At 68.6% G+C, this 57,107-nt stretch carries 52 protein-coding genes; 23 read left to right on the plus strand and 29 right to left on the minus strand.

What is annotated here, in order from left to right:
- Positions 1-279: 279 nt before the first annotated feature.
- The 4 genes from ABZ848_RS00305 to ABZ848_RS00320 form a co-directional block, all read right to left on the minus strand.
- Positions 280-999: a hypothetical protein gene (locus tag ABZ848_RS00305; RefSeq protein WP_360822784.1), complete on the minus strand. Its 720-nt coding sequence runs from the start codon at positions 997-999 to the stop codon at positions 280-282.
- 609 nt (positions 1,000-1,608) lie between these two features.
- On the minus strand, positions 1,609-2,763 hold the full coding sequence (locus tag ABZ848_RS00310; RefSeq protein WP_360822787.1) for a hypothetical protein: 1,155 nt from the start codon (positions 2,761-2,763) through the stop codon (positions 1,609-1,611).
- 85 nt (positions 2,764-2,848) lie between these two features.
- Complete coding sequence (locus tag ABZ848_RS00315) at positions 2,849-3,421, minus strand: ImmA/IrrE family metallo-endopeptidase (RefSeq protein WP_360822790.1); 573 nt, start codon at positions 3,419-3,421, stop codon at positions 2,849-2,851.
- Complete coding sequence (locus ABZ848_RS00320) at positions 3,418-3,951, minus strand: helix-turn-helix transcriptional regulator (protein WP_360822793.1); 534 nt, start codon at positions 3,949-3,951, stop codon at positions 3,418-3,420. The genes ABZ848_RS00315 and ABZ848_RS00320 overlap by 4 nt, the downstream gene beginning before the upstream one ends.
- 139 nt (positions 3,952-4,090) lie before the next feature.
- Between ABZ848_RS00320 and ABZ848_RS00325 the strand changes: the two genes are divergently transcribed.
- The 9 genes from ABZ848_RS00325 to ABZ848_RS00365 all read left to right on the plus strand — a co-directional run bounded on the left by ABZ848_RS00325 (position 4,091) and on the right by ABZ848_RS00365 (position 13,303).
- Positions 4,091-4,360: a hypothetical protein gene (locus ABZ848_RS00325; RefSeq protein WP_360822796.1), complete on the plus strand. Its 270-nt coding sequence runs from the start codon at positions 4,091-4,093 to the stop codon at positions 4,358-4,360.
- 11 nt (positions 4,361-4,371) lie between these two features.
- The gene (locus ABZ848_RS00330) at positions 4,372-4,812 is read left to right on the plus strand and encodes a hypothetical protein (protein ID WP_360822799.1); all 441 of its coding nucleotides are present in this window, start codon (positions 4,372-4,374) and stop codon (positions 4,810-4,812) included.
- Between the two features lie 155 nt (positions 4,813-4,967).
- The gene (locus ABZ848_RS00335; protein WP_360822802.1) at positions 4,968-5,312 is read left to right on the plus strand and encodes a hypothetical protein; all 345 of its coding nucleotides are present in this window, start codon (positions 4,968-4,970) and stop codon (positions 5,310-5,312) included.
- Positions 5,302-6,783, plus strand: a complete 1,482-nt coding sequence (locus ABZ848_RS00340; protein WP_360822805.1) for a hypothetical protein — start codon at positions 5,302-5,304, stop codon at positions 6,781-6,783. The genes ABZ848_RS00335 and ABZ848_RS00340 overlap by 11 nt, the downstream gene beginning before the upstream one ends.
- A gap of 276 nt (positions 6,784-7,059) precedes the next feature.
- Complete coding sequence (hsdR, locus tag ABZ848_RS00345; RefSeq protein ID WP_360822808.1) at positions 7,060-9,513, plus strand: EcoAI/FtnUII family type I restriction enzme subunit R; 2,454 nt, start codon at positions 7,060-7,062, stop codon at positions 9,511-9,513.
- Positions 9,514-9,595: 82 nt separating this feature from the next.
- On the plus strand, positions 9,596-10,195 hold the full coding sequence (locus ABZ848_RS00350; protein ID WP_360822811.1) for a type IV toxin-antitoxin system AbiEi family antitoxin domain-containing protein: 600 nt from the start codon (positions 9,596-9,598) through the stop codon (positions 10,193-10,195).
- On the plus strand, positions 10,192-10,635 hold the full coding sequence (locus ABZ848_RS00355; RefSeq protein ID WP_360822814.1) for a hypothetical protein: 444 nt from the start codon (positions 10,192-10,194) through the stop codon (positions 10,633-10,635). The genes ABZ848_RS00350 and ABZ848_RS00355 overlap by 4 nt, the downstream gene beginning before the upstream one ends.
- A complete protein-coding gene (locus ABZ848_RS00360) occupies positions 10,635-12,155 on the plus strand; it encodes a class I SAM-dependent DNA methyltransferase (protein WP_360822817.1) in 1,521 nt (506 codons plus the stop codon). Before ABZ848_RS00355 ends, ABZ848_RS00360 begins: the two co-directional genes overlap by 1 nt.
- The gene (locus ABZ848_RS00365; protein WP_360822820.1) at positions 12,152-13,303 is read left to right on the plus strand and encodes a restriction endonuclease subunit S; all 1,152 of its coding nucleotides are present in this window, start codon (positions 12,152-12,154) and stop codon (positions 13,301-13,303) included. The genes ABZ848_RS00360 and ABZ848_RS00365 overlap by 4 nt, the downstream gene beginning before the upstream one ends.
- Here the strand turns inward: ABZ848_RS00365 and radC are convergent.
- The 3 genes from radC to ABZ848_RS00380 all read right to left on the minus strand — a co-directional run bounded on the left by radC (position 13,287) and on the right by ABZ848_RS00380 (position 17,159).
- Positions 13,287-13,961: a DNA repair protein RadC gene (gene radC, locus ABZ848_RS00370; RefSeq protein WP_360822822.1), complete on the minus strand. Its 675-nt coding sequence runs from the start codon at positions 13,959-13,961 to the stop codon at positions 13,287-13,289. The genes ABZ848_RS00365 and radC overlap by 17 nt on opposite strands.
- Positions 13,962-13,968: 7 nt before the next feature.
- Positions 13,969-15,681 (minus strand): DUF262 domain-containing protein, encoded by a 1,713-nt coding sequence (locus ABZ848_RS00375; protein ID WP_360822825.1) that lies wholly within the window; start codon positions 15,679-15,681, stop codon positions 13,969-13,971.
- Positions 15,682-16,730: 1,049 nt separating this feature from the next.
- Positions 16,731-17,159, minus strand: coding sequence for a hypothetical protein (locus tag ABZ848_RS00380; RefSeq protein ID WP_360822828.1), 429 nt, complete (start codon positions 17,157-17,159; stop codon positions 16,731-16,733).
- A gap of 352 nt (positions 17,160-17,511) precedes the next feature.
- Here ABZ848_RS00380 and ABZ848_RS00385 point away from each other — a divergent pair, with 352 nt between their 5' ends.
- Together ABZ848_RS00385 and ABZ848_RS00390 are read left to right on the plus strand one after the other, a co-directional pair.
- Positions 17,512-18,336, plus strand: a complete 825-nt coding sequence (locus ABZ848_RS00385) for a hypothetical protein (RefSeq protein ID WP_360822831.1) — start codon at positions 17,512-17,514, stop codon at positions 18,334-18,336.
- A 23-nt stretch (positions 18,337-18,359) separates the two neighbouring features.
- On the plus strand, positions 18,360-19,166 hold the full coding sequence (locus ABZ848_RS00390; protein ID WP_360822834.1) for a hypothetical protein: 807 nt from the start codon (positions 18,360-18,362) through the stop codon (positions 19,164-19,166).
- A gap of 594 nt (positions 19,167-19,760) precedes the next feature.
- Here the strand turns inward: ABZ848_RS00390 and ABZ848_RS00395 are convergent.
- The 4 genes from ABZ848_RS00395 to ABZ848_RS00410 form a co-directional block, all read right to left on the minus strand.
- Complete coding sequence (locus tag ABZ848_RS00395) at positions 19,761-20,828, minus strand: hybrid-cluster NAD(P)-dependent oxidoreductase (protein WP_360822837.1); 1,068 nt, start codon at positions 20,826-20,828, stop codon at positions 19,761-19,763.
- Positions 20,825-22,081, minus strand: coding sequence for an aromatic ring-hydroxylating dioxygenase subunit alpha (locus ABZ848_RS00400; protein ID WP_360822840.1), 1,257 nt, complete (start codon positions 22,079-22,081; stop codon positions 20,825-20,827). The genes ABZ848_RS00395 and ABZ848_RS00400 overlap by 4 nt, the downstream gene beginning before the upstream one ends.
- A gap of 20 nt (positions 22,082-22,101) precedes the next feature.
- The gene (locus tag ABZ848_RS00405; RefSeq protein WP_360822842.1) at positions 22,102-24,156 is read right to left on the minus strand and encodes an NADH:flavin oxidoreductase; all 2,055 of its coding nucleotides are present in this window, start codon (positions 24,154-24,156) and stop codon (positions 22,102-22,104) included.
- Positions 24,157-24,327: 171 nt separating this feature from the next.
- Positions 24,328-25,110, minus strand: coding sequence for an IclR family transcriptional regulator (locus tag ABZ848_RS00410; protein ID WP_360822845.1), 783 nt, complete (start codon positions 25,108-25,110; stop codon positions 24,328-24,330).
- A 187-nt stretch (positions 25,111-25,297) separates the two neighbouring features.
- Between ABZ848_RS00410 and ABZ848_RS00415 the strand changes: the two genes are divergently transcribed.
- The 7 genes from ABZ848_RS00415 (at position 25,298) to ABZ848_RS00445 (ending at position 34,939) form a co-directional block, all read left to right on the plus strand.
- The gene (locus ABZ848_RS00415; protein WP_360822848.1) at positions 25,298-26,881 is read left to right on the plus strand and encodes an ABC transporter substrate-binding protein; all 1,584 of its coding nucleotides are present in this window, start codon (positions 25,298-25,300) and stop codon (positions 26,879-26,881) included.
- 2 nt (positions 26,882-26,883) lie between these two features.
- Complete coding sequence (locus ABZ848_RS00420; protein ID WP_360822851.1) at positions 26,884-27,837, plus strand: ABC transporter permease; 954 nt, start codon at positions 26,884-26,886, stop codon at positions 27,835-27,837.
- Entirely contained in the window at positions 27,837-28,727 is an 891-nt protein-coding gene (locus ABZ848_RS00425) for an ABC transporter permease (protein WP_360822854.1), read from the plus strand. The genes ABZ848_RS00420 and ABZ848_RS00425 overlap by 1 nt, the downstream gene beginning before the upstream one ends.
- On the plus strand, positions 28,727-30,469 hold the full coding sequence (locus tag ABZ848_RS00430) for an ABC transporter ATP-binding protein (protein WP_360822857.1): 1,743 nt from the start codon (positions 28,727-28,729) through the stop codon (positions 30,467-30,469). Before ABZ848_RS00425 ends, ABZ848_RS00430 begins: the two co-directional genes overlap by 1 nt.
- Complete coding sequence (locus ABZ848_RS00435; protein WP_360822860.1) at positions 30,466-32,478, plus strand: CocE/NonD family hydrolase; 2,013 nt, start codon at positions 30,466-30,468, stop codon at positions 32,476-32,478. Before ABZ848_RS00430 ends, ABZ848_RS00435 begins: the two co-directional genes overlap by 4 nt.
- Positions 32,445-33,122 (plus strand): TetR/AcrR family transcriptional regulator, encoded by a 678-nt coding sequence (locus ABZ848_RS00440; RefSeq protein ID WP_360822863.1) that lies wholly within the window; start codon positions 32,445-32,447, stop codon positions 33,120-33,122. Before ABZ848_RS00435 ends, ABZ848_RS00440 begins: the two co-directional genes overlap by 34 nt.
- A 98-nt stretch (positions 33,123-33,220) precedes the next feature.
- Positions 33,221-34,939, plus strand: a complete 1,719-nt coding sequence (locus ABZ848_RS00445; protein ID WP_360822866.1) for an esterase — start codon at positions 33,221-33,223, stop codon at positions 34,937-34,939.
- A gap of 3 nt (positions 34,940-34,942) precedes the next feature.
- On the opposite strand, the gene ABZ848_RS00450 is transcribed toward ABZ848_RS00445, so the two are convergent.
- The 7 genes from ABZ848_RS00450 to ABZ848_RS00480 all read right to left on the minus strand — a co-directional run bounded on the left by ABZ848_RS00450 (position 34,943) and on the right by ABZ848_RS00480 (position 39,673).
- Complete coding sequence (locus ABZ848_RS00450; RefSeq protein WP_360822869.1) at positions 34,943-35,584, minus strand: class I SAM-dependent methyltransferase; 642 nt, start codon at positions 35,582-35,584, stop codon at positions 34,943-34,945.
- Between the two features lie 7 nt (positions 35,585-35,591).
- Positions 35,592-36,386 carry a siderophore-interacting protein gene (locus tag ABZ848_RS00455; protein ID WP_360822872.1) on the minus strand — a complete coding sequence of 265 codons (795 nt, stop codon included), beginning with the start codon at positions 36,384-36,386 and terminating at the stop codon, positions 35,592-35,594.
- A gap of 46 nt (positions 36,387-36,432) precedes the next feature.
- Positions 36,433-37,137 carry a class II aldolase/adducin family protein gene (locus tag ABZ848_RS00460; RefSeq protein ID WP_360822875.1) on the minus strand — a complete coding sequence of 235 codons (705 nt, stop codon included), beginning with the start codon at positions 37,135-37,137 and terminating at the stop codon, positions 36,433-36,435.
- Positions 37,138-37,224: 87 nt separating this feature from the next.
- Positions 37,225-38,016, minus strand: a complete 792-nt coding sequence (locus ABZ848_RS00465) for an alpha/beta hydrolase (protein WP_360822878.1) — start codon at positions 38,014-38,016, stop codon at positions 37,225-37,227.
- Positions 38,017-38,020: 4 nt separating this feature from the next.
- Positions 38,021-38,452, minus strand: a complete 432-nt coding sequence (locus ABZ848_RS00470) for a VOC family protein (RefSeq protein WP_360822881.1) — start codon at positions 38,450-38,452, stop codon at positions 38,021-38,023.
- A gap of 92 nt (positions 38,453-38,544) precedes the next feature.
- Positions 38,545-39,027: a pyridoxamine 5'-phosphate oxidase family protein gene (locus tag ABZ848_RS00475; protein WP_360822884.1), complete on the minus strand. Its 483-nt coding sequence runs from the start codon at positions 39,025-39,027 to the stop codon at positions 38,545-38,547.
- 67 nt (positions 39,028-39,094) lie between these two features.
- A complete protein-coding gene (locus ABZ848_RS00480) occupies positions 39,095-39,673 on the minus strand; it encodes a PadR family transcriptional regulator (RefSeq protein ID WP_360822887.1) in 579 nt (192 codons plus the stop codon).
- 217 nt (positions 39,674-39,890) lie between these two features.
- Between ABZ848_RS00480 and ABZ848_RS00485 the strand changes: the two genes are divergently transcribed.
- Complete coding sequence (locus ABZ848_RS00485) at positions 39,891-40,373, plus strand: PadR family transcriptional regulator (protein WP_360822889.1); 483 nt, start codon at positions 39,891-39,893, stop codon at positions 40,371-40,373.
- A gap of 190 nt (positions 40,374-40,563) precedes the next feature.
- Positions 40,564-43,065: a DUF6273 domain-containing protein gene (locus ABZ848_RS00490; protein WP_360822892.1), complete on the plus strand. Its 2,502-nt coding sequence runs from the start codon at positions 40,564-40,566 to the stop codon at positions 43,063-43,065.
- A gap of 96 nt (positions 43,066-43,161) precedes the next feature.
- On the opposite strand, the gene ABZ848_RS00495 is transcribed toward ABZ848_RS00490, so the two are convergent.
- The 9 genes from ABZ848_RS00495 to ABZ848_RS00535 all read right to left on the minus strand — a co-directional run bounded on the left by ABZ848_RS00495 (position 43,162) and on the right by ABZ848_RS00535 (position 52,613).
- Complete coding sequence (locus tag ABZ848_RS00495; protein WP_360822894.1) at positions 43,162-44,166, minus strand: ABC transporter ATP-binding protein; 1,005 nt, start codon at positions 44,164-44,166, stop codon at positions 43,162-43,164.
- Positions 44,156-45,163 carry an ABC transporter ATP-binding protein gene (locus ABZ848_RS00500; RefSeq protein ID WP_360822897.1) on the minus strand — a complete coding sequence of 336 codons (1,008 nt, stop codon included), beginning with the start codon at positions 45,161-45,163 and terminating at the stop codon, positions 44,156-44,158. The genes ABZ848_RS00495 and ABZ848_RS00500 overlap by 11 nt, the downstream gene beginning before the upstream one ends.
- Before the next feature lie 16 nt (positions 45,164-45,179).
- Positions 45,180-46,085 carry an ABC transporter permease gene (locus ABZ848_RS00505; protein ID WP_360822900.1) on the minus strand — a complete coding sequence of 302 codons (906 nt, stop codon included), beginning with the start codon at positions 46,083-46,085 and terminating at the stop codon, positions 45,180-45,182.
- On the minus strand, positions 46,082-47,071 hold the full coding sequence (locus ABZ848_RS00510; protein WP_360822903.1) for an ABC transporter permease: 990 nt from the start codon (positions 47,069-47,071) through the stop codon (positions 46,082-46,084). The genes ABZ848_RS00505 and ABZ848_RS00510 overlap by 4 nt, the downstream gene beginning before the upstream one ends.
- A 10-nt stretch (positions 47,072-47,081) precedes the next feature.
- Positions 47,082-48,641, minus strand: a complete 1,560-nt coding sequence (locus ABZ848_RS00515; protein WP_360822906.1) for an ABC transporter substrate-binding protein — start codon at positions 48,639-48,641, stop codon at positions 47,082-47,084.
- Between the two features lie 641 nt (positions 48,642-49,282).
- Positions 49,283-50,116 carry an ABC transporter ATP-binding protein gene (locus ABZ848_RS00520; RefSeq protein WP_360822908.1) on the minus strand — a complete coding sequence of 278 codons (834 nt, stop codon included), beginning with the start codon at positions 50,114-50,116 and terminating at the stop codon, positions 49,283-49,285.
- 13 nt (positions 50,117-50,129) lie between these two features.
- Positions 50,130-50,912: an ABC transporter permease gene (locus tag ABZ848_RS00525; RefSeq protein WP_360822911.1), complete on the minus strand. Its 783-nt coding sequence runs from the start codon at positions 50,910-50,912 to the stop codon at positions 50,130-50,132.
- A gap of 4 nt (positions 50,913-50,916) precedes the next feature.
- On the minus strand, positions 50,917-51,666 hold the full coding sequence (locus tag ABZ848_RS00530) for an ABC transporter permease (RefSeq protein WP_360824284.1): 750 nt from the start codon (positions 51,664-51,666) through the stop codon (positions 50,917-50,919).
- A 98-nt stretch (positions 51,667-51,764) separates the two neighbouring features.
- On the minus strand, positions 51,765-52,613 hold the full coding sequence (locus ABZ848_RS00535) for an ABC transporter substrate-binding protein (protein WP_360822914.1): 849 nt from the start codon (positions 52,611-52,613) through the stop codon (positions 51,765-51,767).
- On the opposite strand from ABZ848_RS00535, the gene ABZ848_RS00540 reads away from it, so the two are divergent.
- Both ABZ848_RS00540 and ABZ848_RS00545 read left to right on the plus strand, forming a co-directional pair.
- Positions 52,606-52,815, plus strand: coding sequence for a hypothetical protein (locus ABZ848_RS00540; RefSeq protein WP_360822917.1), 210 nt, complete (start codon positions 52,606-52,608; stop codon positions 52,813-52,815). The genes ABZ848_RS00535 and ABZ848_RS00540 overlap by 8 nt on opposite strands.
- A 179-nt stretch (positions 52,816-52,994) precedes the next feature.
- Positions 52,995-53,864, plus strand: coding sequence for a PaaX family transcriptional regulator C-terminal domain-containing protein (locus ABZ848_RS00545; protein ID WP_360822920.1), 870 nt, complete (start codon positions 52,995-52,997; stop codon positions 53,862-53,864).
- Positions 53,865-53,883: 19 nt separating this feature from the next.
- Here ABZ848_RS00545 and ABZ848_RS00550 read toward each other — a convergent pair whose 3' ends face one another.
- On the minus strand, positions 53,884-54,732 hold the full coding sequence (locus tag ABZ848_RS00550; protein ID WP_360822923.1) for a PaaX family transcriptional regulator C-terminal domain-containing protein: 849 nt from the start codon (positions 54,730-54,732) through the stop codon (positions 53,884-53,886).
- A 114-nt stretch (positions 54,733-54,846) separates the two neighbouring features.
- Here ABZ848_RS00550 and ABZ848_RS00555 point away from each other — a divergent pair, with 114 nt between their 5' ends.
- Positions 54,847-55,995 carry an acyl-CoA dehydrogenase family protein gene (locus tag ABZ848_RS00555; RefSeq protein ID WP_360822926.1) on the plus strand — a complete coding sequence of 383 codons (1,149 nt, stop codon included), beginning with the start codon at positions 54,847-54,849 and terminating at the stop codon, positions 55,993-55,995.
- A gap of 22 nt (positions 55,996-56,017) precedes the next feature.
- On the opposite strand, the gene ABZ848_RS00560 is transcribed toward ABZ848_RS00555, so the two are convergent.
- On the minus strand, positions 56,018-56,884 hold the full coding sequence (locus ABZ848_RS00560; protein WP_360822929.1) for an LLM class flavin-dependent oxidoreductase: 867 nt from the start codon (positions 56,882-56,884) through the stop codon (positions 56,018-56,020).
- Positions 56,885-57,107 lie beyond the last annotated feature (223 nt).

Below are 57,107 nucleotides of genomic sequence, written 5' to 3' on the forward strand. Positions count from 1 at the left end.
AAGTTCACAAGGAATTAAGGCAGGTCACAATAGTGGCCGTCGTGATGCCCTCGACCAGGGTTGTCAGCACGCAGCCGGGCGAACATGCTCGCCACGCTCGGGGCCGACTTCGGTACTCTTGTCCGCAGGCGGCTGACCAGTAGAAACGCCGTATGGCTCCACCCGCGGGCGAAGGGGCATGTACTTTCCGTCTGTGAGGCACTCCGCTGTGACCGCGCTTGTTCGGACGATGCACGAGTCAACTGCGCGGCGCCACCAGAACCGGTTCACGGCCCCCACTCACGAACCCGCTGGCTGGATGTCGACGGTGATGACTCGCGTTCCGGCCGGGGCCGCTCGGATTAGGGCGGTGGCCTCGGCAGGGGTCGTGAACAGCACCAGGCCGAGCTGGTTCACCAACTTCATATCGAGCCGCGCAGGATCCGGGCGGATCAGGCCGTACCACCCCTGCGTGGACGCGGGCACGGCTGAGCCCACTGTGACCAGGACTCCGCAGCCGAAGTGATACGCGGTCGCTGCCAGATGGACGAACGCCGGCTTGCCGGTGTCGGCGCGGGCCTGCGCCAATGCCGTCTCTTGCAATTGCTGCCGTGCAGCGGGTGCTAGCGCCCGCTGCCACAGACTGACCAGGGAAGCGTTGGCCTCGGGCGACCGGCGAGCAGCGTACTCAATCTGCTGACTGCGCCATCGTTCCCTGCCGACACGCTCGTCCTCGGCATAGGACTCAGCCTTCGCAATCCCCTCTGGAGTCGCCCATAGCCATCGCCAAGCACCCGTCACCCCCAGGTTCACTGGACCTGCGGGCGCATGGGGCAGCAGAGCGGAGTGGAGGATTCGGGCGACAACATCCATTAAGGGAGCCTTACGGTCGCTTTCCCAGTGGCCGTGCCGACCTGCCGGACATGTGCGGTAGCCGTGGCTGCAGGTGCATTCCTCGGTGACGAACCGTGCCGCACCGGCCTCGACGAGGCCGTCCCTGATGTCGGCGGGCTCGACCAACAGCGATGGAGCGGTCCCCAGCCAATTCCGGGGTCGGTCGGAGACCCAGCACACCCCAGTGCCGTCGGCAGCGTAGCGGGCGGTGCGATGTTCAATGTCCTCGTTGGTGGCTGCGGATAGCTGAGCCTCCCACGCCCAGCGAGTGCCGCCATCGGGACTGGTCGACAACACATCCGCACGCCATCGCCCCCCGGGCCCGGCCGCCTCCACGGACGCACGGTGCCCCGCAGCGCGAACAGCCTCCGCTAGCGCCAGCTTTAACTGATGGTGCGCGACCGACTCACCTGCCAACGTGCACCGTTGAGACCTTCCCGCGTCATGGGCGAAGAACCGCACGCCACCTGGTGAGAGCTTGGCGTGGACGCGGTGGTGGCAGGCCGGACATAACAGATGTGGTCGGGGGCGCACCCGGTGCACCGTCGCCCAGTCCCGTCCACATCCAAGATCCATTAACGTCGCGTCAAGTATCCCTAGATCGGGATCGATAGCAGTAAGGCTCAATTTCTATACCTCCTTCCGTGCGGCGTCGGGTATCGGGGTCGTTACCCTCGACTCAGTCAGATTGACACGACTTCTTGAAGGCAGCGTTTAGGGCTCAGTCGAGCCATCCTAGTCATCGTCATGCTTCAAAAATTCCTTTGTAATCCTCGTGATTTCATCCTTGTAGGGTGCATAGGAGAAATCACCCCCGGGTGGCGCCAGAGTCAACAGGTCGTGACTCACTACAAGGAGGGTCAGGAGGAGTCGGTTAATCTCAGAAGTGGAGTTCTCTGCGTGCAGTCCCTTATTCGCCCCGGTATCGAGAGCATCGACTCGCTTGCCAAGGTCCTCGAAGTTGGCGAGTACCAAATCCTGTGCAGTCTTTGATTCAATCTTCTCCCTGATGTAGGCCCAGATCCGGTTACGATACTGAGCCTTGCCGACGTCCCTGCCGTTGACCTTTTCTGGGCGGGGCGGGTAGAGGGTATCTGCCAGGGCCTCGATGAAGCGGCGACAGGACAGCGAGACATGTGCCAACTGCTCTGCGGAGTCATGCTCCTCGAACGCCTTTATGGCTCCATGGAGCCGGGTGGTGAGGTTCGGGTTGGTATCGGCGCAGCGAATTAGCACTTCGTTTAGTGCGGACGCTAGTTGACCAGATAGGAGTTCTTCAAGCTCACCCACGCGCTGGGCGTGCTCTCTGTTGAGGTATGCATCGAATACTGTGCCTCGCACGCCGGAATCTTCCCACTGGACAAACGAGAAAAGTCCCGTCTTCGACCATGTATCAATTTCCGAGTGATCCCGCTCATCGGAGACTTCCAGCTGGTATTTCTGATAGAAAACAAATAATGAGTCTTCGAAGACTCTGAACGAGGCCGACATTGATGCGTCGAAGGCGATCCAGTGAGATGGAAGGGCGGGAAGAACCTGGACAGCGCCAAGATAGCCGCCGCATTCCCGCAGCCGGACATGCATCCTCCGCGTATCTGCCGGCGTGATGGAATCCACGACCATGCCAGCCACGTTGAGTCGGCTGGCCTCGTCACAGAGCTCTGGCCCCTCGAAGGTACTCCACACCGCCCAGTGCTCTCCGAGAAGGCTCTCAACAGCTCTTTCCATTCCACCTGCTCGCTGCGCGAGACGTTCGAACGGGATGGTCCCGAAGCTGAATCTCGCATGACGCCGGTGGCGTGGGGTACTGGCGACGAAAGCACGCACCAAAGCCTTTTTCATGGTGGGCCAGCCCCAACTGTCGCCGTCCCGCCAGTCCTCGTTGAACAAGAAGCAGACCTTCATCAAACCCCCCACATGGTCCTGCCTGTTTCGCTTCGAACAGCGAGCGGACTGTGGTCCCCAAGTCTCTCAGTCAGGCTGAGGACCGACCGGATGAACCGCGTCGTACCTGCTTGGCTACACCGGTCGTGTTGTACCGGAAACGGGCCATCTCCTCGGTGACTCCGTATTCTTCCGCGATTTCGACAGGTCCCCAACCACGCCGGACAGCGCCGAGCAGGAGGGGGCGGGGCAGCATCAGGGTTCCCCCGAGCGCGGTTGCCTCTTCTTCTTGTTCGGGGCGGCAGGTCCGGAACGGGACTCCGTTGACCTCACGGATCTCCGTCAGCTCGTGTTCAAGGAGCAGGTGCGACAGCTCATGGGCGATGTCGCTTGCCTGCCTGCCCTCACTGCGCAGAGGGTTCGTGACGACGTACGAGTTGCCGCTGATCTCAAAGGTCGCTGCGGAAAACGCGTATGCCTGAAGCCGCTCGAGCTCTTCCAGTCGCTCCAGCGCAACGAGCCGGTCCGCGCTCACGATACGTACACCAAGGTGGTCGGCTAGCAGTTCGACCCGCAGCCGGCCGTATTCGGCGATGCCGAGCTCAGCCCGGAGGCGGGCCGCCTGTCGTTCGGCGTTGGCCTTGAAGCCCCTGGGGAGAGTCACAGTTCACCCGCTTCCACGAGGCGGCGCAGTTCGTCGTACATGTCGCTGAGGAGCGGAGCGAGCCGCTGCGGGACCCCCGGGCGCATCACGTTCGTCGCCCTGAGATGGCAGGCCACGGCCGAGCGGGGCGGCTCTACCTCCCGTGCGAGGGCACTGTAGAGATCGCGCATGACAGATCCGATTCTTTGAGCCGCCTCGTCGGACAGCCGTGGATCGGTACGCAGGTGGCTGATGGCTTGATCGAGCGGTGAGATCTCGCGCTCGACGACCGGTGTGAAGAAGCGGCTGGGCGGCACGCCGAGCCATGCGCAGAGCCGGGTGAACGTGGCCAGGTCAGGCTGTGCACCGCTTTCCACGCGGGAGAAGGTGCTGAAGCTCACCCCTGCTTCGGCGGCCGCCTGGCGCAGGGACAGCTTCCCGCGTCGCTCGCGCAACAGGCTGCCCAGCTCGTTGACGTCGAGCCTCTCTACTTCCTTGGCAGTCGGCACCTCCTCTGTGAAGAGGTCCGGTTCTTCGCTCCTGTGCGCCATGATCCGACCTTACCGCGAAAGATGCTCTGAGTCTTTAGTGACACAAAATTTTGTATCGACCACCAATCACTTGCGCATCATTGTGTCTTTGCTGACACTGATGGGGATCTTCCGATCCCTCCGAAAGGAGCTCATCGCCATGTCCGAGCACCCGCCGCACGACATCCACGTCACCGTGACCTTCGCCCTCGCGGCCAAGCCCTACCAGCACTCATACGCCCCGACGACCCTGATCAGCACGGTCCAGGCTGACGCCCTGACCGCGTTCGAAGTGACGACAGACGGCACGACCGGATACGAGCTGATCCACGACGGCGAGACGGTGCCACCCGACAAGACCATCGGGGACCTCGCCACCCACGGGAACCAGCTGCGGCTGCGCCTGCGCACGATCACGATCTCGGGCTGACCGGATCCACGATGGACCTGGAGAGCCAGCTCCTTCTGGAGTGCGACCTGTCAGCGGCCGAGGAGTACCTCGCCTCGGTCGGCGGCAGGCTCGTAAAACGCGAGCAGGATCCTCCTGGCACGCTGTGGGCAGTACTGCAACCCCGCAATCGTGAACGGGCGCTGTTCACGGTTCGGATGATCTGGACGGTGTATCCGCATCGGCCGCCGTCCGTGCACTTCGCCAACGAACCCGGCGGGACGACCACCGTAATCAGCGCGTGGCTGGCCGCGGACGGCTACCGCGCTCCCAGCAACGACATCTGCAAGCCCTTCACCGCCGAAGGGCAACAGCTACACGCGGAGTGGGCGACCGGTCCACACGCCTGGTTGGCGACCGGCAACCCGCTGCTCTATGTACTCGACACTATCCAAGGCGACATCGACCGCGCGGACGGCAGGCGAGCCGCATGAAGCCAGAGCCTCTGCGGATCGCGCCGCGATCGCTCGGAGCATTCGTCGACGACGTTCGACACCATGGCCGTCTCGGCCGCGAAACCGGGGCGTTCTTCCTGACTTCCCCTGAAGACCGCGACGTCGCCGTCGTAGCTCTTGCCGGGGAAAACGGAGTGGACCGCGCCTACGGGCGTTTCGTCATCGGCCTCCAGGCCGTCGACACGGCATTCACCTACGCCGAGGAGCGAGGCTTCCAGGTCCGCGCAATGCTCCACTCCCACCCCCGCGCCGCCTTCTTGTCGGCTACAGATCTTCGCTACTCCCTACGAATGCGCGGCTTCGTCACCGCGGTCGTACCGACCTTCGCCTCACCACCGATCGACCCCGCGCAATGGGGCTGGTGGCAGTACGACGGCAACTGGTGGGTCTGTTCCCCGCCCACCATCGATTCCGCCTGCCCGGAGGCCACGGTCCTCACCTTCGACGCTGAAGGAGTACGCGAACTCCATGAGTACTGACTACAGCCGCGGCCTACGCCTTGCCAGCGCGGCCGCAGGAACCGACACCGCCACGCTACGAGCGGCGATGTCCGCGACCCGAGTCCACGTGACCGCCGACCCAGAAATCCCGGGCGTCCTCACCGTGATTCCCGTCCTGGTCGCCGATCTGCGGCGCCTGCCCTACCAACTGAGCCTGGACCCACGCGGAGCGACCGCACCCCTGCCCGACCACGTGGTTGACGACCTCCAGGCCCTCGTCACCGGAATCGACCCCGATCACCCGCTGCACGTCAGCACTGCCCCACCAGGCTGCCTCCACATCCACCTCGGTACCCAGCCCCCGCCCGGCGCGGCGCTCAGCGGCATCCCCGACGGGCACGGTGTACGGCTTCGGCACGCCGGGCACCCGTTCCCGCACCAGACCGCTCCCGGCTCTGGACTCGGCGCCGTCCTGACCGCCGCCTCCCTGACCGCCGAAGTCTTCAAACGCACCACCGGGCTGCGCACCGGCACGTACGGGAACGCGCCGACGTTGGACTTCTGCCCGGTGACGCTGGGCACGGACCCGGGCACGGTGACAAACACCGTGTCAGAGCTCGAGAGCACCGCCCTGATCGGTGCCGGGGCCATAGGCACCGGGATCATCTTGATTCTGAACCTGCTCGGGGCAAGCGGCGAACTGACCGTCGTTGAGCCAGAGTTCTTCGAGTCGCCGAACGTCACGACGTACAGCATCGGCACCCTTAACGACGCAGCGGCACGCTCCCACAAGACAGACCTCGCCGTCCGGTACCTGCCCCGCCTCGACGTCAACCCCTTTCCGCACACCGCCCAGGACTTCATCAACGCCATCGACAACGGCACCGCATCCTGGCCCGGTACCGTCCTCGGCGCCGTACACAGCATCGAGGCCCGCCACGAGATCCAGCGCATCCACGCCGATCTCACCCTTGACGGCAGCACCGGCGGGCAGGCCGGCACCACCCTCGCCCTGCACGAAGCCCTCCCACAAGGACCGTGCCTGCGCTGCTACTACCCCCGTGCACTCATCCCCACGGGCCCCAGCGCCCCGCAACGCCTCCACGCACTGACAGGGCTCCCGCTGCAGCGCATCGCACGCGGCCAAGACCCTCTCACCCCTGCTGACCTCGAAGGCCTGTCCGCCAAACGCCAAGCTGCCCTGTCGCCCTATCTCGGAGTGCCAGTGTGCGGACTCAGCAACATCATGGGGCTGACCGCCAACGACGCGGACGACTTCCAGCCGTCCGCCGGGTTCGTCGCCCAACAGGCTGCCTGTCTCGTCGTCGGAGCCATGATCGCCCGCAGCACCAGCCACGCCACCGGTCCGATGCGCCACGTCGAGTACGACGCCCGCTTCGGCCCCTGGCACGACATGACCACCCCCCGCCGCCCCCGGTCGGGATGTGCCTGCCAGTCCGAAACTGACTTGATCGCCCGCGTACGTGCGCTCCGCCGTCGCCCCCGGTAGCTGAAGGCTGAGCCGCCTCCAAAGCTCAACAACACAGAAGCAGGACGCCACGGCCTACTCAGGCCGTCGAGGCTCCACCCCGTATGGGGTGGAGCCTGCGCGAAGGCACTCCGCTGGCATGTCGGGCGGAAACGGAAGCTCGCTCCGCGAGGTGTGGACATGTGGTGGACACAAGAAACCGGGCAGGGCGCTCTCGGATCGCCGGAGCCCAGATTTCCTCCCGCGGGTGACGGATTCTCGCCCCTCGCCCCCTCCTCCTGATGTACGAATCTTGTTATGGCGAGCGCAGGGGGACTGACCGAGCAGGAGACGTGCCGGGCCTTCGTACTGCCGGCGCTGTCCGCGGCGGGCTGGAGCAAAGATCAGATCCGCGAGCAGTACTCGATCAACGACGGCAAGCTCGTGGTGTCGCCGCGGCGGCATCGGCGTGAGCGGGCGTTGATAGCGGACTACGTCCTGGAGTACCGCGACGACGTGCCCCTCGCGGTCGTCGAGGCCAAGCGGACGAGTGTGGATGTCGCAGCTGGCATCGAGCAGGCCAAGCGGTACGCCCGCCGACTGGGCCTGCCTGTGGCCTACGCCACGAACGGCATCGAGATCTGGGAGATCGAGATCGGCGGCAACCGGCACCGAGTGTCGTCGTTCCCGTCCCCGGAGGAACTTTGGCAGCGGTACTGCGGCGAGAAGAAGATCACGAGCGATCTGGAGCGCGAGCTCATCCTCGCCCCGTTCGACCATCGCTTGCGCAACAACGATCTCACCCCCAAACGCCCCAGGTACTACCAGCGTCGAGCGGTCAACGAGGCACTCTTGGCGATAGCCCGTGGCCAGAAGCGGATCCTGCTGACGCTGGCCACTGGCACCGGCAAGACCATGGTTGCGTTCCAGCTGGTCTCAAAGTTGCGCGGGAGCGGATGGAACGGAGGCGAGAAGCCCCGCGTGCTCTACCTGGCTGATCGCAACATCCTGGTTGACCAGCCGAAGGACGACTACTTCGAGCCAGTCTTCGGAGACGTCGTCCACAAGATCAGCGGAGGGGTGCAGCGCGCCCGGCAGATCTTCTTCGCGCTGTACCAGTCGCTGGACAGCAGCAGAGGGGACGAAGCGGCGCTCTTCAGTCAGTACCCTCCGGACTACTTCCACCTGATCATCGTGGACGAATGCCACCGCGGCAGCTCGGCCGAAGAGGGTAAATGGCGGGGCATCCTCAAGCACTTCTCCCAGGCCGTACAACTCGGTCTGACCGCGACGCCGATCGCGGACTCGGAGCGGCACACCTACGGGTACTTCGGTGAGCCGGTCTACGAGTACTCCCTGAAGGACGGAATCGAGGACGGCTTCCTGGCCCCCTACCGTCTGCGACGGGTCCACCTGAATGTCGACATGACGGGCTTCAAGCCCGAACCTGGGCAGCTCGATACTTCCGGCAACCCCATCCCGGACCAGGTCTATACCCAGCGCCACTACGAGAAGGCGCTGGCCATTGAGGAGCGCACCGAGGAAGTAGCCCGGTACCTCACGAACTACCTGACCGATACGGACCGGATGGCGAAGACGATCGTCTTCTGTGAGAACAACGATCACGCACACCGCATGGTCGCCGCACTCAACCAGGCGAACCTCGACCTTGTCGCGCGCTACCCGGACTACGTCTGCCGGATCACCGACGACGACGGCAAGCCGGGAAGGGAGCTCCTGGATCGGTTCCGGCGGGACGACACCGACGAGCCGGTGATCGCCGTGACCAGCCAGATGCTGACGACCGGCGTGGACATCCCCTCGGCCCGCAACATCGTGATCGTGCGCCGGATCAACTCCATGCCGCAGTTCAAGCAGATCATCGGGCGAGGTACCCGGCTGTGCCTGGACATAGACAAGGGGTCCTTCGACATCATCGACTTCGTTGATGCGACTGTTCTGTTCAACGATCCCGAGTTCGACGGCCCGCCGCTGAGAGTCATCAATGACCGGACAGACCAGCAGGGAGAGCTGATCGAGCGCGAAGAGCTGGAGAGCCCGGACGGCCCCGCCGAAGAGGTCGCAGAGCCCGAAGCGGACTTCAAGTCAGGTGATGGAGGCACACTGCCTGCGGACGACGACGGGACGGCGATCACGGACGAGGACCGCGTCGATGAGATCCAAAGTCGCGGTACCCGGCGCATCTACGTCAACGGCGTGGAGGTCTTCGTCTGGAATGACATGCACTACCAGCTGCACCCTGACGGCCAGTCCATGCGCATGGTCCACTACCGGGAATACGTGCATGACCGTGTGCTGGAGCTGAAGCTGTCGCCGACGGATCTGAGGACGCAGTGGGCCACCGCCAAGAGCCGCAACATCCTGCGCGAGCGCCTGAACAGCGAAGAGATCGGCATCACGGAGGAGGACCTGCTGCGCAAGCTCGACCATCCCGAGGCCGACCCCATTGATCTGCTGATCAACGCGGCCTGGGAGCTGCCGCTGATCAGCCGGTCCGAGCGGGCCCACCGGGTACGCCGTGAGCACGATCAGTTCCTCAAGAGCTTCGCACCTGAGGCGCGTGAGGTGCTGGACGCGCTGTTGGATCGCTTCACCGAGAAGGGTGCCACGGAGCTGGAGGCGGGCGCGCTGCGCGTACCACCCTTCCAGCAGTTGGGTACGGTCCGGCAGCTGGCCACACGGTTTGGCGGGGCGCCGCAGATGCACGAGGCGATTGATGACCTGGCTAAGCGGATCTTCGACGTCGCATAACTACATCCTGCTTTTAGTTTCGCGTATCGATCTGCGTGAAACTAAAGGAAACTAGGAAGAGTATTTCTGCTACGCTCTCACGGTGCTCGGCGATGACACGACTCGCGACCGGCTCTGGCGCACTGCCGCCCGCCAGCGCGGCTACTTCACGGCCGCCCAGGCGCTCAAGGCTGGCTACTCCTACCAGGCCCAGCACTTCCACGTCGGTCGGCGCAACTGGATCCGTATCGACCGCGGCATCTACCGCTTCCGTGAGTATCTCGACCTGCCGAGCACCGACACGGACCACTTGGTCCGCTGGTCCCTCTGGAGCCGGGACAGGGCCGTGGTGTCGCACACGACGGCCCTTGCAGTGCACGATCTGGGCATCGCTAACCCGGCGGAGATCCACCTGACCGTACCACCGGGCTTTCGTGCTGATGACTCGGCTGTCGTGCTGCACCGCGCCGCTCTGGGCGCTGCGGAGATCGAACAGCACGAGGGGTTCAAGGTCACCACACCCCTGCGAGCCATTGCGGAGAGCGCCGCTGACGCGGTCGATCAGGACGTCGTCGACTCCGCAGTGAACGAGGCACTCTCGCGGGGCCTGACCACCCGACGCCGTCTCCTGCACGCCGCCCAGGAACTCGGAGCGCGAGCCGAACTCGGCGTAGAGCGCGCGCTGAGGGAGGTGACGGGGTGAAGGAGAAGCGGTACCAGGACGCTGTCGCACTCCGTAGGGCACTGGAGGCCAGGCTGAAGCGCCAGTCGGAGACTGAAGCCACAGATCTGGGACGCCTACGCCGCCGAGTGGTCTTCGACCGTATCGCTGCACGGCTCTCAGCCGACTCGGAGGCCGAGTGGATCCTCAAGGGCCGGGCCGCGCTTGAGTTCAGGCTCCGGAATCGGGCCAGAATGGGCGCCGACGCGGAGCTGTACAGCGTAGTGCGGCATGTCTTCACGATCCGGGACACACATGCCGTCCCTCATTTGATTCCCGACCCACCACTGCTGTGGCGGGACACGTACCCACCCCTCGCAGAGGGGCTGACCGAGACCACAGCGACCTTGGACAGCGCGCTGACCGCAGTGCGCGAATTCTGGGCGCGAGTTGTGAACGCCTCCACCGGAACGGAAGACTGATGCCGCCGCAGGACACCACCGGCCAACTGGCCATTGACGTACCCGCCCAGCCCAAGAAGCGAACCCGCGCGGAACTTCAGTCGGCCATCAAGTCGGCGCGCGACATCATGCGCAAGGACGCCGGCCTCAACGGCGACCTGGACCGCCTGCCTCAGCTGACGTGGATCCTGTTCCTCCGGGCCTTCGATGTGTGCGTGGAGGAGGAGCGGGAGGCGGAGATCCTTGGCTACGAGCGCGTGATCCAGCCGCCATACGACTGGAAGAGCTGGGGAGCAAGAACGGAATTTACGGGGAAGGAGTTCCTCGACTTCGTCAACATGAAACTTCTCCCGTATCTGCGTGACCTAAAAAGCGATGAAGAGGGAGATCCCAGGAATGTGATCTCCACCATCTTCCAGGATGTCAACAACCGGATGCTCTCGGGCACCTTGCTGCGCGACCTGGTCAACGTAGTCAATGACATCAACTTTGACTCCGCTGATGACATCCACACGATGGCCTTCGTCTACGAATCAATCCTGAAGGAGATGCGGGACGCCGCAGGTGACTCGGGCGAGTTCTACACCCCGCGACCGGTGATCCGGTTCATGGTGGAGCAGAGCTTCCTCAGGCTGGGCGAGTCCATCCTCGACCCGGCCTGCGGTACGGGCGGTTTCCTCGTGGAGGCCTACGAGGAGCTGAAAGAGCTCCCGCGCTCCCAGGTGGAACTGGCCGAACTCCACCACAACATCCGCGGCATGGAGAAGAAGCCGCTCCCGTATCTGCTCGGGATGATGAACCTCCTCCTCCACGGGATCGACGCGCCGAACGTGATCCGCACGAACGCACTACGCAAGATGCGGGAGGAGAGCAGCCCGAAGCACCGTGTCAACGTGGTGCTCACCAACCCTCCGTTCGGCGGTGAGGAGGAGAAGTCGGTAGCGGCGGCCTTCGACTCGGCCGGCGTCGGAACGCACGAGACGGCCTGGCTCTTCCTCTACTCCGTGATCGAGCGACTCAAGCCCGGCGGCCGCTGCGCGATCGTCCTTCCGAACGGTGTTCTGTTCGGCGGTGGCGTTGGAGCAAAGATCAAGCAGAAGCTGATGCGGGAGTGCAATCTCCACACGATCGTGCGCCTCCCGCAGGGCGTTTTCGCCCCGTACACGCAGATCCCCGCGAACCTGCTCTTCTTCGAGAAGGCTGGCTCGACGAAGGAGACTTGGTTCTACGAAGTCCCCTTGCCGGAGGGAAGGCGCGGGTACAGCAAGACGAAGCCCATGCGTTACGAGGAGTTCGCCGAGTGCGCGAAGTGGTGGGGGGGTGAGGAGCGTGCCGGGCGCGAGGCCAACGCGCATGCGTGGAAGGCCGATGCGAGTGAGATCACGGACGGTGGCTACAACCTGGACCTGTCCAATCCCCACGCTGATGATGATTTGGCACACCGGCCACCCGGGGAGCTGGTTGAAGAGCTCATCAAGACGGAGCAGGAAATTCTCGGACTGCTTGCCGACCTCAAGGCGACTCTGGAGTGTGGTTCGTGAGCGACTACCCACTCCGGAAGTTCGGATCCTTCTTGTCGCAGTGCCAACAAGGTGTTCAGATCGATCCGGCCCGTGAATATTCCACAGCTGGCATCCTCAACCGAGGCCGGGGCTTGTTCCGCCGCCCTGTGATCTTGGGATCAGAAACGAAGTATTCTAAGTACAACCGCCTGGGTGCGAATCAGTTGGTGTACAGCAAGCTATTTGCCTGGGAAGGCGCGATCACGGTCGTGCCGGAAGAGTTTGACGGGCTATTCGTTTCTCACGAGTTCCCTACGTTTGACATTGATCCCGAGCGTGCCGATGTGCGGTACGTTCGACATCTTGCTACTTGGCCGTCGCTGCATGTATCACTGGGCACGCGGACTTCTGGGGTGGGATCGAGGCGGCAGCGCGTCAATGTCGACCAATTGCTGAGCTGCGAGGTCCCGCTGCCGGATGTTGATGAGCAGCGGCGTGTTGCCACCAGGCTTGATGAGCTTGTGAGTCGCGTTGATTCGACAATTTCGTTGCGAGAGCGGATGTCTGAGCTTCAGTCCAACCTCTGTGAATCGCTCATCGCTTCGGCCGTGGCGAGCGTCAGTGAATCGGCTCGGATTGGCGAGATCCTGACCTTCACGCGCACGCCAGTAGAAATTGGCGAGACTGGCACCTACCGGACCATCGGCATTCGATCGTTCGGGCGGGGCATCATTCGTCACCCCGGCGTCTCTTCGGACGGGTTGAGCAAGCTCAGCTACTTCACGTTCCCCGAAGGGGCCCTCGCGCTAAGCAATCTCATGGCCTGGGAGGGGGGAATTTCCGTCACTCAAGCGAAGCATGCAGAATACATTGCATCGAATCGGTTCTTCTTCTATCTGCCCGTTGATGACCGGGCAAACACTAGCTACCTCCGGCACTTCCTACTCAGCAAGCAGGGGCTGGCGCTCGTCGGATCGGCGTGCTCGGCCGGCGCTGAACGTAACCGTACCCTTGGCCGGAAGCGTTTCGAGGCGCTGACTATCCCGCTTCCCCCACGCCCCGTACAGGACCAGGTCGCGAACACACTCGACCGGCTCGCGGAGCAGCTGAACAGCGCCTACGCCGAGCCCTCCCTCGCCGCCCTGCGACCCTCCATCCTCAACGCCGCCTTCACCGGTCAGTTGTGACCCGGCGCCAGGCGTTGTCCGTCACTACGACGTGATCAAGGAACCGAAGACCGACAGCCTGTGCGGCCTCCTGCAGGCGGTCGGTCACCCGGCGATCGGACGTGCTCGGCTCGAGGTTACCCGTGGGGTGATTGTGGGCCACGCCGAAGGCCGTTGCGCCGGCGGACAGGACCAGGGCGAGAGTGTCGCGCACCGGGATCAGGCTGCGGTCCGTGGCACCGTCGGTTATGCGGGCGACTCGGAGGACCTTGCCGGACGCGTCGCAGGCCACGACGATTACGCGTTCGTGGCGCAGCCCGCGCAGCAGCGGTGCGGTGACTGCAGCGAGGTCGGTGGTGGTCGTGACCCGGTCAGGGCTGTGCAGGTCCTGGTTCTGTAGGCGGCGAGCCAGTTGGAAGGCCGCCGCGACCCGTACCGCTTTCGCTTGGCCCATCCCCGGGAACTGCACGAGGGCTTGCGGGTCTGCCTGAGCCAGGCCGCGGAGCCCGCCGTGCGCCGCGAGGAGCTCGCCAGCCAGTTGGACCGCGTCCTGCCCCCGAATGCCTGAGCCCAGAAGAAGGGCGAGTAGTTCTCGGTCAGCGAGCGCCTCCGCGCCGTGGAGCCACAGCCGCTCTCGCGGGCGGTCGGCCGCCGGCATGTCTTTGACCCGCATCCGCATGCCCCGCTCAGTCTGCGGAATCCCGGTCGATCGGCTCGTCCGTATCGCTGACCCCACTCCCGCTGTCATCGGGGATGGCCACATGCTCCTGAGCTCCGGCAGCGGACGAGCCGATGAGTTCCATCAGGCGCTTGTGAAGGGTTTCGGAGCGCGCACGGAGGAAGCCCTCATAGTCGTCCCGCAGGGCGGCTTCGAAGGCATCCTCCTCGATGAGGCAGGTCGCCAGGCGCTTACGGATCGTGTCCTTGCCCTGGGTCTCGCACAGATCCTTCAAGTAGACCGATGGCGGCTGGTCGCTGATGGCGATGTTCGATACGGAACTCAGCATGATCAAGTTGGCGCAGACATTGGCCTGGCTCACGTTGAGTCCCTGCTTCTTCAGGAACGACTTCGGGAAGAAGTGGTGGAACTCCTTGTCGTTCTGCCAGGACAGCGCCTTGTCGGTGTCGATCCGGCGGCCGTTGCGGAGGTCCAGAGGGTGGGCCTCGGCGAGCAGCAGGCCCAGCAGCTTCGACGGGGCATTCGTGGCCCTGAACTGGTTGCGGCGCCACAGGACGCTGCGCGGCACGCCCGCACTGACCTCGATCTCATCGGTCCGGCCCGAGGCGAAGCTGTGGACCGCCTCGCGGTCGTCCGCCATCTGCCGCGCGTTCCACCCCTTGAAGTACTCGCCGCTGGCGGTGAGCCAGAACCATCGCTCGATGGCGTCGTACTGGGCCGCCGTGGCCTTCGGCGCCTGGCGGAAGATCTCGACCAGGACCGCGAACTGGTTGTAGTAGGGCAGGGCAGTAGCACGGGGCGTACGGACGTGCGTGGTCAGGAAGTCGACCGCGAGCTTGGATGCTTCGAGGGCGGCCTTGACCGCCTCCTCCAGCTCATCCTTGTTCAGATTCCGCAGCTGGTTCATGTCCTCGCGAGAGAACCCGAACCCGGCAGCGGCGGAGATCGTGCGCAGCATGGTCTTCGTGTCGACTTTCCCGTACTGCTTCCGGCTCAGGACGTCGAGCAGCTCGTCGATCTCGTCCTTGAGATCGAACTCCGGGCTCCAGGTCGCCGCCCGCATCAGGTCGACGACGGTGAGCGGGGTCGCGGTGCTGTTGATCCGCTCGAAGACCTTCGCAACCTCGGTCGACGGCATGCCCCGGAGGGTGACCACGGCGATCTGATAGTTCGAGAACCGGTTGTACAGCTCCGCGGCCCGCTCCTGCAGGTCCGCAGAGCCGAGCTTCGAAGCGCGGTTGGCGAAGAGGAAGCCGTTGGAGAGCAGCCGGACCGGGATGATCTGCGCGGGCGGGTCCTCCAAGGTGTCCGTATGCCTGAACGCCTGCTCTTCGAGGTCGTAGATGATGTTCCAATTGCTCTCGGCGTCACCATCCGGGGCCCAGTGCAGCGCCCCGCAGATCGTCGCCAGTCGCTGCTGTCCATCGAGGATGTAGTTCACCGGATAGCCATGGCGGTGTTCGCCGACAGCCAATCCGGCGACCGTGCGCTCACTCGCAAGCTGCTCGGTGCTCTGCCACAGCAGGATGCTGCCGATGGGGTAGTTACGCGCTACGGAATCGAGTAAATCGAGGATCTGCTGCCGAGTCCAAACGAAGTTCCGCTGGAACTTGGGCAGTACTACATCGCCCTCCAGCACCCGGTCGACCACGGTTACCAGTCGTGGCACGCTCGAGTCCGGATCCTGTGCCTGGCGCTTCTGAACAGGAATCGTCGCCAACGCATTCCCCCATCTGAGCAGTTGACGACAGTCTATGAGGCGACACTGACAACGGCGGTCGTAGCCCGGCACGACGGAAAGGCACTCTGTTGCGCGCGAGTTCGAGACCTCGACTTCGCCTGCCGCGCGGCCTGCGCCGATCCAGGCAGACCACATCAGGTGCCCCTCGGGAGGCCTCTCGGGGGTGGCCAGTGGACACGCAGTGGACGGAAGGACCCGGAAGGATCAGGAAGGCCGACGCAGAGCCAGAATGGCAAAGCGCCTCTGACCTGCGGTTATAGGAAGGTCGAGGCAAGAGCGGGGACGGATCGGAAGATCAGAAAAGGACTCATAATCCGTCGGCCGTGGGTTCGAGTCCCACCCGCCCCACCTGTGCAGGTCTCTGACCTGCGGAAACGTTCATTTTATCCTGTCGGATCGTCAACTTTGCCCGAACGGACTGAATCCGCTGCTCGTGGGTTTGACGCTGGGTTCGTCTATGTCGGCTGATGCCCTTCTGACCTGCATGGACGCGTGCGGATGTGTTGCCGCTGAGACGTGTGTACTCGGCTCCGCTGCGACAGGGCCATTTTGTTGGGGCCATCCTGAGGCCGGAGGCACAGGGGAGTGCCTCGGAGGCGTTGTTCGACGAGTCGGCTGCGTGTGGCGCAGGGCGTTTCATGTGGCGACCGTCTGGGGTTCTAGCTCTGCGAGGCGAGGGCGATCCAGGCCAGCTAGGACATCCGCCCCCACAATTCGGGAAATAGGTAAGGATGCCTGGGCCCTGGGCGTGAGTGGGCGCAGAACAGACTTCCGGCCGCATCCTGTACGCCACTCTCACCAGTACATCGACGCCACCGCTCACACCTGTGTCCTGATCGCCCTGGGTGGGGTGCCACCGCCGTCGAGTTTGCGACGGCCCCCGGCCTCTTCTCACTTCTGATGTTGATCGCCAATGCCCAGAGCATGGTGCGCGGGCGTTTCCAGGCATGCGGGTGTGCTGTCCCCCGCACATTGCCAGGGACAGCACACCCGCATGCGACCTGGCGGCCGTCGGCTCTCGACTCAGGTCAGCCGAGCGCCTGCTTGTAGGTCCAATTTCCTGTGCTGATGACGGTGGTGGGTGCACCCATGGAACTCTTTCCGCCCGGGTAGAAGCGGACGGAGCCGTCGGCCATGAGCGCCCAGATGTCCGGGATCTTGTCCCCGTTGACGTCCGGAGTACCGCGCATCAGCCGTACGTCGCTGCGGTACCAGCCGGAAGCCGCGTACTCCGCGTCCGAGCCACCTGCGGAGGCAGCCGCTGAACCGAGCGAGTTGAGATCGACACCCCCGCCGCTCGTAGCCGCCTTGCCGGTGCGCAGCAGCAGACGACCGCTGACGTCGGTGCGATAGAGCAGGTCGGCGACATTGTCCCCGGTGACGTCCTGGACGCTGACGAGGTCGCGGTCGCCAGGTGCACGACTTGCCTCGCAGTCGTTCAACTCCGGCCAGGGCAAGGGGCGTGTGTGGTCGGAGGAGGGCTCACCCGGGATGAGGTACTACGGAACCGACAAGAGGCGCACAAGGACGCCTGTCCCGAGGCCGACGCCGGGGCCGAGCGCGAGTCCCGGGACCCCGGTCGATGAGCCCACCCGAACGCCGACCGCCGAGCCCAGCCCGTCGGCTACCGGCACCTACTTGCCAGGGTCCCCTGTCGGGGGCTACGAGGTGGATGCCCGCGGATATGGTCTGGCAGCTGCGGTCGCCAGCGTGGTGTGGGCAACCATATGGGGCGCAGGGCGGGTGCTGTCCGAGGGGCCGACCTGTGTTCTGGGAGGCGCCTGCTGAGGCGCCAGTAAGGTGAATTACATGAACGTCTATGTTGAGGCCTCGTTCGACACCTCTGTCGGGGTCAGCCCGGGCGAATCCCTGGTCCAGTGGTTCAGGATGGCACGGGCCAGGCTGTTCGATGACCTGGTGAAGGCGGAAGCCCGTGGCGACGAAGGCGTGTTCTCCCGTGGGACAGTCCGCCAGGACATCGACGATTCTTCTCACGATTTGGAGAACGTAGGAAGTAACTGGGAAAATTTTGAGCAATTCCTAGCAGCCTTTCCCTGGCGCGCAGGGGTCCATTACTTCAGCCGGGATGGCGAATTGTCTGAGCTGGGGTGGGCGCGTGCGCTTCACGTTCTCACTGACGGTTCATTGTGGCGCACATCGGCCGCGGTAACGGTAACCTCTCCGGATCACGCCGGGTCCTGCGCCAGGTTGGTGGACTTCCTGCACGGGGCGTTGGACACAGTCAATCCGGCCTTTGGCCGCATCGAGCTGGACAACTTCAACGAGGTCACGAATCTCGATGCCGCGCTGGGCCGAAGGAAGCGGACGTCGCTGCGTGAAAGTCGTGAGCTCCTGCGGGGTTACGCCTGGGTCACGGTGTGCCCAGCGGAGCTGTCGGCACGGCTGGGCGGCGTCACGGAGCTAGAAGCCTCGGGTGCCTTTCACCGGGTAATTCCGCTGCGGGCGGGGGGTGTGCTGCTGCAGGCTTCGGAGACCTTGGCTGGATACACGGATGAGGTGATGCAGCGAGTGTTCGAGGCGCTCGCCCCCGTGCTGCCGGACGGCGAGCCGCGCCCGGATCCGGCCTATCCGTACATGCGTTTCGTGCCAAGGGATGCCGCCAACGTTCGCTGAGCTGCCGCGTCATGGACGTGTACATGGAGGCGACCCTCGATCCGCTCGGCGAGGCCGCGCGGGGCACAGCGGCGGTTGCCTGGTTCCGCAGGGCGTTGTCCGGGCCGCTCGCTGAACTTGTCCGCCAGGAGGAGCGAGTTGAGTACGGTGTGCACACCGGGACGTCCATCCGGCAGTCCGAGGGCAGTCGGCGCACTCACATCGATCATCTGGGCAGGAACCGTGGACGGCTGGACGAGGAACTCGCGAAGAGTCCGGAATGGGCTGTCACGGAGTTCTATGGCGAGGATGTTCTCGCGCGCGTACAGTGCTCCTATTTCCCGGTGGAAGGGGAATGGTCGCAGTTCGTCGTGGGTCTCCAGGCTGGATCTTCGAGTTTGTCCGACCCGGAGTACTGCACAACACTCGTGAATTTCTTTGCTCAGGCGCTCGACGATCTGAATCCGGCGTTCGCCCGCATAGAGAGGGACTCTTTCTCGGACTGGTCGAACATCGAGGCCGCGTTGACGCGTGATCTCGATGAGTCCCTGCCGGAGGGGCGAGATTTCCTACGTGGCTACGCATGGGTCACGGTGTGCCCTGAGGAGTTGGCGAGCCGACTGGGTGGCCATCAGGGGTTGGCCGCCTCCGGAGTCTTCCACCGAGTAATTCCCCTGAGGGCGGGCGGGGTACTACTGCAGGCCTCGGAGACGTTGGCTGGATACACGGACCAGGTCATGGGGCAGGTATTCAGGGTGCTCGCCCCGGTTCTGCCCGAGGGCCAACCCCACCCAGATCCGTCCCATCCCAACCTCCGCTTCGTGCTGCGAGACGCTGCCACCGTTCGGTGAGCGGCCGCATCATTGACCTGGCGGCCACGATGCGGCTGTCAGGCCGGAGCTGGGGCGGCGATGATGCGTGAGGCCGGAGCTGGAGGCGGTGGTGCGTCGTACAGAGGGGTCACTTCACTCCTGCTCGACACCGAGGGCGACGACCCGCCGCGGGAAGACAACGTCAGCTACCTGTCCGACGGCATGCACGACCTGATCAAGGCCGTACGCCGTGCGACCAGGCGGCTTGTCAGTGCCACCCACACCAGCGACGAGGCTGCGTCAGTGGGCCACGGAGGCTCTGACCCGAGACTCGGGGCGGAGCCTCTGCGCGTTGGAAGAGCAATCCGCTGCGCGTTAGTTCGAGCCCCGTTTCCGAGCAGATTGACAAGGGCTGAGGAGCACCCACATGGATAAGCCTATCTGACCTGCGAAAACGTCAAGGATGAGCGTTGATCGGCAAGGTCCGCCAAGATCCCCAATGGACTCATAATCCGTCGGCCGTGAGTTCGAGTCCCACCCGCCCCACCTTTGCAGGCTTCTGACCTGCGGAAACGTTCCTTTTTTGGTTCCGTCGGCCGGTTCGGCGGCGGGTGAGGGCCGCATTCGGTGGCGTCAGGCGTCGACCACGAGGTCCTCCCGCGGCTTGGCGCAGCACAGCAGGATCTTGTTCTGGGCTATCTCACGAGGGCGGATGCCCCCGTTGTGCCGCATGTCGACGGATCCGGACAGCAGGGTCGTCTTGCAGGTGCCGCACATTCCCTGGGCGCAGGACGCCGGGAGGCTCAGGCCCGCCCGGGAGGCCGCCGCGAGGAGGGAGGTGTCCGCGTCGCAGGTGAGGGTGCGTCGGCTGCGGGTGAACTCGACGGTGTACGACAGGTTTTCGGCCGTGGGCGTCGGGTCGGCCGGGGGTTCGTCGGCCTGGGGTGGAGAGAAGGTGAAGCTCTCCTCGTGGTGGCGGGTCGTCGGGAACCCGGCCGTCGTGAGCAGGTCGCGCACCGCCGCCATGTAGCCGGGCGGGCCGCAGGTGAAGATCTCCCGCCGGCCGAAGTCGGGGGCGATCTGCCGGAGCATGTCGAGGGTGAGCCGGCCACGGTGGCCGCCCCAGGGTTCGGTGAGGCCGTCCTCCTCGCAGACGTGCGCCACCCGGATGGTGGGCGCGGTGGCGGCGATCAGGTCGAGTTCGCGGCGGAAGAGGATGTCGTCGGGGGTGCGGGCGCTGTGCACGAACACCACGTCGGCCGGGTGCGCGAGGTCGTAGAGGGTCCTGGTCATGGCCATCATCGGCGTCGCGCCGCTGCCGCCGGACAGGAAGAGGTACTTCGGCGCGGGGTGCCGGGTGAAGGAGAAGTCCCCGAGCGGGCCCCGCGCCCGTACCGTGCCCCCGGGGCGCAGATGGTCGTGCAGCCAGTTGGAGACGAGGCCGCCCGGCACCCGCTTCACGGTGATCGTGAGGGTGTGGGGGCGGGTCGGCGGCGAGGAGATGGTGTAGCAGCGTTCGACCGAGCGGCCGTCCATGGTGACGCGGAGGGTGAGGAACTGGCCCGGGGTGTGGTGGAAGAGCCTGGGCTGCGGGGGCTGGAGGACGAAGGTCCTGACGTCGGGGGTGAGGACGTGGACCTGCTTGCAGACCAGGAGCCCGTCGTAGTCCTCGTCGGTCCAGGCCGGGAGGGTGTCGGTCATCGTGCGAGGTGCGCCTTCAGTCGGGTCACGTACCAGTTGACGAACGCCTCGACCTGGTACTCGGTGGGGTTGTACGGCCCCGGGAGATAGGCGGGGCTGGAGATGCCCTGCTGGGCGCGGGCGACCAGGAGCGCGTCCTGGTCGTTGGTGGCCGTCCACACCCGGGTCAGGGAGTCGAGGTCGTAGTCGACCCCCTCCACCGCGTCGGCGTGCACCAGCCAGGTGGTGCGGACCAGGGTGCGGTCCGGGGCGAGCGGGATCACCGAGAAGGTGATGGCGTGGTCGGAGAGGAAGTGGAACCAGGCGTTGGGCTGCATGTGCAGGGACAGGCGGCCCAGGCGAGCCGTGGTGAAGTCGGCCAGGAGTTTCCCGCAGGCCGCCGTGCCGTCCTCGGTGAAGGACTCGCCCGCGCCGTCCAGCGGTTCGCGCTGGATGCGGAAACCCGTGGCGCGGGTGTCCAGTTCCTCGATCGCGGCATACGGCAGGCCCAGCGACTCGTACGTCGTCCGGGACTCGGCGTCGGCCTGGAGGTAGCGGTCGTACGCCGGGCGCAGTACCGGCGGCACGTCCTCCTCCGCGTAGCCGTAGACGGGGAAGAGGGAGCACTGGAGTTCCGGGTGGCCGCCGCAGTGGTAGCACTCCCGGTTGTTCTCCATGGTGAGCTTCCAGTTCCCGTTCTCCACCAGGTCGATCTGCGTGGCGACCTTGGCCCGGCCCAGGCCGTGCGGCGCGATGTACGGCTCGATGCGGGCGGCCACCTCGTCGAAGTCGGCGGGTGGTTGATCAGCGAGGCAGATGAACACCAGGCCGGCGACGGTACGGGCGTGCACGGCGCGCAGCCCGAAGCAGGACCGGTCGAAGTCGGGCGGCAGCGACTCCGCGTGCAGCAGCCGGCCGTCCACGCCGTAGGTCCAACGGTGGTAGCCGCAGACGATGTTGCCGACCGAGCCGCGCTGCTCGTCGAGGATGCGGGCGCCGCGGTGACGGCAGACGTTGTGGAAGGCCCGTACCTCTTCGTCGTCGTCGCGGAGCAGGATCACCGAGTACGGGCCGAGGGTCACGGTCACGTAGTCGCCGGGCTCGGGGAGTTCGGCCTCGGCGGCGACGAACAGCCAACTCCGGGCGAAGACCGCCTCGATGTCGAGGTCGAAGAACTCCTGGCCGGTGTAGAAGGGGGCTTCGAGGCTCAGGCCGGGGACGCGGCGGGCCACCAGGGCGGCCGTGCCGGTGGCGGGGGCGGCGAAAGTGGTCAACTTCGTTTCTCCAGAGGGTCTCAGACCGGCAGGCACAGCCGCAGGGCGTCGTACACGGCCGCGTGGATGTTGCGGCTCGCCACCGCGTCACCGATGCGGAACAGCTGGTAGCGCCCGGACGGATCGCGGATCACCGTCTGCTCGCGGTGGGCGAGCAGGGCGCGGTGGTCCACCTCGCCCAAGTTGCTCGATCCGGGCAGGAGTTCGCGGTACAGCTCGTCCGCCGGGAGGGTTCCGTGTTCCACGATCACGTGGTCGACGGTGAGTTCGGTGTCGGCGTCGGTGTAGTCGCTGCTCAGGGTCGCGGTCAGGCGACCGTCCGGGGCGCGGCGCACGGCGCGCAGGCGGCGGGCGAGGGTGGTCGTGACGTCGTGTTCCGCGAAGACCCGGAGGTAGGCGGGGGAGTTCATGCTGCCGACGTCGGGGGCGAGGGTGCGTTCCGGTGTCGCGTAGTGCAGGCGGGCGCCGGAGGCGGCGAGTACCTCGACGGCGTCGAGGGCGGGGTAGCCGCCGTGGTCGTCGTAGACCAGTATCGTCGCCTCGCTCTTCGGGCGCAGTGAGCCGGTCAGCGCGTCCCAGGTGTCGGCGACCAGGTCCGCGCCCGCCTCCAGGAAGGTGGTGTTGGGCATGCCGCCGGTGGCGACGACGACCAGGTCGGGGTGTTCGGCGAGTACGTCGGCGGCCTCGGCGTAGGTGCCGAAGCGCAGGTCGACGCCGTGGTGCTTGCACTCGGCGACCCGCCAGTCGACGATGCCGAGCAGGTCGCGGCGGCGGGGGTTGGCGGCCGCGAGCCGGATCTGGCCGCCCGGCTGGTCCCCCGCCTCGAACAGCACCACGTCATGGCCGCGTTCGCCCAGGACGCGGGCGGCCTCCAGCCCTGCCGGACCGGCGCCGACGACAACTGCCTTCCTGCGGCGTCCCGTTGTGGCCGGGATGGTGTGGGGCAGGTGGAGTTCCCGCCCGGTCGACGGGTTGTGGACGCATTTCGTGTCGCCCGAGTCGTAGATCGCGTCGAGGCAGTAACTCGCGCCCACGCAAGGGCGGATACGGTCCTCCTGACCCGCGGCGACCTTGGCGACCAGATGCGGGTCGGCGATCTGCGCGCGGGTCATGCCGACCAGGTCGAGCAGTCCCTCGCGCAGTGCGTACCGCGCGGTCGCGGGATCCGCGATGCGGGCCGCGTGCATCACCGGCACCCGCAGCCGGCGCCGGACCTCGCCGGTGAACTCCAGGAACGGGCCCAGCGGAGTGCCGATCGGCGGGATGGCCCGTACCAGCGACGCGTCGCTCTCGATGGAGCCGCGGATGGTGCTGACGAAGTCGATGCCGTCCTCGGTGAAACGCTCCGCGGCCACCAGGGCGTCGTCGAAGGTCAGCCCGCCGGGCCGGACCTCGTCCAGCATCAGCCGGATCCCGACCACGAAGTCCGGGCCGACCGCCTCCCGTACCGCCCGGACCACCCGGCGCGGGAACGCCATGCGGTGCTCCAGGCTGCCGCCGAGGTCGTCGTCGCGGTGGTTGGTGGTGGGGGAGAGGAAGCTGTCGAGGAAGTGGCCGTACGCCTCCAACTCGATGCCGTCCAGGCCGCCTTCGCGGCAGCGCAGCGCGGCCGAGACGTAGTCGGCGGTGATCCGGTCGAGGTCCCACGGCTCGGCGGCCTTGGGGAACGCCCGGTGCGCGGGCTCCCGCAGCGGTGACGCGGAGAGCACCGGCAGCCAGTCGCCGGTGTAGTTGCTGGTACGGCGGCCGAGATGGGTGACCTGGCACATCACCGCGGCCCCGGCCTCGTGCACCTCGTCGGTGAGCCGGCGCAGCCACGGCACGATGTCGTCCCGGTATAGCAGCAGGTTGCCGAAGGCGGGCGGGCTGTCCGGCGAGACCACGGCGGAGCCGCCGATCATGGTCAGGCCGACACCTCCGCGCGCCTTCTCGACGTGGTAGGCGCGGTAGCGGTCCTTGGGCAGACCGTCCTCGCCGAAGGCGGGTTCGTGGGAGGTGGAGACCACCCTGTTGCGCAGGGTCAGGTGTTTGAGGCGGTAGGGCTGGAGCAGGGGATCGAGGCTCTGGGCGGGCATGACCGCTCCTCGGGGGGTGGGGTGCCGACGGCCACGTCAGGGCAGCGGTGACTGCATGGCCGTAACGGCTGTATCGCATTGCGAAACAGATGCGTGATGCGAGACAAATGGTGGAGTCGCAAACCCGCGGCCGTCAAGAGCCGACCGCGGCCGCCGGTCCCCGGTCCGCCGTCAGCCGTGCTTGTGGTGTCCCCGGCGCCAGGAAATCCGCGCGCCCGCCTCCCGCACCCGTTCGGCCAGCGCCGGCACGGTGTCCTCGTCGACGCGGAACGTCGGGCCGGAGACGGTGACGGCGGCCACGATCTGGCCGTCCGGCGAGCGCACCGGCGCGGCGATCGCGGCCAGCCCGATCTCGTGCTCCTCCGACGTGGTGGCGTACCCGCGCTCCCGGATCGCCTTCAACTGCTCCTTCAGACGCGCCGGTTCGACGATCGTGTGCGGGGTGTACTCCACGAGCCCGCGCCCCAGCACCTCGTCGAGTTGCGGCTCCGGCATGTGTGCGAGGAAGAGCTTGCCGGCCGCGGTGGCGTGCAGGGGGCTGCGCTTGCCGACCCAGTCGACGCTGGAGATGGTCGCGCCGCCCATCTCCTGGTCGATGGTGATCACTTCGAGCCCGTCGTGGATGGCGAGGTTCACCGTCTCGCCCACCTCGGCGGCCAGCTCCCGGCAGACCGGGCGGCTCAGCAGGGACAGATCGCTCTGCCGTCCGGCACCGGCGGCCAGTTCGACCATGCCGAAACCCAGGCGGTAGCGCCCGCGCTCGGCGTCCTGCTCGACCAGGCCGCGCGACTCCAGGGTGGCGAGCAGCCGGAAGACCGTCGCCTTGTGCAGACCCAGCGCCTCGGCGAGTTCGGTCACTCCGGACGGCCCGCGCCGGGACAGCGACTGAAGGATCGAGACGGCCCGGTCCACGGACTGCACCGAGGTGTCACGGGGCCTTCCGGTGCTGGTCATGGCGGAAAGGATAGCCAGCCGACCGGTTGCCGCCGCGGCCCCCATGGCCCGGCCCCGCCGGTTACGGGTCCGTTTCGCCGGTTAATTCTCCGCGCCCGAGGGTTGGCGGGAAACCGTCCGCTGGCTATCGTTCACGCACTCCACTCAATCGTTCCGCTGAACGAATAGCGAGAAGGACGGTCGGCCCATGCCCGACACCCACCACCCAGGACGGCGGTCGTTCCTCACCGCCGGTGCGGCAGGCGCCGCCTGCCTCGGTGCGTCCTGGCTGCTGTCCGGATGCTCGGGCGCGGACGCCGGCACGGTGCTGCCGGCCGCGGCGCCGGGGGGCACCCCGGACCGCGGCGGCACCCTCCGCATCGCCCGGCCGCCCGCCTCAGACGCCGAGACCCTCGACCCGGCCAGCTCCCTGTCGGCGTACGAATACCTCGGCGCCCTCTACAACCGCCTCGTCCGGGTCGGCAGCGACGGCGCCCTCGCCCCCGACCTCGCCGAGTCCTGGGAGACCGACGCCAAGGCCACCACCTGGACCTTCCGCCTCCGCAAGGGCGTCACCTTCCACGACGGCCGGGCCTTCACCTCCGCCGACGCCGCCTACACCCTGCGCCACATCATCGACAAGGCGACCGCCTCCCCGCAGGCCGCCGTCCTCGCCCCGCTCATCGACGCGAAGACCCTGCGCACCCCCGACGCGCACACCCTCGTCGTCCCGCTGAAGTCCCCGAACGCCGAGTTCCCGAGCCTGCTCACGCACTACAACTGCTACGTCATCCCCGACGGCAGCGCGAAGGCCGTCGGCCGTACCGGCATCGGCACCGGCCCCTTCAAGCTGGAGTCCTTCGCGCCCGCGGGCCCCGGCCGTATCACCGCCTACGCCGACCACTGGGCCGGACGCCCCGTCCTCGACGCGATCTCCTTCTATTCGGTCGCCGACATGTCCGCCCGCGCCAACGCCCTCCTCGCCGGCCAGGTCGACCTGCTCTCCCAGACCAACCTCGACTTCGCGACGGCCCGCGTGGTCGCCGCCTCCGATCGCGCGACCGTCGCCCGCGTGAAGAACGCCCAGTGGTACGTCCTGCCGATGCTCACCACCGACAAGCCCTTCACCGACGTACGCGTACGCCAGGCGATGAAGCTCGCCTACGACCCCGAGCACGTGGTGAAGGTCGCCCTCCAGGGCGCCGGCACCGCGGGCTGGGACAACCCGGTCCCGCCGGACGACCCGCTGCACATCGCAGCGCACCCGAAGCACGACCCGGAGCAGGCCAAGTACCTGCTCAAGCAGGCGGGTCAGGAGGGGCTGGCGATGGATCTCTACACCTCCGCCTACGATCCGCTGCTCACGCCGATGGCCCTCGCCTACCAGGAGTCCGCCAAGCGGGCCGGCATCCGCATCCGGGTCAAGACGGCCGCCGCGGACTCGTACTACACGCAGATCTGGATGAAGAAGCCGCTGATGGCGACCTACTGGTACACGGGCCGGCCCGTCGACCAGCTCTTCACGCAGATCTTCCGCGGCGGCTCCTCCTACAACGAGACCGCCTGGTCCGACAAGGCCTTCGACGCGCTCCTCGACCGCGCCCGCGCGGAGACCGACGACGCGTTGCGCCGCGAACTCTACGGTCAGGCGCAGACGATGGTGATCGAGAAGGGCGGGGCGATGACCCCGATGTTCGCCGACCGGCTGGTGGGGATCTCCCGCGAGGTGCGCGGATACGCCGAGCACGGCTTCGAGTTCGACTACCTCGGCATCGGCCTGAAGGGAGCCTGAGCATGCTCGTGTTCGCCGCCCGCCGACTGGCAGCCGCCCTCGGCACGCTGCTCCTCTCCTCCGTCCTGGTCTTCCTCGCCCTGCAAGCTCTGCCCGGCGACGTCGCCACCCAGATCCTCGGCAAGGACGCCACGCCCGACGCGGTGGCCGCCCTGCGCAAGCAGCTGGGGCTCGACCAGCCCGCCTGGGAGCGCTACTTCGACTGGATCAAGGGCGCCGTGCACGGCGACTTCGGTACGTCGCTGGTCTCCGCCAAGCCGGTGGGGAGCGAGGTCGCCCAGTACCTGGGCAACTCCGCCCTCATCGCCGTCGTCACCATCGTCTTCGCGGTGACCGGGTCCCTGGTGCTGGGCATCCTCGCCGGCCTGTACCGCGACCGCTGGGCCGACCACGTCATCTCGACCGCCAGCCTGGTCGGCATGAGCGTCCCCGAGTTCGTGGTCGCCACCGTCCTGGTGCTGTGCTTCTCGGTCGCGCTGCCGTGGTTCCCGGCCGTCGTCCTGTACGGCCCCGACGCGAGCGTCGGCCAACTCCTGCCCGCCGTATGGCTTCCCGCGCTCGCGCTGGCCATCGTGATGGCGGCCTACATCGTCCGCATGGCCCGTACGTCGGTCATCGACGTGATGGCCAGCGAGTACGTCACCACGGCCCGGCTCAAGGGCCTGTCCACCTGGCGGGTCGTCACCCGGCACGCCCTGCCGAGCGCGCTGCTGCCCACCCTGCACGTCATCGCCCTCAACGTGGCCTGGCTGGTGGGCGGTGTCGCCGTCGTCGAGAACGTCTTCAACTACCCGGGCATCGGCAAGCTGATGCTCAGCTCCGTGCAGAACCGGGACCTGCCCGTCGTGCAGGCCGTCGCCCTGATCAGCGCGGTCGTGTACGTCGTCTGCAACCTCGCCGCCGACCTCGGCGCCATGGCTCTCAACCCCAAGCTCCGTACGCGCGGGAGGACCTGATGACCACCCTCGACACCCCGCCGGTGACCGCGGCGGCGACGCCGGGACGCGCGGCCCGCACCTGGCGCACCCTGCGCTCCTCCCGAACGGCCCTCGTGGGCCTGGCGATCGTGGCCGTCCACACCCTGATCGCCCTCCTCGCGCCCCTGCTCACCTCCTACGACCCCATCGCCAACGACCCCTCCCAGGCCCTCCTCGGATCGAGCTGGTCGCACTGGGCCGGCACCGACATGTACGGCCGGGACGTCCTCACCCGCGTGCTGTACGGCGGCCGTTACGCGCTCGGCGTCTCCGTCGTCGCCACCGTCATCGCCCTCGCCCTCGGCACGGTCATCGGCTGTGCGGCGGCGCTGCGCGGCGGCTGGTTCGACGACGTGCTGGGCCGCGTCCTCGACGCGGTGCTGTCGGTGCCGTCCATCCTCGCGCTGCTCGTCGTCGTGACCGCGCTGGGCACCGGCCCGGTGGTCATCGTGATCGCCGTGGCCGTCGTCTTCGTACCCCAGGTCGTACGGGTGGTGCGCGGCGCGGCGCTGGCCGTCGTACCCGCCGACTACGTGACCGCGGCCCGCGCCCGCGGCGAGCGCACCTGGTCGATCCTGCGGCGGGAGGTGCTGCCGAACATCGCCGACGTGGTGTGCGTGGAGTTCGCCATGCGGGCCTCCTGGGTCGTGCTGCTGATCTCCTCGCTGTCCTTCCTCGGCTTCGGCGCCGACCCGCCGACCCCCGACTGGGGGCTCATGGTCGCCGAGAACCGCACCGCCATCACCGTCGTCCCGATGGCGAGCCTCGCGCCGATCATCGCCCTGGCCACGCTCGTGGTCGGGCTCAACCTCGCTGCCGACGGCCTGTCCAAGGCGTGGGGCGTGGACCGGATCAGGGAGGGCTCGTGATGACCTCTGCAGCGGTGGTTTCCGTCAACTCCCTCTGTGTGTCCTACCGTTCGGGCGGGCGTGACGTGCCCGTCGTGCACGACGTGTCCTTCGAGGTCGCCGAGGGCCGCACGCTGGCGCTCGTCGGCGAGTCCGGCAGCGGCAAGTCGACCGTGGCGGCGACTCTGCTCGGCCATCTGCGGCACGGCTCGCGCCTGGACGGCGGGAGCGTGCGGGTGGACGGCAAGGACGTGTTCGCCCTGTCCGTACCGGAGTTGCGGCGGCTGCGCGGCGGGACGGTGGCGATGGTCGCCCAGAACGCCGGGCACGCGCTCACCCCGTCCATGCGCGTCGGACGGCAGATCGCCGAGGCAGGCGGCGAGGTCCCGGTCCTCGACCTCCTCGAACAGGTACGGCTGCCCAGTCCCGCCGACCTGGCGCGCCGCTACCCGCACGAACTCTCCGGCGGCCAGCAGCAGCGCGTCGCCATCGCCATGGCCCTCGCGGCCCGCCCCAAGGTCCTCGTCCTCGACGAGCCCACGACCGGCCTCGACGTCGTCACCCAGCGCGGCATCCTCGACCTCGTCACCGCCCTGCGCGACGAACTGGGCCTGGCCGCCGTGCTGGTGAGCCACGACCTCGGGGTGGTCGCGCGGATGGCCGACGAGGTGAGCGTGCTGCGGTCGGGCCGGGTGGTGGAGTCGGCGCCCACGCGCTCGCTCTTCGCCGGGGCCCAACACGCCTACACCAAGCGCCTGTTGGCGAGCGTGCCGCGCCTGACCGACGACGGGCTCGCCCTCGTCGGGGAGAACGGTGAGCGGGAGGTGCGGGCGAAGGCCGTGGTGGACGCGGACGCCCCGGTCGCGGTGTCGGCGACGGACGTCACCATCGACTATGGCTCGGCGCGTGCCGTGCACGGCGTCTCCTTCGACGTCCGGCGCGGCGAGATCGTCGCCCTCGTCGGGGAGTCGGGCAGCGGGAAGTCCACGCTCGCCTGGTCCCTCGCCGGTCTGCGCGCCCCCTCGGGCGGCACGATGACGCACGGCTCCGGCGACCTGGCCAAGCCGGCCCGTCAACGCCCCACCGCGCTGCGGCGGTTGGTCCAGCTGGTGTTCCAGAACGCCGACACCTCCCTCAACCCGCGCCGCACGGTCGGCGACGCGATCCGCCGCCCGCTCCGCTTCTTCGGCACGGCTCCCGACCGGCAGCAGGCCTCCACCAGGGCCCTCGACCTCATCCGGGACGTACGCCTGGACCCGGCGTTCGCCGACCGGCTGCCCGCCCAGCTCTCCGGCGGCCAGCGCCAACGCATCGGCATCGCACGGGCGTTGGCGGGCGAGCCGGACGTCCTCATCGCCGACGAGATCACCACCGCGCTGGACGTCTCGGTCCAGGCCGAGGTGCTGCGCCTGCTCGACGACCTGCGCCGGGAACGGCAGTTGGCCTGCCTGTTCATCAGCCACGACCTGGCCGTCGTACGGGGCATCGCCGACCGCGTGCTGGTCCTGCGCCAGGGCGTGGTGGTCGAGGAGGGCCCGACCGAGGCCGTCTTCGCCGACCCGGCCCACCCCTACACCCGGGAGCTGATGGCGGCGGCCCTCGAACCGGACCCCGACGCGAGCCCGTTCGTGGCCGACGCGCCCGACTGGACCGACGCGGCGGAACCGGACGACGTGTGGACCGACCACGGCGGCGGCCACCGCGTCCGCCGCTGGCGCCCGGCCAACACCCCCCTCACCTCTGTCGGCGAAGGAGTTTCGTGAAGTACCGCGAGCGGTTCGAGCGCCAGGTCGTGCGCGAGGACGTCTGGATCCCCACCCGTGACGGCAGGGTCCGGCTGCACGCCCGTATCTGGCGCCCGGCCGACGCGGAGGCCGACCCGGTGCCCGCCCTGCTGGAGTACCTCCCGTACCGCAAGAGCGACTGGACCGCCCCGCGCGATGCCCAGCGCCACCCCTGGTACGCCGGCCACGGCTACGCCTCCGTCCGCGTCGACATCCGCGGCCACGGCGACAGTGAGGGCACACCGGGCGACGAGTACGACGCGCAGGAGCTGGCGGACGGCGTCGACGTCGTCAACTGGCTCGCCCGGCAGCCCTGGTGCACCGGCAAGGTCGGCATGTTCGGCATCTCCTGGGGCGGCTTCAACTCCCTCCAGATCGCCGCCCTGGCCCCCGAACCCCTCAAGGCGATCGTCACCGTCTGCTCCACCGACGACCGCTACGACAACGACGTCCACTACATGGGCGGCGCCGTCCTCGGCATCGACATGCTCGCCTGGGCCGGCACCATGCTCGCCTTCGCCGCCCGCCCGCCGGACCCGGCGAACGTCGGCGCCGACCGCTGGCTGCCGATGTGGCGCGAACGGCTCGAAGCCCTCGACCCGTTCCTGCACACGTGGCTCGCCCACCAGCAGCGGGACGAGTACTGGCGGCACGGGAGCGTGTGCGAGGACTACGGCGCGGTGCAGGCCGCGGTGTTGGCGGTGGGCGGCTGGAACGACCCGTACCGCGACACGGTGTTGCGGCTGGTGGAGCACCTGCCGCACGACCGCGTCCGGGGGCTGATCGGGCCCTGGTCCCACCAGTACCCGGACCGCGGCCTGCCGCCGGGCCCGGCGATCGGCTTCCTCCAGGAGACGTTGCGCTGGTGGGACCACTGGCTGAAGGGCGAGGACACGGGGGCGATGCGCGAGCCCCTGCTCCGGGCCTGGATCAACGACCCGGTCCCGCCCTCGACGTCGTACGACGTCATGCCGGGCCGGTGGGTCGGCGACACGGCCTGGCCCTCGCCCCAAGTCGCCTGGCAGGAGCGCCCGTTGGGCACTGGACCTGCTGTGCTGGTCCGCTCGCCGCACCACACCGGCATCGACGCGGGCCGCTTCTTCCCGTTCGGCAACGCGAGCGATCTGGCGCCCGACCAGCGGGAGGAGGACGGCCGTTCGGTCTGCCTGGACTCGGCGCCGCTGACCGAACGCGTCGAGATCCTGGGCCGCCCGCGCGTCCGGCTCCGCCTGGACAGCGCCACCCCCCGCGCCCATGTGATCGCCCGCGTGTGCGACGTGGCCCCGGACGGCTCGTCGACCCTCGTCACCCGGGGCGTGCTCAACCTGCTCGCCCGGCACGGACGGGACAAGGCGGTGGAGTGGACGCCGGGCACGTACGAGGACGTCGAGTTCGAGCTGAACGCGACCGGGTACGCCTTCCCGCCCGGCCACCGCATCCGGGTCGCCGTATCGGACACGTACTGGCCGTGGGTGTGGCCGCACGGAGAACGAGGCGGGCTGACCCTGCTGCCGGCGGACAGCGCCCTCCTGCTGCCGGTCCGCGCGCCCGGCGACGAGCCGCCGATCCGCTTCGAGGAACCGGAGCAGGCGCCCCCGCTCCCGGTGACGTACGACGTCGAGTCCGAGCCGCGCCCGGAACGCCTGGTCAGCCATGACGTGGCGGCGGGGGAGTGGACCCTGGAGGTCGACCCGCGCTACGGCGGCTCCCGCACCTACCCCGACGGTCTGCGATACGAGGAGAACGCCCGGGAGACGTACCGTATCCGCAGTGACGACCCCCTCTCGGCCTCGGCCGTCTCCGAGTGGACGATCCGGCTGACCCGTGGCGAGGACGGGAGCGAATGGGACGCCGAGGTCTTCGCACGGACGGAACTGCGGGCCACGGCGGCGGAGTTCGTCATGGACAGTCACCTCGAAGCACGGGCGAACGGAGAGACAGTGGCCAAGCGCGCATGGCACCGCACCACCCCGAGGACGTCGGGATGAAGGCCGAGAAGAGCCCGCGCCGCGCCGTCGCCGCCGCCGACCGCACCCGGCAGCCCACCGAGGTGCGTCGCAAGCTCATCGTCGAGGCGGCGGTCCCGCTGATCGCCGAGCGAGGCTACGCCTCGGTCGGGGTCCGGGACGTCGCCGCCGCGGCCGGGGTGTCCGTCGGCACGGTCACCTACCACTTCGGCAGCGTGCAGGAGATCCTCTCCGAGGCGATGGTGCTGCAGATCGAGCGGTACTACACGGGTCTGAGCGAGGCCGCGGACCGGGCCACCAGCGGGGCGGAGGGGCTGCGGCTGCTGGTCGACGCGTTGTTCACCGAGGACACCGACCGGCACTGGCGGATGTGGTTCGAGTACTGGAACGTCGGCGAGCACCACCCGGACCCGGCGTTCGCCCGCGGCCAGGACCGCCGCTACGAGAGCTGGCACCGGCAGATCCGAACCCTCGCCGAACGCGCCCTCGCCGAGGGCGACCTCACCTCCGCGGACCTGGACGGCTTCACCGTCCGCTTCGCCGCCCTGGCCGACGGCCTGGCCCTGCAACGCCTGCGCCAGACACCGCCGTTGACGGTGGAGGACGCGCGGCGGCATCTGCGTCACTTCATCGAGACGGAGCTGGGCCGGGGGCGGTTCTTCTAACGTAATTATCATCGAGATTGTCAACAATCTTGTCGCCCACTTCCCCTACAGTCTGGGACTCGAAAGAGCCGCACAGCCCGACAGAGGGAGGTCCAGAAGTGGACATCAACCGCAGAACGGTCATGCGGGGCGCCGCGGCCGTGGCCGCGTTCGGAATCGTCGAGAGCGTGGCGGGCACCGCTTTCGCCGACACGGCCTCGGCCTACTCGCTGGAGTTCGACCCCACCGCCTGGTCGTACGACTCGGCCAACGACGTGTACTACCAACTCGGGAAGGTGTACGTCACCAACCCGGCCGCGACGGACTACGAGCACCTGTCGATCTACGTGCCGGGCGCCTACCTGAAGGCCACCGCGAACAGTGACGGGACGACGTACACCGCGAAGGTCGACCCGAAGGGCACCGTCGGCGGCTACTCGGGGCGCACGGCGCCGATCGTGATCCCGGTCAACACCCCCGGCTACGCGGGGCAGAAGCCGGCCACGTCGTACAACTACAGCAGCGTGTCGAAGTACTTGGAGGCCGGGCACATCTACGTGTGGCCGGGCCTGCGCGGGCGGGACAGTTCGACCAGCACCCGCTCCGACGCGGCCCCCTGGGGCGTGACCGACCTCAAGGCCGCGGTCCGCTTCCTGCGGTACAACCGCGGCGTCCTGCCCGGCAGCACGGACGACATCGTCCTGTTCGGCATGAGCGGCGGCGGCGCCCAGGACACCGTGGCGGGCGCGTCCGGCGACAGCCCCCTGTACGAGCCCTACCTGCGCACGATCGGCGCGGCCATGCAGGACGCCCAGGGCCGTCCGCTCAGCGACGCCGTCGCCGGCGTCATGGCCTGGTGCCCGATCACCAGCCTGCACGAGGCCAACCTGTCCTACGAGTGGAACATGGGCCAGTTCGCCTCGACCGGCACGCGCGCGTCCGGCACCTGGACCAGCGCCTACTCGACGGACCTCGCGAAGGCCTGGCCCAGGTACGTCAACCGGCTGGGTCTGCGCGACGAGCACGGCAGGCGCCTGGAGCTGACCGGGTCCGGCGACGGCATCCACCTGGCCGGCAGCTACTACGACCACCTGATCCAGGTGATCACCACCTCGCTGAACAACTTCCTCGCCGACAACACCTTCCCGTACACCATCACCACGCAGGGCGGCCCGCCCGGATCGGGCCAGACGGGGACCTCCACCACGTACCAGACGGTGGAGGACTACATCGCCTACCTCAACACCGACAGCGAGTGGGTCACCTACGACGCCGCGACCAACACCGCCACGGTGTCCGGCCTCGAAGGCTTCGTGAAGAGCCAGAAGGTCGCGAACAAGCCGGTCGGCGCGTTCGACGGGTACTCCCGCGGGCAGACCGAGAACGGCGTCTTCGCGATGGGCCTGGGCGCCCCCGCGCACTTCGCCCCGCTCACCCGTGACGTCGTCAAGGCGAACGAGGCGACGTACGCCACGTACTCCGACTGGAGCTCCGACTACGGCTCCGCCGCGTACGACAGCGACTTCGCCAAGAAGGACAGCGTCGGCAAGGACATGGCCTGGCGGGCCGACGCGTACAACCCGCTGTACTACCTCTCACCCGCCTTCGACGGCTACCGCCGGTCGCGGGTGGCACGCCACTGGCGCATCCGCACCGGCATCATGCAGGGCGACACCGCCAACACCACCGAGATCAACCTCCAGTTGGCCCTGCGGAACTACGGCATCCGCGACGTCGACTTCGCCACCGTGTGGGCCCAGGCACACACGATGGCCGAGCGCACCGGCGACTCGACGACCAACTTCATCGCCTGGGTGGCGTCCGTCACGAAGAAGTGACCTTCAGTCGGACAGGAGGGTCACCTCGACGCGCGTGCCGAAGGACACCGACACGTAGTGGTCGTGGGTTTCCAGATAGGTGCGGTAGCCGCGTGCCTCCGCGTTGTCGGCGACGATGACCGCGGTGGGGGACAGGTCCGGCTCCAGCAGTTTCAGTACGTCGACGTAGAGGTGGCCGGGGCCGTCCAGGAAGAGCAGGTCGACAGGGCGTGGGCGCTTGGCGCGGAGCGTCTCCCGGGCGTCGCCCAGGAGGATCTCCACCAGGTCGTCCACGCCCGCTTCCGCCAGGGTGCGGCGGGCCGCCTCCGCCTTGGTCGGTTCGGTCTCGGTGGCGATGAGCCTGCCGCCCCCGTTGTCCCGCAGGGCGGCGGCCAGATGGAGCGTGGACACGCCGAAGGACGTGCCGAACTCCACGATGGTGCGCGCCTCGCGGAGGCGGGCGAGGAGATAGAGCAGTTCCCCGGTCTCGGGGGTGATCGCCAGGTGTGCCTTGCGCGCGGCGGCCGCGTACGGCGGCGAGCCCTGCTGGAAGCCCTCGGCGAGCAGGGCCCGCCGCTCCTCGTGGAACTCCCTCTGCGTGCGCTCCGCGTCGGAGAACAGCCGGGCGAGGAGGAGCTGGAAGGCGGGGTCGGTCAGCGTGGCCATGCGGTGCTCAGCCGTCCTCTCCGGTGTCGTGGTCGGAGTGGTTCGCGGTGCCCGCCTTCCAGTACGCGCGCGTGTGCAGGACGACAGCGCCGGGGGAGGAGGAAGCCGACCTGGCCGTGCTCGCCCCCTGGGCCAGCAGGTGGCGGCGGATCTCCCGCATCACGCCGGCCTCGCAGCCCACCCAGACCTCCGTGGGCTCCTGCGGGAACGGCATCCTCTCGACGGCTGCCAGCAACTGACCGCCGGGCCTGCCGGATTCGGCGACCCAGGTGACCTCGGGCCGGGCGGGACCCGTCACGTCGATCCTGTCGTCGAGGTCGACGACCTCGACGACGGCCTCCGCGCGGGTGCCCGCGGGAAGCGCCTCAAGGATCGAGGCCATCGCGGGCAGCGCGCAGTGGTCGCCGAGGAGCAGGATCCTGGACGCCTCGCGGGGGAAGAAGCCGCCCCGGGCCTGGCCGGAGATCTCCAGTGTGTCGCCGGGGGCCGTGGCGCGGGCCCAGCCGGTGGCCGGTCCGTCGGCGTGGATGCCGAACTCGACGGTGAGCTCGCCGCGGTCCGGGTCGTGGTCGCGAACGGTGTACGTCCGCATGGCGGTGCCTCCGTCGGGCGCCGGGACGAAGAGCTTGAGGTGGGCGCCGGGGCCGTCCGCGGTCCAGCCGGCCAGGTCGCCTTCAGCGCGGACCCGGACCAGACGGGGCGTGACCCGGGTGACGTCGGCGACCGTCAGCCGACGCCGGGGCAGCCGCCCTCCTCTGCCGCGCCCGCCCCTGGTCGTGCCGGTGGTCTGAGGGGTGGTCATGTGTGCTGCTCCTGATGGTGTTCGGTGACGGGTGGGCGTCGGGCGGCTATCCGGCCGTGTCGAGGCGTCGTACGAGGTACTCCCACGTCCGCAGGAGGTAGCCGTCGGACTCGGCGTGGACGTACCGCTTGCCGGGGTTGCGGAGTTCGGGGGCGACACCGCCCGCCCAGGTGGCGAGGATCTGGAGGCGGCAGGCCCGTTCCAGCAGGACCGCGGTGGTGACGGCGGTGGCTACTCCGGAGCCGACGGCGATGATGCCGTGGCCGACGAGGAAGAGGGCGCGGGCGTCGCCGAGCCGGTCGGCCACCGCGGCGCCGAGCTCCGCGGTCTGCACGAGACCGACGGGCTCCTCGTAGCGGGGCACACCACCGGCGAAGGGGCCGGCGCCGTTGGAGAAGGCGTACAGCGGCTGGCCGGTGGCGGGCAGGGCTGTCGCGTACGGCGGGTGGCAGTGCACCACGCTGTCGATGTCGGGGCGGGCCCGCAGGACCTCGGTGTGCAGGGGGTACTCGCGCGGGGGCGGTCCCGAGCCTTCCAGGAGGGTGCCGTCGAAGTCGATGAGCGCGATGTCCTCGTACGACACCTCGTCGAAGCCGCGGCCTCCGGACTTGAGCCAGACACCGCGTCCTTGAGGGTCGCGTAGGGAGACATGCCCCCAGACGGGGTCGCCGTGGTCGTCGGAGCCGAGCACATGGCAGCCGGTGACGATGTCGGCCGCTGGGGTCCCGCTCGACGGGTTCTCGGTGGGCACGTCCTCACCTCGGGCTTTCTGTCGGGTTGCGTTGCGCGGCGGCCGGGAGGGGGAGCTCCCGGCCGCCGGAGGAGGTGTACGGCGCGGTCAGTTCGCCTGGTAGGCGCGGTCGAGGATCTCGTCGACGACGGAGTTGAACCGCTGCGGGTTCTCCCAGTAGTCCGAGTGCGGGGCGCCCTCGACGAGCCTGACCTCGGCCTCGGGGAGCAGTTCCCGCAGACGGGCGTAGGCCGGCTTGTAGACCATGACGTCGGCGCCGCCCTCCAGGACCGTGAGGTGCACCCCGGCCTCGATGGCGTCGCGCATCCGCTGGACGGAGACGGAGCCCTGGAGGGAGTTGGCGAGCCGGTTCGGGCGGCCGGGGCCGGTCTGGTTGAAGCTGCCGATCTGGAAGAACAGATGGACGCGCTCCGGCTCCTTCTCCTGGAACTCCTTGGTGAGCAGGAAGTCGGCCACGGAGAGGTGACGGACCTGCTCGCGGCCCTTGCGGTTGAGTTCGGAGATCTCGTCGCCGACGGGGCCGAGGGTGCTGGTCATGATGAGACCCGCGATGCGGTCCGTGTTGTGGACCGTGTACGACAGGCCGCTGTAGCCGCCGAGCGACTGCGTGACCACGAAGGCGCGGTCGACCTCGGCGTGGTCGAGCACCGCCTCGATCGCGGTGGGGTGGGTGCCGGTGTCGAAGCGGCCGGACTCGATCCGGGAGAGCCCGAAGCCCGGCAGGTCGATGGTGATGACCCGGTAGCGCTGCTGGAAGTGCGGGACCTGCTGGTACCAGGCGGCGTGGTTGCCGCCGCCGCCGTGCAGCAGGACCAGGGCCGGGCCCTCGCCCTTGGACTCGTAGTAGACCTCGCCGTCGTCGGTGGTGGCGTAGGGCATGCGGTCACCAGTCCCGGCCGGCGTGGTGGGTGATCTCGACGTGGTGGCCGTCGGGGTCGTGGATCGTGGTGGTGCTGGAGTTGTTCTGCGGCCGGGTGTACGGCTCGTCGTAGGGGACGCCGAGCTTGTCGAGGTGGGCCAGGAAGGCCTGGAAGTCCTCCACCTCGATGGCGAAGTGGTAGTGGATCTTGGGGTCCAGGTCGCTGATCGGCGAGAAGTGCAGGTCGAAGTTGCCGTGGGTGAGCAACAGGGCCTGGATCTGGGGCGCGTTCGCCGAGCCGGAGCGCCCGCGCGGGATGATGCGCTTCATCCCGAAGACCTTCCCGTACCACTCCTCGGTCCTGGCCGGGTCGGTGATGGGGAAGTTCACGTGGTGGATGCTGTGGGCGTCCGTGCTCCTGTCGAGCTCGGGGTTCTGGTCGAGGTCGGGGCTCATGGGTTTCCCTTCGAGAAGGGCTCGATATCACGATATATCGTTATCGAGCTCGGAGATCGCCGGAGAAAGGCGTCGGCCGGAGGGGCGTGGCGTCAGCGCGCCATCTTGATCGGGCCGGTGCCGCCGAAGCCGATGACGGAGTCGACGTCCACGATGACGGCGACGCCCCGGCGCTCGGCGTCCCGCTCCTGTTCCACCCGGGGGATACCGGCGTAGACGGCGTCGTCGAGCGACGGCTCCACGTGGGCCCGCCCCTTGATGGCGATGCGCCGGGCGCCGACCGAGGGGTCCGGCCCCTGCTCGGGGTCGTAGTACAGGATCGAGACCGCGGGGTTCTCGGCCACGTCGACGGCCAGCCCCTCGTCCCGTTTGCGCACCCAGATGGCGATCTGGTCGCGCGAGTGCACGTGGACGCTGCCCCGGAACGAGACGGACGGGGTGCCGTCCACGGCGACCACGGCCACCACCGCGGGCCGCCCGCGTTCCATGGCGCTGTTGAGCGAGGTGGCGATGTGACCGGTGAGGTCGATCTTCTCCGCGGGCTTGTCGATGGCGCCCGGGGGCCTGCCTGGCATGTCGTCTCCCAGTGGGACGGTGTCGGGTGGGCGGTGCCGGCCGATGCGGCGTCGGTCGGTGTGGCTGTCAGCCGGTGCGGTCGGCCAGCAGGCGGTACAGCTTCCTGCGGGTCTCGTCGAGCAGGCGCACGGCCTCCGCCGGGGCCTCGGCGTCCCCGTCGAGGGCCACCTGCCGGGCGGCGGCCGTCGTCGCGTGGATCGCCCGGTGCAGCGCGAGACCGGCTTCGGTGGGCAGTCCCCAGAGGCCGGCGGGGTCGTTCACGCGGTTCACGTACGCGGTGCCGGCCTCGGTCAGTTCGTACGTCCGGCCGGACTCGCCGTCGCCGTCCGTGCCGCGCACCAGTCCCTCGTCCTCGAACTGCCGCAGCATGCCGCCGACGAAGGCGGGGCCGGGGAAGCGGGGGCCGTAGCCGCGGGACTCCAGCGCCTGCAGCAACTGGGCGGCGTTGCGCGGGCCTTCCGTCTTGAGCAGGGTCAGCAGTGCCCGGCGGCCGCCGCCGTAGCGCCGGCCGGGACCGGGCCATCCGCCTCCGGCCGGGCCGTAGCGGCCGTACGGGAAGCGGCCGCCGCGACGGCCTCGCCGGCCACCGCCGCCGTATCCGCCGCGGAAGGCCTCATACGGCATCGGGAAGTAATCGCTGTACACGTTCATCTCCCTTCGGTGTGTCGATGATATATCGCTAACGGTCGCTGTCAATGTGACCGACAGCGAGGGCAAGGCTTGCGGAACGCGTGGCCGTAGTGGGTATTGACGTGGGTGGCCGGAGGTTGTAATCGCCCCGCACCCATGTCGGTGCTGATATCGTGTCGATATATCTGTGGACCGAAGAGCGGAGCGCTCCTCGCGACGGTGATGAGGCGGAATGCGCAGGGGAAGTCACGACCGCGGCGAAGGCCGCCGTATGCGCCGGGGCCGGGTCCCCAGCCTTCTTCTCGCCGCGCTGCTCGACGGGCCGGCGCACGGCTACGAGCTGATGGACCGCCTCGAGTCCTCCAGCGGCGGCACCTGGCGGCCGAGCCCCGGGTCCGTCTACCCGCTGCTGCAGTCCTTCGAGGACAGCGGGCTGGTCGAGGCCAGTGAAGTGCAGGGCCGCCGGGTCTTCGCGCTGACGGAAAGGGGCCGGGAGCAAGCCCTTCGGGACCGGGACGGCGAGGGCACCGAGAGCGGGTCGGGCTCCCACGGCGACCTGCACTCCACCTCACCGCTGCGCATGGAGATGGAGCGACTGAAGAACGCCGCCCGCCAGGTGACCTCCGCCGGGGTGCCGCCCGAGCAGATGGACGAGGCGATCGCGGCCGTCCGCAACGCGCGGCAGACGCTGTACCGCATCCTGATGGACCAGTAAGTCCCCCTGCCGCCCCGCCCTCTGCCCCCCGGCTCCCGGGTCGCCTCTCGCCGGAGCGGGCGCGTCCGCAACCGTTGACACGCGATTTCACCCACATTACGTTGACGACCGCTCACTAGCGATAGTGATAGATCGTGATACGTCAACGAGCCGCAGATCTTCTTCTTTCCGCTCACCCGAGAGGCGGGAAATGTTCAGAACGATCGGAATCTCACTCGCCGCGGCCCTGATGCTGCCGAGCGTGCAGGCAGCCGCCGCGGACGCCCCCCAAGCCACGTACAAGATCCAGTGGTTCGACGGGACCAGGTCCGGAACGTACCCGGCGAAGGCCAACTCCAGCGAGACGCGTACCGCCACGGCGGGCGCGAAGGTCAAGCTCACCGCGGACGACCTCGACGCCCCGCGCGGCTACACGCTGGACCGGAAGAACACCACCGTGAAGTGGTCGACCGTCGCCGGCGACAACTCCACCGTCCTGTCGGTCTACTTCAAGGCGGACCGGGAGGCGACCGACCTGTTCCAGCGGGGCAACCTCCTCTGGACCACGACCACTTCGGGCGATCCGAACGGCGACGGGAAGTTCCTGAGCTCCACCACGGCCCAGAACAACCTGAAGGCCATGAAGTACTGGTACCGGTCGGCGAAGCTCGGCGACATCGGCGCCCTGGACGCGGTCGTCAACTACACCTACTACGAGCGCGGCGGATTCGTGCGGGACGACGAGTCCAACATCTACACGCCGTACTACGGCGCGAACATGGGCAACAACATAGGTGGCGAGTCGGGCTGGTCCGTCATCCGGCGCTTCGGGCTCTTGGCGGTCCACAAAGGGCTGGCCGACCTGAAGAGCCTCGACAACAGCGGCACCGCGCAGTCCGACATCTACCACGCCCTCGCCGAGTCGTACGCGAACGACGAGATGAAGGCCATCTACCCCGAGATGATCGACTACAAGGCGTCGCTGCCGTACTACCTGGCGGCCGCCAACTCGGAGGGCGACTTCAAGGGCTGGCGCTATGTGGCCGAGCTCTACTGGTTCGGCCGTATCCCTCCCGACAGCGGGATGACCGCCGGTGAGGAGGCCCTCCAGTACATGGAGAAGGCGGCCACCGGCTACGACTCCGAGAACTACCTGAAGAACGACGCCACCGCCAACGCCTACCTCGGCTTCTGGTACCTCAACGAGGACGGCACCGGCCCGGACCTGCCCATCCCCGCCGGCGAGACCAAGGTGTCGATGGCGCTGAAGTACTTCACCCGGGCCAGGGACATCGCCGACCACGGCACCATCCGCAAGATGCAGGAAGCGCTCGAGAAGCTCGCCGAGATCTACGAGACCGGCGAGAACGAGACGTCCGGCGCGCCGACCGCGGCGGATCTGGAACAGGCGCGCGCGGTGTACGAGGAGATGCTCACCCCGGCGTACTACCCCGGCACGCAGAAGTACACGGACGCGGTCGCCCGCGTCGAGGCGAAGCTCGCGGCGATGGCGGACGGCGGGAACACCGCCGTCGTCCACAACGGCGCACCCGTCACCCTCGACCACCCCGCGATCGTGCGGGACGGCGAGGTACTGGTCCCCTCGACCGCACTGGACTCGCTCGGCCTGAAGACCTCGTACGACGAGTCGTCCCGGCAACTGACCGCCACGAACGACGAGTTGACGATCCAGCTCACCGCCGGAAGCGACCGCGCGGTCGTCGTGCACACGGACGTCAGGATGGACGCCGCCGCGCAGCTCGTCGACGGTGAGCTGTTCGTGCCGCTCCTCTTCATCGGCAGGACCCTCGGGCTCGACACGAGTTACGACACCGCGGTCAACACGGTCTCGCTGAGCGACCCCGCAGCGCCGGCGGTCGACCCCGGCTTCGACAACGGCGGCAACGCCGTCGTCAGCTTCGGCGGACGCGAGTGGATCGTGCTCGCCAAGAAGGACGACCGCCAGCTGATCGTCGCCAAGGACGACCTGACCGACGCCGCGTACAACAGCGCGTACAACCCGACCACGGGCCAGGCGCTCTACACCACCTGGGAGAACAGCGAGCTCCGCGCCTACCTGAACGGCTCGTTCTACGACAGTCTCAGCGCCGACGACCAGGCGAAGATCATCGGCACCCGGATCGGCAACACACCGAACACCGACTACAAGACACTCGCCGGAAGCGACACGACGGACAAGGTCTTCGTGCTGTCGCAGCAGGAGTACGAGACCTACATCGGCGACGACCAGGCGCTGGTCGGTGCGCTCAACTCCGGTGGTTCCGGCTGGTGGTGGCTGCGGACGCCCGGCGTCGACCAGCGCTACGCCGCCTTCGCGAACTCCGCGGGCTTCGTCGCCTCGTACGGGCGCCTCGTGACCAATCCGCTCGGCGGCGTACGTCCCGCCCTGTGGGTGAAGATCCCGGCGACCGATCCCGGCACGCATCCCACGATGACGGTCACGCAGAGCGGCGCGCACCAGCTCACCGCGACGTTCGACCGGGCCCTGGGCGCCTCGGACGCCTCGTTCTCGATCCTGAAGGACGGATCGCCGGTGGACATCTCGTACTTCAAGTGGGCCGAGGACTCCAAGTCCGTGGTCTTCACGACGTCGGACGAGCTCACCGACGGCAGCTACACGGTCGACATGGCCAACGTCACCAACGGGCGGACCCTGAGCGGAACGCTGGTGATCGGGAGCGGCTCGGGCTGAGGTCAGGATCGGCCCGAGCGACACGAACCCCCGGCGCGGCGGCCTCTCGGCCGGCTCGCCGGGGGTTCGGCATCGTCCGCGCCGGTGTTCCCGGGCTCAGGGTTCGCGAGGTGTCGGCTCCGGCTGCAGCGGGAAGTGGCAGGCCGCGAACCTGCCGGGCCGGACCTCGCGGATCTCCGGCTCCGACCGCGCGCACACCTCCTGGGCCAGCGGGCATCTGCCGCGGAACCTGCATCCGCTGGGCGGCGCGAGCGGGGAGGGCACCTCTCCTTCGAGCGGCGAGCCGGCGAACGGTTCGTCCGGGTCCGGCAGCGGTACGGACTCCAGCAGCGCCCGGGTGTACGGGTGGGCCGGAGCGTCGTACACCTCGACGGAGTCGCCGAACTCGCAGACCTTTCCGAGGTACATGACCATCACGCGGTCGCTCACCGACCGCACGACGGCGAGGTCGTGCGCGATGAAGACGATCGTGAGGCCGAACTCGGGCTTCAGCTTCTCCAGCAGGTTGAGGATCTGCGCCTGGACCGACACGTCGAGCGCGGACACCGGCTCGTCGCAGATCAGCAGCTTCGGCTTCAGGGCCAGGGCGCGGGCGATCGACACGCGTTGGGCCTGGCCGCCGGAGAGCTGTCTGGGCAGCACGTCGGAGAAGCGCTCGGGGTCCAGGCCCACTTCGGTGAGCATGTCGGCGACGAGCTTCTCCCGCTCGGCGGCCGGTGTCCCGGCGATGGCCAGGCCCTCGGCGACGATCTCCTTGACGTGCCGGCGGGGGTTGAGCGACCCCAGCGGGTTCTGGAAGATCATCTGCAGGTCGCGCCGCAGCGGGCGCAGCCTCCGCTCGCCGGTTCGGTCGATGCGTACGCCGGCACAGGTGACCTCCCCGGAGGTCAGTTCGCCGAGTCTCAGGACGGCCCGGCCCATGCTGGACTTGCCGCAGCCGGACTCGCCGACGACGCCGAGTGTCTCGCCCGGCAGGACGTCGAAGCTCACGTCGGAGACGGCCTGCACCGTGCCGCCACGGGTGCGGTGCTCGACCACCAGGTTGCGCACGCTCAACAGCGCCTCTTCGCCCCGCAGATGCGCGGTTCCGCTACCGGCCATCGTGCTCACCCTTCGCTGTGAGAGGGACCTCCACCGGGTTGGCGCAGGCCACGTGCCGGCCGTCGGAGAGCTGGACCATCTTCGGGCTCACCTCGTGGCACGCACCGGAAGCGTGGGTGCAGCGGTCCGCGAAGCGGCAGCCGGGCGGTGGCTCGAACGCGCTCGGCAGGGAGCCCGGGATGAGCGGGAAGAGGCTGTGCCGTTCGTGCGTGATGGTCGGCGTGGCGGCCAGCAGCGCCTGTGTGTACCGGTGCCGTGGGGTCCGGAACACCTGCCGGGTCGGTCCGGTCTCGGCCAGGCGGCCGGCGTACATCACCGCGATGTGGTCGGTCCGGCCCGCCACCAGGGGGAGGTTGTGGCTGATGAGGATCATCGACATGGCCCGTTCCCGCTGCACACGGCGGAGCAGGTCCAGGATCTGCCGCTGGACGGTGACGTCGAGTGCCGTGGTCGGTTCGTCGGCGATCAGCAGCTCGGGCTCGCAGGCGAGCGCGACGGCGATCATCACCCGCTGGCACATCCCGCCCGACATCTCGTGCGGGTAGGCGCGCAGTCTGCGCTCCGGGTCGGAGATGCCGACCTCACCGAGGAGTCGGACCGCGCGGGCCCGGGCCTCGGACCTGCCGAGGCCGAGGTGCTTGCGCATGCCTTCGGTGAGTTGCCGTTCCACGGTGAGCACCGGGTTGAGCGAACGGCTCGGGTCCTGGAAGACCATGGACATCTGCGGGCCCCAGATCTCGCTCATCGCCTTGCGGGGCAGCCCGATCAGCTCCTGTCCCTTGAACCTGACGGACCCGGTGCGGTCGCCGCGGCGGGGCAGCAGCCCCATGATCGCGCGGGACATCACGGACTTGCCCGAACCGGACTCGCCGACCAGCCCCATGGCCTCCCCGTGGCCGAGCGAGAACGACACGTCGTCGACGGCCTTGACGACACCTCGTCTGGAGCTCAAGTACGCGCGGAGGTTGGTCACTTCGAGCAGTGGTTGACTGTGCATGGCTTCGGTCCTCCTCTCAATGCCCGACCGACTTGTCGAAGCGGTTCCTGAGGCCGTCGCCGATCTGGTTGAGGGCGAAGACGGTGAGGAAGATTGCGGTCGCCGGCACGAACACCAGGAAGGGCTGGTCGGCGATGGAGTCCTTGGCCGCGTTGATCATCCCGCCCCACGAGGGGCGAGGGGCCGGGATGCCCAGCCCCAGGAAGCTGAGCGACCCCTCCGCCACGACGACGTGCGACAGCACGATCGGCAGGTACGAGGCCAGCGGCGGCAGGACGTTCGGCAGGATCTCCCGGACCAGGATCCGGGCGTCGCTCGCGCCGAGCCCCTTCGCCGCCCGCACGAACTCCCGCGAGGACCAGGCCAGCGTGTGCGCGCGGGCGAGCCGCAGGAACTGCGGGACGCCCATGACGCCCATGCCGACCACGAGGGTCCTGACGCTCGGACCGTAGATCGAGGCGAGGGCCAGGAGCAGCACCAGGCCGGGGAAGGCGAGCATGACGTCGGAGGAGAGGACGACGACGCCGTCGAACCACCTGCCGAAGTAGCCGGCCAGCATCCCGAGCACCGTCCCGGCCACGAAGGCGATCAGACAGGCGGCGGCGCCGACGACGAGCGAGACCCGGGCCCCGTAGACCAGCCGGGAGAGCATCGACCGGCCGAGGCCGTCCGTGCCGAGCACCGTCGACAGGGAGCCGAAGTCCGGTGCCGTGTGCGGTGATCCGATGGGAATCGTGTACGACGCCAGCGGGAGCACCGGCGCCAGGACGGCGAGGGCGGCGATCAGCACGAGCCAGGTTCCGCTGAGCCAGGTCAGGACGGACCTGCGCGCGGTCAGCGGGGTGACGTCCGGGAGGCGCGTGTCGTCCGGGGGCTCGACCGGGACCGTCGGGACCCCGTTGCGGGCTTCCGTGGTCGTCATGCCGCCGCCGCCCGCCTGACCCGCGGGTCGACCATGCCGTAACCGATGTCGGCGAGCGTGTTCACGGCGACGCAGACGACGCCGGTGAAGGCGACCATGCCCTGCACCATGATCACGTCGCGGGTGCCGATCGAGCTGATCAGGAGCTGCCCCAGCCCCGGCAGCGAGAACAGCGACTCCGCCACCGCCGTGGCACCGACCAGCCTGCCGACGCTCAGGCCGACCATCGTGACCAGCGAAAGGGACGAGGGCCGGAACGCGTGCCGGAACATGACGTACACCTGGCCCATGCCGCGGGCGCGGGCCGCGCCCACGAAGTCCTCGCCGAGGGTGGTGATCAGGTCGGTGCGCAGCAGCCGGTGGAAGGCCGCGACCTCCACCAGGGCGATGGAGAGCGCCGGCATGACCGCCGACCGCAGGTTGGCGCCGAGGCCCTGGCCGAGCGGTGTCCACCCCATCACCGGGAACCAGCCCAGCCGTACCGACAGGAAGTAGATCAGGACCGGGCCCGCGATGAAGGCGGGCACGGACAGGAGCACCGAGGACACCGCGGTGAGGGCCCGGTCGAGGAGGCTGCCCGGCCAGGCGGCGCACAGCACGGCGAACACCACCGCCACGAGGAGGGCGAACAGCACGGCCAGCAGGGTGAGTTCGAGCGTCACCGGGACGCGGTCCGCGATCGCGCCGCCCACCGGCTGGTTGGTGAGCGGCGAGGTGCCGAGGTCGCCGCGCACGGCGTGGGCGAGCCAGTCGCCGTACTGGGCCAGGACCGGCCTGTCCAGGCCCAGTTCGCGGTTGAGGGCCGTCACGTTCTCGGCCGTGGCGTTCTGGCCGAGGATCGTCTCGGCGACCGAGCCGGGGGCGGCGGCCATGAGGACGACGAGGGCGAAGGTCACCAGGAGCATCACCAGAAGGCCGCGGCCGGTCTTCCGGACGACCGACAGGGCGGTACGGCTGCGTTTCGTCAGCTTCAGCGGGTTCGTCAACGTTCCTCACTCACTTGGTCAGCCACAGTTCCGCGGGGAGCGGGGAACCGGACCCGTCGAGCACGACTCCGCCCACCTTCTTCGTCACCGCGGCCTGCGCGGTCCGGGCGATGAGGATGGCGGGGGAGAGGGCGGCGAGCCGCTCGGAGACCGTCTTGTAGGCCGCGGCGCGTTCCGTGTCCGTCGTCGCCGAACTCCCCTTCTGCAGCGCGGCGTCGAGCCGGGCGTCGGAGACGAAGGACGCGTTGCGCGGGGACTTGCCGGAGAAGGCAGCGGACAGGGCGGGCTCGGGGTCGAGGAAGAACGCGGTGGACGTCAGCATGTCGTACTGCTTCTGGCCGTAGACCTTGCCCGACTCAGACCAGTCCACCGTGTTGATCTTGACGGTGACGTTCTTGTACGCGCCGAGCTGCGCCTGCACCGCCTCGGCGAGGGCCTTGTCGGTCGGGAACGTGGTGAAGGTGAAGGTCACCGGCTTGCCGTCGGCGGCCAGTTCGTCGAACAGCTTCTGGGCCGCCTGCTTGTCGTAGGTGTGCAGGGCGACGTCGTTGTAGTACGGGCTGTTCTTCGGGAAGAGGCCCTGCGCGGTCTCCGCCTTGCCCTCGTAGACGGCCGAGTTGAGCGCGTCGATGTCGAGCGCCTCGCTGACCGCCTGCCGGGCCCGTACGTCGTCGAAGGGCGCCCGCTTGGTGTTCAGCGTCAGGAACCGGCCGCCGCCGGAGGGGACGGTGGTGACGGTGAGGCCCGCCGTCCTGTCCTTCGCGAGCGACTCCCAGTCGGTCTCGACCCCGAGGTCGGCGCCCCCGCTGGTCAGGGTGTTGACCCGCTGCTGGGCGTCGGTGGCGGTCGTCAGGGTGATGCCGTCGAGATAGGGCTTGGGGGCGTCGTAGTACGTGGTGTTCCTGACGAGGGACAGCGCGCCGCCGCGGGTCCAGGACTTGAGGGTGAAGGGGCCGGCGCCGACGGGCGCGGTGTCGAAGGAGTTGGCGCCCTTCTTCAGCGCGGCGGGCGAGGCGATCCAGTTCATGGCGGTCGTGACGACCTGCTCGCCGTAGAGGGGAGTCGGCCTGCCGAGCGTGACGTCGAGGGTCGTCGCGTCGACCACCTTCGTCGACTTCACCACGGAGGCGTACGGCTGGGAGTCCGAGCCCAGGGACGGGTCCTTGAGGCGGTCCCAGTTGTACTTCACCGCTGCCGCGTCGAGCGCGCTGCCGTCCGAGAACTTCAGGCCCTTGCGCAGGGTGAGCGTGAAGGTGTTGCCGCCGTCCTTGCTGGAGAAGTCCGTGGCCATCCGGTACTCGATCGCGCCGGTCTTCTGGTCGGTGACCATCAGGTTGCCGTAGAGCGCGTTGCCCAGAAGTGCCGTGCCCTGCAGGGTGTTCTGCAGCAGGGCCGGGTCGAGGTTGCGCGGTTCGCTGATCTCCACCGCTCGCAGGACGCCGCCCGTCACCGGCTTCCCGGTCGCCGCCGAACTCCCGCTCCCCTCGGTCCCGTTGGACTCGCAGGCTGCCAGCAGAAGTGCGGCGCAGCAGCCGGCGATCGCGGTGAGAACTCTTCTGTTCCTGGTCATGACTACCTCTCGAAGACGGGACGTCAAGAAGCTGAGGGCATGGGGAAACGGCGTCGCGTGCCGACTGCCTGCGCATCGCGGCCTGGCCGGCGTCCTGGCGTCGGCGGGCGGCGCGGCCGACTCCTGACCAGTCGGCGGCGTCGAGGGAAAAGCACTGCGACGTGAAGCGGCTGTGACGCCGGAAACAGTGACAACCCCGCCCGAGGGATGTCCAGGGTGCTGACAGACCTTCTTCGGGGTGGGTGCCGCAACCATAGCTTGCCTATCGCGATAGCTCTCTAAGTGAGTCGCTTGCGCGGCAAGGAGAGGGCCGCCTCCGCGGCGCCCGGCGCGTCCCTCGCGGGCGCTGCGCTCCAGGGCGTATCGGCTGGCCTGAACTGCCCGTTACCGGCTCGGAGCCGGAGGCTCACGGTGATCCCGCGGCCGGGGCGGGGATTGCCCCCGCACACCTCTTGACGCGGCATGGGAGCTGGCTAACGATAGTCAGCGATAGCTCAAACCGATGCCTGGATGCCCCCTGACCGGACGCCTGGGCACCCGCACGCCGTGGGCGACGAGGCCCGCGAGCAAGGAGATGGCATGCCGGGACGGGCCGACCGCATCGGAATGATCACCAGACGCCGGTCGAGGGCAGGGAATGCCTACGATTCGGTCTTCTGCAGCTCCAGGTCGAGATCCTGAGCCGGGGCGGCCGGTGTCGTGTCGCCGCTGTGGTGCTTGGCGCGCTGGATCTGTTCGTAGACGTGGGAGCGCAGTTCGCCGAAGCGGGTGCTGGAGCGGGTGTGCAGCTGGTCGCGTTCGGCGGGCAGGTCGATCGTCAGGTCCTCCAGTACGACGGTCGGCGACTTGGACAGGATGATGGTGCGCTGGCCGAGATAGACGGCCTCGTCGATGTCGTGGGTGACGAACAGGACGGTGACGCCGAGTTCGTGCCACAGGCGTCGGATGAGGTCCTCCAGGTCGGCGCGGGTCTGCGCGTCGACGGCGGCGAAGGGCTCGTCCATGAGCAGCACCTTCGGCTCGTAGGCGACGGCGCGGGCGATCGCGACGCGCTGCTGCATACCGCCGGAGAGCTGCCAGGGATAGGCGTGGTGGGCGTCGGCGAGGCCGACCACCTCCAGGGCGTGGTCGACGAGTTCACGCTCGCGCGCCCTGCCGAGCTTCTTGTGGCGCAGCGGGAGTGCGACGTTGTCGCGCACGTTCATCCAGGCGAACAGCGAGCGGCCGTACTCCTGGAAGACCACCGCCATGCCCGGCGGCGGCCCGCTCACCGGGCGGCCGTCCAGGCGCACTTCGCCGCCGGTCGGGGCGAGCAGGCCGGCCATGCACTTCAGCAGGGTCGTCTTGCCGCAGCCGGACGGGCCGACCAGGCAGACCAGTTCGCCGGCGTCGATGTGGAAGCTCAGGCTGCGCAGCGCCTCTACCGTGCGGTTGCGTCCGGTGTACGTCTTCTGCAGATTGCGTACGTCGAGCATCGACGTCTCCTTCTCAGGTGTTGCGCTGGGCGCGGCGCAGGCCGTGGTACCAGGCCAGGACCCGGGTCTCGGCGAGGCGGAAGAGCAGCGACAGGGCGAAGCCGAGGAGGCCGAGCAGCAGGACGCCGCTCCACATCTCGGGGATGGCGAAGGTGCGCTGGAACTGCACGATGGTGAAGCCGAGGCCGTTGCTGGCGGCGAACATCTCGCTGATGACCATGAGGATGATCCCGATCGACAGCGACTGCCGCATGCCGGTGACGATCTGCGGGCTCGCCGAGCGCAGCACCAGGTGCCACAGGCGGGCCGGGCCCGTGATGCCGTAGGAGCGGCAGGTGTCACCCAGCACCTCGTCGACGGCGCGGACGCCCTCGACGGTGTTGAGCAGGATCGGCCACACGCAGCCGCTCGCGACGACGATGACCTTCATGGTGTCGCCGATGCCCGCGAACAGCATGATCACGGGGACCAGCACCGGTGGCGGGATCGCGCGGAAGAGCTCCAGTACCGGCTCCAGTACGTCCCGTACGACGCGGTGCGTGCCGATCAGGAGACCGAGCCCGATGCCGACGACGACGGCGAGGAGGTAGCCCGCGGTGAGCCGCAGCAGGCTCGGCAGGACGTCGGACGCCAGCCGGTCGGCCGTCCAGACCTCGCCGAACTTCCCGAGGATCACGGAGAGCGGTGGGACGTAGACGTCGGTGCTGCCCGCGGTGGCGAACCACCACGCGGCGAACAGCACCGCGGGCAGGCCCAGGAGGAGCAGGATCCGCCGGGCCGATGTGAGGACGGTCATCGGGTCATCCCTCCCCGCGCTGGGACTGGTGCCAGTGCAGCGCGCGCCGTTCGACGGCCCGCGCCACCAGGTTGATCGCGACGCCGAGCAGCCCGGTGACCAGCACCAGGGCGTACACCCGCGGTACGGCGCCGGAGGTCTGCGCGACCGCGATCTCGTGACCGAGGCCCGGGGAGCCGATGACGAGTTCCGCGGTGACCGCGAGGACCAGCGCCACCGCCGACGCCAGCCGGACACCCGTCATCACGTACGGCAGCGCGGTGGGCCACAGCACGTACCGCAGCCGCCCCCAGCCGCCGAGCAGATAGCTGCGGGCGGTGTCCTCCGCGACCGGATCCACGTCGTGTGTGCCGGCCAGCACCTGGACGAGCACCTGCCAGAAGGAGGCGTACACCACCAGCAGCAGTGTCGAGCGCAGATCGGTGCCGTAGAGCAGCACCGCCACCGGGATCAGCGCGACGGACGGGATGGGGCGCAGGAACTCGATGGTGGACGCGGTCGCCGCGCGCAGCACTGGGACCGAACCGATCACCACGCCCACCGTCACTCCGGCGGCGACCGCGATGGCCAGGCCCAGGCCCCAGCCGGTCAGGGTGTCGCCGAGCGCCGTCCAGAAGGCGTGCTCGCCGAGGAGTCCGCCCAGGGTGCGGGCGATCCGCGAGGCGGGCGGAAGGTAGTCGGGCGAGACCGCGCCGGTGTGCGGGAGCACCTCCAGGAGCGCCACAAGACCGGCCAGTCCGGCGAGTCCGCGCAGCGCGGTGACCGTGCCGGGGCCGCGCCGGGCGGGCGCCCCGCCGGGACCGTCACCGGTCCCGGCGGGCTGCGTCCGCGGGGACGCGAGAGTCGTGGGGGTCACTGGAACAGCGCCTTCAGGTCGGGCTTCTTGTCGCCGAAGATGCCGTCCTGCTCCCCGAGTTGGGCCAGCTTCTCCAGGGAGGCCATGTCGTACTCGGCCGGCCAGGACGGGAGCGTCAGGTCTTTGAGCACCGTGGCGTCGATCTTGGTGTACGTGGTGATGGCCTGGCGTGCCTCGTCCGGGTGGGCGGTGGCGTACTTGAGCGACTCGGTCATCGCCGCGGCGAAGTTCTTCACCAACTCCGGGTTGGACTTGGTGAGTTGGGTGGAGGTGAAGTAGGCGGTCAGGGTGAGCTTCGGGTCGGTCTCGGCGAACGGCGAGGTGACGACCCGGTCGCCCTGGGCCTTGGCGATCGTCAGCGCGGGCTCGGCCATCCAGGCCGCGTCCACCTGGCCGCTGCTGACCGCGGCCGGCATCTGGTCGAAGGCCAGCTCGACGAACTTGATCTTCGAGGGGTCGCCGCCGTCCTTCCGCACGGCCTCGCGCACGGTGGTGTCGCCGATGTTCTGCAGCGTGTTGACGGCCACCGTCTTGCCCGCGAGGTCCTTCGCGGACTTGATCGGACTGTCCTTCTTGACCGCCACGCCGCTGACGTCGGTCGTGGTGTTGCCCGTGGTGGCGTCGCCGTTGGCCACCGACGTCACCTGGATTCCCTTGGTCTGGGCGATCATCAGCGAGGTGGTGTTGCTGAACCCGAACTGGAACTGGCCGCTGACCACGCCGGGGATGATGGCGGCACCGCCCTGGGCGCTCTCCATCTTCAGCTCGATGCCGCGGCTGCTGAAGAAGCCCTTCTTCTGGCCCAGATACAGCGGCGCCACGTCGACGATCGGGACGATGCCCACCTTCACCTGGGTGGTCTTGCCGCTGCCCGAGGCCGATGAACTGCTCGAATCGGATGACGAGGATCCGCATCCTGCCGCACCGGCGGCCGTGACCACTGCTATCGCAAGCCCGAGAATGCGCCGTCGCATGGGGCTCCTCCTGACGGAAAGTGACTGGGGACGATTCGCCGCACACAAGTGCGCGCCGAATCAGGTGAGTTGAAAGGTCGGCCCGCCCGGGGCCGAAGTGGGGGTTCGGGCGGCTCGTGGGCCGTGACGACCGTCGATCTAGAAGTTGTGCATCTTCTTGACGGCCGCAATGTACACGCCTACCTTCGCGGTGTCATGCCCCCCGGACGAAGGAGTTCGCATCGTGAGGTGCCGGATGCGCGGAGGCCCGGCGTGACGCTCCCCCAGGCCAGGCCCACCGCCGACACGGACGCCGGACCCTCCGGTGCCGGCCCGCAGCTGCGCCCCCAGTCGCTGCTGCTCGCCTTCTTCGGCGACCACGTCCTCGAAGAGGGGCCGCTCGGCGTGTACTCGGGCAGCGTCATCGACGTCCTCGGCCGCGTCGGGGTGGGGGAGCAGGCCGTCCGCTCCACCCTCACCCGCATGGTGGGCCGCGGCCTGCTGCGGCGGCAGCGGCAGGGGCGCCGCATGTACTTCGGGCTGACCCCGCACGCGACGCAGATCCTGCTGGGCGGCCGCAACCGTGTCTGGCACACCGGCGTGGTCAACGACGACTGGGACGGCACCTGGACCCTGCTCGGCTTCTCGCTCCCCGAGGCCTGGCAGCGCCAGCGGCACGACCTGCGCTCCCGGCTCACCTGGTCCGGCTTCGGCCCCCTCTACAGCGGACTGTGGATCGCCCCGGGCGACGTCGACATCTCCGGGATCGTCGCCGAACTCGGCATCGCCGCCCACGTCAAGATCTTCCACGCGCACGCCGACGAGGCCACCGACATCGACGTGATGATCCGCGACACCTGGGACCTGGAGACCATCGCCGCCCGCTACGCGGCCTTCGACAGGCGCTGGATCGCCCAGGTCGGAGCCGCCGGCGGCGACCCGCTCGCCATCCATCTGCGCCTGGTCGCCGAGTGGCTCGGCACCATCCGCACGGACCCCCGGCTGCCCGCGCGTCACCTGCCGCCCGACTGGCCGGCCCGGTCGGCGGCGGAGACCTTCCGGCGCATCGCCGAGCAGACGCGGGCGCCGGCCCGCCAGGTGGCCGCCGGACTGCTGGAGACCACGCCGCTGGAGACCCCCTGACCCCGACCCCGACCGTGCGTCACCGCACGGCGGGGTCTCCGACGACCGAGGCGACGTACTCGAAGGCCCTCGTCTCCAGGCGTTCCCGGAGCTCGTGGGCGAGTTCCTGGGCGGCCTCGCCGCGCCAGCCCGCCGGCAGCAGTTGCGCGGGCAGCCCCGGGTCCAGGTAGGGGAAGCGCATCCACTGTGCCAGGGCCAGGGTGTGGACGGCGAAGGCGTCACCCGGGTCGGCCACGCCCGCCGGCCGCCTGGCGGTGGTCAGCACCGGGGACCAGGAACCCACGAACTTCTCGTACGAGGCGGCGAGTTCGCGGAGATCCCAGGCGCGGCGGACCAGCGCGGCGGTGTCGCCGAGACCCTCGTGGTGTGCGGTGAAGGCGTCGACGTACTCCTCCAGGCCGAGCCGGCGCACCCACTTAACGGCGGTGGGCAGCACACGCGCGGGCGCGATCCACAGCCCGCTGTCGAGCTGCCCCATGCCCAGCCAGACCAGCCGTTTGCGCAGCGTGTACCGCTTCTCGCGCTCGGCCTCGGGGACCGAGAACGACACGATGGCCCAGCCGTCCTCCAGCCGGGCCGGCTTCAGCGGGGCGTAGACGACCTCGTCGCCGTCCTCGAAGACGAGCCGCGCCTTGGCGGTCGCCGCGTATCCGCGGGTCGTACCGCGGCGCTCCGGCGTGAGCAGGCCGCGGCGGGTCATCCGGGTCACGGCCGAGCGGGTCGCCTGGGCCGGTACGCCCAGCCGCTCCAGCAGCGTGATCAGGTCGGCCACCGAGGACCAGCCCCGCACCAGCCGTGAGTAGCGCCCGTAGACGGCCAGGATCAGCAGTTGGGTGCTGTTCTTCGCCTCGTCCTGCGGCAGTTCCACGCGGTCCCCTTGCTCGCCTCTCGCCTTCGGCGCCCCATTCTCGCCGGTGCGTGCCGCGGCAATTTTATGTCGGACCACTTCCGCTCGGACGTAATCCGACATACTTTGACTCCTGTGAAGCGCGATCTCTACGACACCGAGCACGAGGACTTCCGGGCCATGGCCCGGGCGTTCGTCGCCAAGGAGGTCACCCCGTACCTCGCCTCCTGGGAGGCCGCGGGCGAGGTCGACCGGTCGCTCTACCGGGCCGCGGGCGCCGCCGGGCTGCTCGGGCTGGGCGTGGAGGAGGAGTACGGCGGCAGCGGTGTCGACGACTTCCGCTTCCACGCGGTGCTCAACGAGGAGCTCTGCCGCGCGGGCGCCACCTCCGTCTCCATGAACCTCAACGGCTTCACCGACCTGATCGCCCCCTACTTCCGGGAACTCGCCACCCCCGAGCAGAAGGCGCGCTGGCTGCCCGGCCTGGCCGACGGCAGCCTGGTGGCGGCCATCGCCATGACCGAGCCCGGCGCCGGCAGCGACCTGCGCGGGATCCGCACACGGGCCGAACGGCACGCGGACGGCTACCTGTTGAACGGCGCGAAGACCTTCATCAGCAACGGTGTCATCGCCGACCTCGTGGTCGTGGTGGCGCGCACGGGCGCCGAGGATGGGCGGGAAGGGCTGAGCCTGTTCGTGGTGGAGCGGGGGATGCCCGGGTTCGAGCGCGGTCGCAGACTCCACAAGCTCGGCCTGTCCGCCCAGGACACCGCCGAACTGTCCTTCACCGACGTGCCCGTTCCGGCCGCGAACCTGCTCGGGGAGGAGGGACGGGGCATGGAGTACCTGAAGCGGAACCTGCCGCAGGAACGGGTCAGCGTCGCGGTGACCGCGGCCGCCACGATGCGGCGGGTCCTGGACGGCACGATCGCCTACACACGGGACCGGATCGTCTTCGGACGCCCGCTGTCCGAGCTGCAGACGACCCGGTTCACGCTGGCCGAGCTGGCGACCGACACGGAGATCGCCCAGACCTTCACGGACCGCTGTGTGCGCGAACTCGTCGCGGGCCGGCTGACGCCCACCGAGGCGGCGATGGCCAAGTGGTGGGTGACCGAACGCCAGCAGCAGCTGGTCTCAAGGTGTCTCCAACTGCACGGCGGATACGGCTACATGACGGAGTACTCCATCGCCAGGGACTTCGTGGACACCCGCGCCAGCACGCTGTTCGCCGGGACGACCGAGATCATGAAGGAGATCATCGGGAGGTCGCTGGTGCGGTGACGCGGAGGCCCACCGCCGGACGTCAGAGTCGCGCCAGCACCGCTTCCAGCTGCCGCAGCGGCTGCTCGCCCGCGAACCGCAGGACCACCGTGTCAGCGCCCGCCTCCGCCAACTCCCTTACGGTTCGGGCGGCTTGGGCGGATGGCCCCGCGACCGTGAAGACCTCCTCCTGCGGGCGGCCCAGCCAGGCGGCGTGGCCCTCGGTGTGCGGGTGCAGGGCGCGGGACACCTCGTCGGGGTCGTCGCCGACGCAGGCGAAGGCGAAGACGGTGAGGGTGTGGCCGGGGCCGGCGCCGCCCTTGGCGATCAGCGCGCGGGCGTTGTCCAGGTCGCCCGGCCCGTGGCCCTCGGCGATCACCGTGCCGTCGGCGGCCCGGCCGGAGAGTTCGAGGGAGCGGGGGCGTACGACACCCGCGACGACCGGCGGAACCTCGGCGGGCGGGTGCACCAACCCGATGTCGGCCAGGCGGACTTCGCGGCCCTCCAGCTGCACGCGCTCGCCCCGCAGCAGCGCGCGCACCGACGTGATCGTCTCCTCCAGGAGGGCCAGCGGGGAGCGGGGTGCGGCGCCCGCCTGAGTCATCCACTCCGGCACGCCGTGCCCGATGCCGGCCACCAGCCGGCCCGGGAACACCCTTGCCAGCGTGGCCAGTTCCATCGCCAGCAGGGCCGGGCTGCGCAGTGGGGCGGGGGCGATGCCGATGCCCACGCGGACGCGTTCCGTCGCGCCCAGTGCCACGGCGGCCGCCGACACCCCGCCGGCCCACCCGAGATCCTCGACCACCCACACGTCGTCCGCGCCGAGCGCCTCGGCCTGCCGCGCGAACTCGGGCAGCCCCTCGGGGGCCCAGTCGCGGTCGTACATTACACCGATCCGTACGTTCGTCATGCCCCGGAAACTATGCGCCGGTGCGGGATCGATCAACGGTGTTCGGGATCGGGAGAGTTGTCCGTCCGGTTTCCCAACGCCCAAGAGCCCGCCAGGCGTTGGCCAATCGGATGCCATGGCCGGGTAAGGGTTCGGCGAGGTCGTCGAGTATTCACCCAATGGTTCTACCCGCATAGACACTCGCGGTGCTGTCATGCCCACGACCGCCCGGAAATCCCGGGCC

Source organism: Streptomyces sp. NPDC047081 (assembly GCF_040643775.1).
GTDB lineage: Bacteria > Actinomycetota > Actinomycetes > Streptomycetales > Streptomycetaceae > Streptomyces.

Bases quoted from the DNA above. Each gene is read 5' to 3' on its own strand.
- ABZ848_RS00320 (WP_360822793.1), bottom strand. From the start codon at position 3,951: ATGGCGCACAGGAGCGAAGAACCGGACCTCTTCACAGAGGAGGTGCCG.
- ABZ848_RS00325 (WP_360822796.1), top strand. From the start codon at position 4,091: ATGTCCGAGCACCCGCCGCACGACATCCACGTCACCGTGACCTTCGCC.
- ABZ848_RS00330 (WP_360822799.1), top strand. From the start codon at position 4,372: ATGGACCTGGAGAGCCAGCTCCTTCTGGAGTGCGACCTGTCAGCGGCC.
- ABZ848_RS00340 (WP_360822805.1), top strand. From the start codon at position 5,302: ATGAGTACTGACTACAGCCGCGGCCTACGCCTTGCCAGCGCGGCCGCA.
- hsdR (WP_360822808.1), top strand. From the start codon at position 7,060: ATGGCGAGCGCAGGGGGACTGACCGAGCAGGAGACGTGCCGGGCCTTC.
- ABZ848_RS00360 (WP_360822817.1), top strand. From the start codon at position 10,635: ATGCCGCCGCAGGACACCACCGGCCAACTGGCCATTGACGTACCCGCC.
- radC (WP_360822822.1), bottom strand. From the start codon at position 13,961: ATGCGGATGCGGGTCAAAGACATGCCGGCGGCCGACCGCCCGCGAGAG.
- ABZ848_RS00385 (WP_360822831.1), top strand. From the start codon at position 17,512: ATGAACGTCTATGTTGAGGCCTCGTTCGACACCTCTGTCGGGGTCAGC.
- ABZ848_RS00390 (WP_360822834.1), top strand. From the start codon at position 18,360: ATGGAGGCGACCCTCGATCCGCTCGGCGAGGCCGCGCGGGGCACAGCG.
- ABZ848_RS00395 (WP_360822837.1), bottom strand. From the start codon at position 20,828: ATGACCGACACCCTCCCGGCCTGGACCGACGAGGACTACGACGGGCTC.
- ABZ848_RS00405 (WP_360822842.1), bottom strand. From the start codon at position 24,156: ATGCCCGCCCAGAGCCTCGATCCCCTGCTCCAGCCCTACCGCCTCAAA.
- ABZ848_RS00410 (WP_360822845.1), bottom strand. From the start codon at position 25,110: ATGACCAGCACCGGAAGGCCCCGTGACACCTCGGTGCAGTCCGTGGAC.
- ABZ848_RS00415 (WP_360822848.1), top strand. From the start codon at position 25,298: ATGCCCGACACCCACCACCCAGGACGGCGGTCGTTCCTCACCGCCGGT.
- ABZ848_RS00420 (WP_360822851.1), top strand. From the start codon at position 26,884: ATGCTCGTGTTCGCCGCCCGCCGACTGGCAGCCGCCCTCGGCACGCTG.
- ABZ848_RS00425 (WP_360822854.1), top strand. From the start codon at position 27,837: ATGACCACCCTCGACACCCCGCCGGTGACCGCGGCGGCGACGCCGGGA.
- ABZ848_RS00430 (WP_360822857.1), top strand. From the start codon at position 28,727: ATGACCTCTGCAGCGGTGGTTTCCGTCAACTCCCTCTGTGTGTCCTAC.
- ABZ848_RS00440 (WP_360822863.1), top strand. From the start codon at position 32,445: ATGGCACCGCACCACCCCGAGGACGTCGGGATGAAGGCCGAGAAGAGC.
- ABZ848_RS00450 (WP_360822869.1), bottom strand. From the start codon at position 35,584: ATGGCCACGCTGACCGACCCCGCCTTCCAGCTCCTCCTCGCCCGGCTG.
- ABZ848_RS00455 (WP_360822872.1), bottom strand. From the start codon at position 36,386: ATGACCACCCCTCAGACCACCGGCACGACCAGGGGCGGGCGCGGCAGA.
- ABZ848_RS00465 (WP_360822878.1), bottom strand. From the start codon at position 38,016: ATGCCCTACGCCACCACCGACGACGGCGAGGTCTACTACGAGTCCAAG.
- ABZ848_RS00470 (WP_360822881.1), bottom strand. From the start codon at position 38,452: ATGAGCCCCGACCTCGACCAGAACCCCGAGCTCGACAGGAGCACGGAC.
- ABZ848_RS00475 (WP_360822884.1), bottom strand. From the start codon at position 39,027: ATGCCAGGCAGGCCCCCGGGCGCCATCGACAAGCCCGCGGAGAAGATC.
- ABZ848_RS00485 (WP_360822889.1), top strand. From the start codon at position 39,891: ATGCGCAGGGGAAGTCACGACCGCGGCGAAGGCCGCCGTATGCGCCGG.
- ABZ848_RS00490 (WP_360822892.1), top strand. From the start codon at position 40,564: ATGTTCAGAACGATCGGAATCTCACTCGCCGCGGCCCTGATGCTGCCG.
- ABZ848_RS00495 (WP_360822894.1), bottom strand. From the start codon at position 44,166: ATGGCCGGTAGCGGAACCGCGCATCTGCGGGGCGAAGAGGCGCTGTTG.
- ABZ848_RS00500 (WP_360822897.1), bottom strand. From the start codon at position 45,163: ATGCACAGTCAACCACTGCTCGAAGTGACCAACCTCCGCGCGTACTTG.
- ABZ848_RS00505 (WP_360822900.1), bottom strand. From the start codon at position 46,085: ATGACGACCACGGAAGCCCGCAACGGGGTCCCGACGGTCCCGGTCGAG.
- ABZ848_RS00515 (WP_360822906.1), bottom strand. From the start codon at position 48,641: ATGACCAGGAACAGAAGAGTTCTCACCGCGATCGCCGGCTGCTGCGCC.
- ABZ848_RS00520 (WP_360822908.1), bottom strand. From the start codon at position 50,116: ATGCTCGACGTACGCAATCTGCAGAAGACGTACACCGGACGCAACCGC.
- ABZ848_RS00525 (WP_360822911.1), bottom strand. From the start codon at position 50,912: ATGACCGTCCTCACATCGGCCCGGCGGATCCTGCTCCTCCTGGGCCTG.
- ABZ848_RS00540 (WP_360822917.1), top strand. From the start codon at position 52,606: ATGCCCACCTTCACCTGGGTGGTCTTGCCGCTGCCCGAGGCCGATGAA.
- ABZ848_RS00560 (WP_360822929.1), bottom strand. From the start codon at position 56,884: ATGACGAACGTACGGATCGGTGTAATGTACGACCGCGACTGGGCCCCC.